The following is a 57,041-nucleotide window of genomic DNA, read 5'->3' as shown; positions in this document are numbered from 1 at the left end:
AGGACACGAGAAAGTACCTCGTCAAGCTGTGACAAATTGAACTGGAAACGGATGGCGTCAATGGTGCCACCAATATTCTTCTCTAGCTGCTCAACGGTGGGTAGATCTGTTACGGGGATAGAGCACTTGCCCTCGTTGAAGTGTAGGTCGATAGCAGCCAAGATCTGACTATACGTACCGCCAAATTGTAGAATACGACGGTACTCTTTGATGTTCGGGTCGTGCGGCGTTGTCGTTGCCCCTACCTCAAAACCATTCAGCACACGGAACGCACGGGCAACAGAGACAATGCCACTAGGGGCATCCTCGCCCAAGTCTTCAGTGTGGATCTTGGTACGACGTAGTTCTTTCTTGTCATCCTCAACCGTCACACTAACAATCGTACCACCAGCACTTGTGGTGTAGTCGGCGTGTGTGATGTTACCACGGAAGAAGAAGTCGCCCACAAAAAGCTCAAGACTATGGCCAATGTCGGGCAGTTGTCCGGATGCACCGTGAAATGCACACGGGTCACCACACGGCACCCATTCAGTCTGGAACGAGTGCGGCGTTAGATTGAAGCCAAAGGTTGCATTGACAGACGAAAGGAAAGCACAAAGCTGTGATCCGGGTTCGTTATCATTGAACTGACCTGACGGCCACGGAATGCCATTGAGGGGTACACCTACCCCACTAACGACAATGCCATCTGATACAATGATGTTCATACCTTATGCTCCTCCGCTTTCGAGGAAGTCATTACCTGCCTCCAAGCTATCGCACCAAATGATTCCTCGTGAATCTCTCACACACCAGATCGGCTTGTATGTACCCGGCTGAGTATAGTTGTGGGTTGGGTTGAACGAAATGGTTGTCTGACCATCGTCGTAGTTGAGTAGTTGAGTCACAACACTCACTCCAGGCGGCAGGATGTCTACCGTCGTAGTGAAGTCAACAATCAATTCGGCATCACCAGAACGCGGCACGCCAGACAGGCTAACGAGCACGGGGTCAATACCAGAGGCGGCATTGATGATACGTGTGGCAGAAGCGTGTAGGCCATCAGAGTCCACAGCCTCAAACTTAGCGATGAAGAATCCACTCGACGCATACATGTGTTGAACGGGATAGCAGCCAGCACCACTCTCGGCCACCGTCTCGCTGGGTGTAAGATCTCCGAATGTCCACTTGGTAGAATCGATGGTCTTGCCCTGCTGCCCCGAAGCTTTGGCTACGAAGTATTGGTTGAACGGCGGCATAAGACCACTGACCGAAGCATCTGGCACGATGATGTCTACAATGGGCGGTAGCTCATCCTGGAAAATGATGACCTTGGCATCAAAGTCAGACGAGACCGTCTTAGCAATCTCAAGTTGAGCGTCGAAGTCTTCAGCAGCCAACACATCTAGTGTGAAACCAGCATCAAACTCGAAGTTGCCTTGCAGTCCACCAAGCATGAAGCCACCCAGGACTCCGCTGGCAATATCGGCGGCACGCATGTAGCCACCAAAGACACCACTCGGAACTTCAGCAGCGAAGATCAAGCCACCGAAATGGCCAGAGCCCACGTCTTGACCAGCAATGTAACCAGCAACGGAGCCAGAACCAACGTCTACGCCTCGCATATAGCCACCGAGGATGCCAGACATGTCATCCTGACCACGGATCCAACCACCAATCGTGCCGTCACCAAAGACAACACCGGAAACGTAGCCGCCAAATACACCACTACCCTCTAGACCGCCGGGCATGAAACCGCCGACGACGCCAGATGCAGTATCTTGACCGAATGAGAATCCACCAATGATACCAGAACCAGTGTCCTGACCATGAATGAAGCCACCAACGATACCACTGGTAGGCGTCCCCACAGCATCATCAATACCATTCTCAGCGATGTAACGTACTTCTGATTCTGTCAATACTCTCGTGAAGTAGAAGACATCTGTGACCATCGAGAACGGATCAACAAAGCTGTTCTGACGGAAATCCCAAGCACCACCCGGAGTAGATGCACCAGCAGCCATGTGCGTCTTGAAGGTGATCATACGACACTCTGGAGTCACCGGCACCTGTGGTGCAACCTGCAAACCATTCCAGGGGTTCAGCCACGGGCCAGTACCGTCCGGACGATCTCCTTGGATGAATCTCCTGTCTACAAGATTGCCATTGAGATAACAAGTGACACCACTAATGCTCGGATCATAGGTCCAACACCAGTGAGACCAGTAATCAAGAGCGGGAATACGATAGTCACCTTCTCGCCAGTTTTCCCAACCACGAAGGTCACTCAGAGGATTGGTAAGAGCAGCAGACGTGCCGCAAACTACTTGACCAGAGTTAGCACCATTGGCGGACGAATCCATGAACATGTTGCCACCCGTCGAGATGATCATCTTGACGAACTCTGAGTCATCCATGCAGATAGCCCATCCACGGTTGGGATCAAGGGTCGTGTCAGAGATGTTGCCGTTCGGCTGCGAGAATGTCAAAGTTCCATAGGACATAATCGTCTGAGCGAAAGCGGAGTTAGTGGAATCTTCACGCTTCGACATGAGGAAACCAACAGAGAATCCCGCAGCCGGATCATCAAACGCCACACCAGATACGGCAAACGGAGGAGCCATATCTCTGTCTTGGTTACCAGGACGAACACCCATCGTGTGAAAGCCACTACATTGCACGCCAAGATCAGAGTTTCTTAGCGGTCCAGGTGTCGCACGTTGACGCCCCTGCATGTCATAGGTACCAACCGTATGACCGTCCTGCTCGTAACCTCGCTGGCCAATCGCATCGAGGTGATTATTCTTGAGACTCAGATCTGTAGTACCAGAGCCACCAGGACTATTGGAAACTTCTCCTACGTTGCCGTCGAAACCATTGAATCTCCAATAGCCTTCTAGAGCACTATCGGCAATAGTAACCTGTGTTGTGGGAGGTTGGCCAGCTCGACCAGCAATGATCGGATTCTGGATACCACTGACAGCGAGAGCTTCTACTTCATCCTTTTCGAAGACACCACGCATGATGAAAATCTCACGCATGTAGATGTCGCCAAGACCACCATCAGTTAGAACGCCACCAGTAGTATTGTCAATAGCGGCATAACCACCAAACTGAAGAAGCCAGTCGGAGGTTGTGCCATCGGGGAACTGATCAGACCACATACGCCATCTGGTAGCCGTATCTGTTCTCTGATTGACCATCTGACCATCAATCCATAGAGAAACGGTCATCGGTGTATTGCCAGTAGTGAAACCAACAACCGTGTAGGGCTCATCAAACTTCGCGTGCAACAATACTTTGCTTGGTACACCAAACGGCACAATACCAGACATGACTGGCGTGATGTTTGTGGTGCTAGAACCATCGCGACCCACGAAACAAATAGTCACGCCCGATGCACCAGTACCAGCATCAAATCCAAGGGGGTCGGGATTGTCGGCGTTTTGTGTCGTTAGGAATGAGGCGAATTCACCATCTGATGTCGAGACGCCAAGATTTCCAAACGTGTGCAGTCTAGAATTGAACCAACGTTGCTGGGTACTCAATCCCTGCGACGTAGCATCCAACGCAGGAATATTACCACTGGCTGTTACTTCAAAAGAGACGATGTATTCGTTGAGATTCTGCGGAGCCAAATCTCTTTCTTCACCGGCTGGCTGATAGCGTGCGTTGTGGTTGGTGGCCGAGGTACGAGAATCTGAGTTGGCTGCATTACCACCGGCCATCGGAGAGGCACCCTGGGGCGAGAAGCAACCCGAACTGATGCCAAGATTTCCAAAACCGTCCAATTCGGGTACAACAGTTCTGGTTTCGCCAGTGAATAGGTCAATGACAGAGGTGCCATCATCACGGTAAAGATCCACGTCTGGCGTAGAATCGCCAATAACGCCATATGAACGTTGCCACTTAGTTAGTGTATCGCCACGCACCAACGTACCCAAGACGGGCTGCATAGCACGGGCCATATCCTGACTGCCCACCACATCACCCAAGTCAGCCGTATCACATGGCCAATACCCCATGAGTCGTGGGTCGTGTCGCGTTCTCCAAAGCGGACTAGTGTCAATGCCGCTTTGTGCCATCGCACGCATTTCGTCCGCACGGAGAGGGCGAGAGAACATGGCGTAGGGGCCAGAGGATCCCGCGTCACCACCATTACTGTGGACACCCTTAGAGGTAGAGTTATCAACCAGTTGGTTCTGATTGCCGTTCATGAAAATGACTGGGAAACCACTACCAGCCAGTCGCGTCATCTGATCTTGAAGATCGTGTGTCAGTGTACCACTGGCTGCTTCGTAACCATCAAGATACAAAGCAACACCACGACTGCCCGCATCATATACAATGCCATAGTGGACATTCGTGCTGCGGAAAACCTCTTCGCCTTCGGCACGAAGGGTCATCTGACCATCAGTACCATCTCCAACAGGGAATACTTCTAAACCCCATCTATCGCCAAAACCAGTAACCAAGAAGTACGACAGCATAAAGCCCATCGTATTCGTAGACACGGTGGCGGGAGTAGCTGCTCCCGCCGTGGCAGTAGAGACAGAACCCATACTGAATACTAGGCTGCCGTCTTTATCATTACTGAAGGCGAGCGGTTGGAAATGTCCACATACCGTGAATCCGCCAGGGCCAGCGGCCAGATCATACGTCGCACCACTGGACGAAACGATGTAATCGAATGTGCTCGAACCATCTTGGTACGGTCGCTGTGCATTGAAGGGACCAGAAGCCCACGTAAAGTGTGTGCCTCTGTCGCCGGGGTCCTTCTCTGAACGGAAACTGTAGCCGTTCTTGCTGGCATCCATCCAACCAGGACCCTTGTTTTCGACATACGACAAGAGGTGAGGGTCGTTGACAGACACGGCTGTCACATTGTCACGCAAGCTGAAGTCTGGCTGAAGACCGCCGCGTTCATGCATTTCTAGAATCTCGCCCTCGTGTAGAACACGACGGAAGTTGTATACTCCAGAAATGAGGTGACCCCAACCACTAGTGAATTCGAAAGCACTTGTACCATAGCTACCATCGTTACTGGCACCGATGTTCAGTACGGATTCATTGGGTCCAGAGGCGGCAGAAGTGATGTAAATGTTGCGGTTAGTTGTACCACTACCTGCTACGCGACCATCTTTGTATAGGACGATTTCATCGTTACTATCGTCCACAAAACGATACGTCATCGTAAGGTGCGTGAATCGTCCCGATTCAATTGGCGTATCAATCTCGGGCGGCACGCCCGCAGCTACGTCCGCCAATAGGAAGGCACGCAACTGGTGTGGTCCACCAAACTTGCTTGCACTTACAGGAGTTGCAGCACTAAGAAGACCCGAAACACCCATGTACCAGCCAACATCATCTCGCCATTGGCCCATGATATTGTGAGTGCGTGCATAACCCGTGAACCAACTATCATTGACAGGACTAAACCCACCATCGGCATGAGCGGTCGGCCATCCATCACTATTGGGATACACCCAGAAGCCAGCAGTAAAACCGCTGTTGGCTACAGGAATACTTAGGCTCGCATTTCTTTGGTGACGAGTGCCGTTGCCCATGATGAGCATGTAGCTCCACGGTGACGACTGGCTCGTCCCAGCAAATACGTGCTGACCCGGCACACGATATCCCTGAATCTGCACACCAGAGAACGGCTGCTGGATTACTTCGAGTCCAGGCCATACACTCGCTGCCGAATCATCGTCCGAAGTAGAACTAACGTCCGCCAAGTGAACGTGGAAATCAAACGTCAAACCAGACGGGTGACCCGCATATGCTGGCGAGTAGTTCTTCCAAGTGGGTGTTCCACTCGGTTCATGCATCGGCCAAAGGCCGACCAAGCTGCCGTCATTGATCAAGTTAGGCATGGAGTCCCTCCATTACTTTGTGCTCACCTGTAAAGGGAGAAACTCGATATCTCTTGACGACATTGCCACCACCATCTACTACGTCCATGTTCACGAACAGGTAGTGGGCATCACGGATAGGTGCCTTGCTGATGAACCAGCCAGGGGCGTTGCCTTCCATGTCTAGACTGTAATACTCAGTCACCCAACAGTGGAGGTCGGCCTTGTCCCACTCCTCGTGAGACATAACTCCCGTGCCTTCGAAGTAATCCGATTCTGAACGAAAGGCTCTAAAACGGGAAGAGGGTAGATCTAGTACAAGCCCTTCGAACACAATGACTTCGTTGACCGCTGTGCCGCCCAAACGGAACTGTTCGTCGTCCCGCTTGTCACACGCAATCTCAACGGTGTCACCGAAATGTGTCGTGAGCGACAGAAGGCCAGAATTGCCTTCGTGCTCGAAGCTAACTTTTACCATCTTGTCCTTACTCCAGAAGCTAAGCCGAGACTATGCCTCACTGTCAGAATACACTAACGGCCCGCCGTCCAAAGGACAGCAGGCCGCTAGATCAGTCAGTTTGTGACCTTGGTTTAGGTCAACAGGGTGAACGGGTCACCCGTAGCGACACCAACACCCAGGTTCTCTACAGCCTGGACTTCCGCACCGCGAGCAGCACCAGTCACCTTACGGTCGGTGTGCCATACGAGCTTCGTGCTCCAGCCCCAGAGGACTTGGTTTGCGTTGTTAGTGCTGCTAGTAGCGTTAAAAGTAGCCATAGCTTACCTCCTACAGTTTATCGAACGTCCGAAAGGCCGGGATGGCCTCATACAATAATACACTAACCAATGTCCCCGAACTCCAGAATGAAGTCGTTACACCAGTAAGTAAACACTAAGCCGAGTCTGAGCAGGCCAGAACCGCATACGCCATAGGTCCCCAGGGGGGATCCTAGGGGTACTACCAGATTCAAGTACACAAATTCAGATGAATTTCCATCGCCCTGCCCCACGAGGGCATTGCCACCATCCTGACGGAAGACGTTTGGATCTGCCGGAACAGTCAATGGAAGTCTCTCTACGGCCCCCGAGGGCATTTCGCCCAGGTATGCCCAGAAGTTGCCGCTGGCTGCAAATTGGACAAAGGCTCTATCTAGCCCTTCGTCGGCACTTCCTTGAAACGCACTGTCGTCCGCCACGAACAGACGCATGTCCGAAACGGCTGTCCCGCTGTTGGCCACATTGATAGTGATGGCGGCCACCTTAGACTCTAGGTGAGACGGCAGGGGCGGATCAGTAAGGTCAAACTGAGTCTGCTCGAACATCAGTACGCCAGATGTGGTGGACGGATTGTTCGGATCAAAAGTCGAGCAACCAGATGACACGATGTTCTTGAAGGCAAACGATCCCCCGGGCGTCGTCCGTGTTCCCACAGGACTCGCAATTTCAGCCGTGTCCCAGGAGAACACGCGGATTACAGGGAAACCACCACTCATGTCACATGCTTCTTTCTAAGTCTTACTTGCTCCTCTTCGGGAAGAGGCACGAAATGTCCGCCCATCCTACGTACAAAGTACACCTGATCGCCCATGATCAACGCCTTCACTCCACGCGGAAGTTCATTGCGTTCGGGCTCAGGGTCGCCTACCTTGCGTAGTCGGATGTCAGAATTCATAACCAAATCTCTCGATGATGCAAGCGTATCGTTTGCGGACAATGTTCTCTGTTTCGTCAGTGTAGAACTCACGGTAATGCTTGTGATCACACTTGTTGAGATGTGGAATCGTAATCCCATCTCTCCCAAGTACGCCACTAATGTAAGCTAGGTCATCCTCCAGATTCTCATAAGCACCAATGAAGTCTACAATGTCTTTGCCTGCCAGATCTTGAAAATACAGTAGTTGATTGAGCGGGTCGTTGGCAACCTCTTCGCCACACCAGTCCTTTTTCCAATGAGTCTTCAGTCCGTCCTTAACCCACGCCTCGAATGTGCAGTTATACATAGACGCACGGTGTCGATTGAAGTGGTAGTTGTACCATGATACCACATGGTCCCACGGATTACGCACAAAGCAAAACTTGAATGCCGCCTCCCACGCCTCTGGTTGTGATTGAGCACGAAGCAGTCTTGCGACCGTATGAGACCTCACTGGCTTATGAAGAGATACGCCAATCGTGTGTCCAGCCACTTTAGGGATATGCACGAACACAAAGTCTTTGGGAACTTCTACTCCGGTAATCATAGGTCCGTGATGTGGGCTGTCTTGTTCACTTTGGCAAAAAACGTATTGCCAATGTTTCTGTGATATCTACTGTACGGTTTGTCAGCGAAGAATGCGTGTAACTCCTGTGGATAAGTGTGTTCAACACATACTAGCTCGGGCTCCCATCGTAACCAATCGAAGGACTGTAAGACATCGATGTCTTTGCATTCGGCATCTACCGTCAGGAAATCAAATTGCCGTGGAACATCGAACTGTTCACAGAGATGAGCGAGAGTGAAACACTCAACGTCGGCATGACCACTGTGATCAAAGCCCACTGGACTCTCTAGGAATCTAGAGATCTGTCTGTTGAGATAGAGTCGATGAGTGCCGGGGGTCGTCAATACTCCAGCATGTACTGTAATGACGTTTGGATTATCGGCGTACCTGTCACTCAGTTTCTCAAAAAAGCGTGGGTGAGGCTCAATTAGGATTGCACTCCAGCCCCGCTCCCGAATGAGAAACTCGGTATGCGAATTTTCAAGACCATCAGATGCCCCCACCTCAACGAGAATACCATCACGCTTCTCTCCAAAGAAACGCAACAAGACTGATCGTTCGTCGTATTGGGCACCGCTGCTCATGATCGCATTCCTTATGAGAAGTCATAGAGTAGTCTGTAACGGAACGTGCCCGCACCAGCACCGCCGTATGTGCCGACTGGTACATCGACACCTACTTCAATTGCAAGATGCACATATTGACTAACGTCATTGTCTAGAGTGCCACTCATCCAGGGCTTGCCAAGAGGAAACTCTGGTTCTGTGATGGTGCCTGAAAGATTGGCTTGTGATGGCACCACTGTCGGAGTATTGTCGGCAGACGAGTCGAGTGTCAGATTAGGAACGAAGTGTTGCTGCTTCTGCTCTAAGAAACGATACGTACCAATATTCCATGACGTAATGTTGTTCAAGAACATACGCATGTTGAAGACACCACTAGCATCGCCAAAATCATCAACTCTGGCGTAGGCTACATGGGTATCGGTGATCGCACCAGAGCCAGTCGTATTCAACTGTCCGTAATTCAGCTCACCACCAGCGGCGGTATCTAGAACTCGCAAGAAACCCGCTCCACCGGATTTCTGGTCACGCAGACCAGACGGGTCTGTCCCAGGATCTTGCTCGATCCATTCTACATTGGGAAAGTCAACCATTATAGAGTCCTCAGCGAGATGTCGGAGTTGATATCCGGAACGTTAGCGAGATCAACAACAAACGCCATGTCTAGTGTAACGTTGCTAGTGAGGTCAGTATCACTAAGTTGTTGGTTGAGATTGCTGATGCGAATATCTACAAAGTTGGCAGGATTAGCATGTACTCCCTTGAGCCTATTGATTTCGTCCTGCACGTACTCAATCGCACGGTTCGTATCTGACGTTGCATCCCCCGTGTTCTTTGCTTGTGCCTGACAACTGATTGAAACACTACCCTCGGTAGTAGTCTTCATGTCCTGAACAATGTTACCTAGGCGTCTGAATGGAATCGTATGACTCACCTTCAATCTTGTGCCTTCAACAATAGACACGCTACAGGTCGCACTTGTAATGCCACTCGGTAGGTTAGCACTAGGATCGTCTGTAAACGTAATAGAGAAGTCAACCGTGCCACGGCACTTGTTTTGAGATACACTGAGGGCTGTTGGGTTGAATAGTGCTAGACCGCTGCCCGCACTCCCCTCTTTGTACTTCTCGTAGACGCCAGAAGCGTCCCACTTGAGTTGTGGACGAACGGAGTTGATATAGCCAGAGCACGCACGGGCAAATCCCGGCCCGCCATCCGGCTCACCCGCCGACAGCGTTCTACCTAGACCCTGAACCGTGCCTCCAATAGTAACCGTAGCTACACCAGCAGCATCCTCCTCGAAAGACTCCGTGCGTTGGTTGAAGAAGAATGGTACACCACTAACAATAGTGAAGACCTCGGTCGCTGAGTACGTGCCATTCGCCGTGTCAGCAACTTCTTCTCTCTGGACAGAGACTTCAAAGATTGGTCCGCCGCCAGCTACAGATGGGTGTGTAAATCCAAACGCACCGGAAGCATTGGGCTCTACAAAGCATGGTAGGGTCAGCGGCAGTTTATCAATACCGAGACGAGCCTTGACGGCACGGAAAGCCTGTTCGAACTTATCGGACTCACCATCAATACCCTCGGCATTGACTTGGTGGGTCACGTTGACCGTGCAGCTATCCGGGTCCTCAGCAAACGTCCATTGATCACTTAGGCTCGACGTGACGCCACTAACGCCCGAGACCGTTACCTGATCCTCTAGGTCAACCGTGTAATCGATACGCTGGAACTGTGTATCAGCGGGGATCGTGAGGCTCGTCACCTTAGGCTTCAAGCCCGAGCAGATGATCGTGCCCTCAGCGAGAGTCTTGTTGGCAGGACCAGCCAAGATCACGAAGTCTGCCTCGTCTACCGAGAATGCTGTACGAAGCTCCTCCTGCTTGACATACATTTGCTCGTAACTACCAGACGGTAGAATGAGCACTGTGCCAGTCAGTGTGATTCGGTTGAGATCAGACGTACGTACACCAGCGTCATCAAACTGAGGCTCGACCGTCCAATCAATGAGCGGTGCGGGCGTCAGCTTGCAGCCGTTGTAAAAGACCTCTACTGCTGCCGAAGATAGAGGATTGACTTCAGATAATACGTTCATCTGTTACCTCGTCTGTCCGAAGGAACTCAGGATACCACGCTCTTGGAGGGCCGTGATGACTTCATCAAGCTGCTCGAATAGTGCAGACACCTGTTCGTCCACCTGATCGGCGGTCGTTGTCATGACAGCACTCTCTAGTTCGTCGCGGAGACTTTCAAGTCCCGTGACGCTGACGCTGTTATTCTGGTTGGTCTGAAGCGTAATCTCAACACGTTGCGTGGGGCTCGTCTGCGTAGCTCCACCAGTACCCGTCCCCGTGTCTGCTGTATTCGCAGCAACAGTGGTGTTGCTTGCAACGATGTCGTCGTTACTGTCGTTGAGTGAGCCAAGCTGACTAATAACCTCTTGTAGTAGTTCCTCTGTAGAACCGCCTCCGGTCTGTAGATCTGTAAGAGCAGCAGTCACCGAACGTGCGATGGCCGCAACAACAGTCTCATTGATACTCTTGATGGCAGAGATGCCAGCAGAGATGTCGCTGTTGCCTTCTTGGAAGTTGGGGATGAAACCACCATTCCGCATCGGGATAATGGCCTCACTTGTGTTGGCAACCGCTAGACCAGCCCCACCCGGCATTGCACGCTTTTCACGAGCACCGGCACGGAGTAGTCCAGCAGCCTCTCCAGGAGTTAGGTTACCACCAGCGAAGTTCGGCAAGAAGCCCTTAGCGGCACCACCGACGTTAGCGGCAGCCTCTAGTACGGCCAACTTACCACCGATGGCAGAGCTAATACCCTGTACGATGATGTCGCCAACCTCACGGAAGGTGGCGTTTTGTTCTGAGAATAGCTGAGCTTCCTTCTCGATTTGCATCAAGGTATTCTTGTCGTCAGCAGCGACAACGGCTGCCAGTAGTTCACGACGTTCCTCGTTGGCAAGATCAAGTACGGCCTTCTCTTCAAGGACGGCATCACGCACCTCTGCGAGATTTTCAGATGCACGCTCCTCTAGTAGCTTAGCGGCTTCCGCAGCTTCTTCGGCAGCGGCCAGTTGTTCCTGGGCAGCAATCACTTGGGCGAACTGCAACTGAGCATCTTGAAGTGCAAGCTCCTGTAGCTTGGTCAACTGCTCAACCTGCTGGTTGTTCAGTTCTTCAATAGAAGGTAGTCCAGCTTCCGGATCAACACCAGCACCAACCTGACCAATGGCCTGTTGAAGCTGATCAACAGAGAAGCCGCCGATGTTCATGGTGCTCGGCAAGAACGATAGGGCATCTAGGATCTGCTGACGGAACTCACTCGGTAGACCAAGTAGGGTCTCTGTCACAGATGATAGCTCGCCCTGAGTCAAGCTTAGGAAGCTCTCGAAAGATCCACCAAGCTGATCAGCGACAAACTGAAGACCAGCAATACCCTGACCAAGTGCTTGATTTTCAGCACCAGTCTGTCCAAAGATTCCTAGGCCAGCGTTGACGATCTCGTCGCGAGCCTGCTGCAAGAACGATAGCGTTTCTTCTGCAAGCTGACGCTCAAGATCGATTCTCTTTTGTAGTGTGATGTTCGCGTCATCGAGCACGCCACGGAAGGCGTTACCGATAGAAGCAAGACCCTGATCAAATGTAACGATCTCTCCAGTGAGCATACCGATGTCACGAGCCAACATAGCACTCTTAATGCGTGCCTCAGCAATCGCACCATTGAACTCTAGTTGAGCTTTGATCAGACTATCATACGCCTCAGCAAGCTCCTGTGTGGTTGACAGAACCTCCTGCTGGGCCTCTTTCAGTTCACTACGAGCATCGGCCTCCTGGCCCAGCAAGTCAGCGATCTTGTCTTTCTGGAAATCCTCGAACGCTCTCTCGACATTCTTGAGTTCGTTCTCAAAGTCACGCGAGGCATCGGCCAGCTTCTCCAAAAGCTCAGCACGCTTCTTGGCGGCTTCGGCAGCATCCTTCTCTGCTTCCTGCTCTGCCTCAAGCACTTTGATCTTCAGCTTGGTTTCCTCGATAGCAGAGGTCTGTGCTTGCTTCTCCATCTCAAGCTCAAGCCCCAGCTTCTCTGTCGTCAATGCAGCAAACTGAGCAGCATTAGCTTCGTCTGCCAACTTCTCGTTCACGAGATCAAGACGACTGGCTAGGATATCCATTTCGGCAGTAGTAGACTCTGTGGCCGCCTTGAGAGCAAGCTCAGCTTTGGCTACAGGGTCGGCAAACGAACCAAGGATCAATTGTTGTAGTCCATCACTCAGTTCAGATGTACCACCTAGTACGTCCTCGACATCTCCAAGACTGACACCCTGGAATGCCGCTAGAACATCAGTTGTTACCATGTCACCGAACTGCTGTAGTTCGGCTGTAAACCTGCGAGTGGATTCGAAGGCATTTTGAGCGGCAGCAGCCTCGGCGTTCAGAAGATCTTTCTGACGACGGTTGGTTTCGGCCTGTAGTTCATTACGCTGATTCTGAATCTTGATCTCTTCTCCTAGTTGCTTCTCTAGGATACTCATGATCTCATTGGCGGCCTTACGTTGAGCCTTAGGAAGTTGCTCGATGAAATCCTCGAACTCGGCAATCTTCTCGGGATCAAGCGTCTTGACGCCATTGTTCACTTTGTTGAAGAACTCGGCAGCAGAAAGACCGGCGGGGTTGAGACCTACCGTGAATTCGTCTAGACGAGTGAATAGTCCAGCCAACTCCTCTTCCATACGAGAGACGGTATTGCCAGATTCACGCTCTGCAACAAGCAGTTCGTTCTGCATACGCACAACCGAATCAGCCAGTGCTTCGGGGCCAAGTTGTGCAAGCTCTAGCTCCAGACCAAGAGTTCTGATGCTATCTGCAAATGCCTGAACCTTCAAGACCTTCTGGAATGTCGCGAAATCCTTGCGTGCTTCTTCAAGAGCACCAGTAAACTCATTGATCTCCGGAACAGTAGCACCAAGAGTCACCAACAGCCTATTGAACGCGGGACCCAAGTCAGCATTTGTACCATTGGCTAGCATCTGCTGTAGTTCTTCAAAGGCAGCAGTTTGCTCGGCACTATCCGTCATCGACTTGATGAGGTCTTCGTTGTTGCCAATGAAGGTTTTGAATGTATCGATGTTCTTGAGTAGTCCCTCACGGACACGCTCGTTAGTGGTCAACATCGCCTCTTGAGCTTCGGTTGTTCTACCGAAAGACGTAAAGCCCTCTTCGATGCCCGCCGCAAGCTCTTTACCAATACGCTTACCAGCAACACCACTCTGTAGAGAACGCAACAGGGCTTCCTGTAGATCGAGCGACTGTTCGGTGCGGCCAGTTAGACGACCACCACCCTTGATACGAGCAGCCTCTTCTTTCTGTGCAGCGGCAATTTCCTTACGGGCATCGATTTCCTCATTGACAGCATCGATGATCGTCAGGATTGACGACTGTACGATACCAAAGGCACCGGCCACGGCAGCCGCCTGAGGACCAAGAACAGCGAACTGTGCAGCAAGACCAAGGCCGCCCTTACTGACATCCAGAATGTCGGCACCTGTTTGAGCAACACCATTATCAAATGTGCGTAGTCCTTTGGCAGCACTCGTGAGAGCGGCTGGCAATGCAGTACCAATCAAGGTCAGTAGCAACGTACCGGCACCACCCTGTAGAGGAGCCAATCCTTTTTGGGTAGCAGCACCAGCAGAAGCACGGGCGGCGTTCGTGGCAGCCTTGAGGGCAGCCGTATGCTGCTTGACGTTGTTGATGTTGACGCCTAGTACGACACCCTGTTGCTTGATAGCACCAGTGGTCGGCACAAGAGAACCAGCTAGGCCAACAGAACTACGGAAGACCTGTCCAAAAGAAGTCTTGAGCTTCGCAGTATTCTCCTTGAAGGATTTGGTCATCGCGTCCTGTGCCTGAGTCAGCGGACCAATAAAACCCGCCTGTCCAGCGGTAGGACCACCAGCACCAGGACCACCGCCTCCGGGGGCACCCTGTCTACTAAGACCAAACACACTTCGTCCAAGAGTAACACCACCAAGAGCCAAGAGAGGCGTGATGTTACCACCGATACTATCGATGATCTCTCCGAGAGAAGTGAATGCCTTGAGGATAGATGTGGCTACCTTCAAAACGCCTGCCAAGCTATCTTCAAGGCCAGCATCACCAAGAGCCTCAGCCAAAAGTTGACCTTGGGCAATTAGCTTACCAAGCTGACGCTCAAGCTTTGCGTCCGTAATCAAACGCTTCTCTTCGGCAGTACCAGCAGCATTGGCCGACTCTTCGGCAAACTCGTTCGCCTTCTCAAGCGAATTCAAAGTACCGATCAAGGATTCGAACTGACGAATACCAGCAATCGACTTCGCGGCGTTCGTCTGTTGGGCTTGCGTTAGACCGTCGAAACGCATTTTCAGATCGTTGAGAACTGCAAGCGTCGGACGCAGACTGCCATCGAGGTTTTCAACCTCAACACCAAGAGCTTCAACAGCATCACGAGCTTCACCAGCAGCGAACAGTCTCGTCTGCAAGGTCTTGAAGAACGTACCAACTTCACGACCAGACTTACGAGTCTGTTCACGAAGGGCGGCGATCAAGCCGATAGAATCATCGATACTCTGCGAGAACTCGGCAAGGGCGTTACCACCAGTACGGAAGGCGTCGGCAACATCGGCGGCGTTGACGGCAGCGATATCCTCAACCTTAGCCAGCTTATCAAGCACGGCAGCAGAGTCCTGACCAACTTCACCAAACTGACGGGCAGCGGCAATGAAGACCTCAGTCGCCTGAGCAGCATTCAACGTCGAGATTTGGGTCGCAAGAATAGCCACGCGAGCACGCTCTTGGGATTCCTCAATGGTATCACCGGCCTGCTTGAAAACACGAATGGTATTGAGAACTTCTGTCGCCGTGACCCCGAAGTCGGCGGCAGTCTTGAGGGCCGCGTCCCCGATCTCTTCCATACGGTTAGACAAACCGCCCACGTCAACTCGAACAATGTCTCTTAGGGCACTGTCGAATTCGAACAGGAAGCTGACGCTACCTTGGATGGCACGGTTGAGTGTGGCGAACGTCGGGAGCAAGATGGCGAACTGAGCCATACGCTGCAAGAACAAGCGGGCTGCACGCTCGTTAGTGTTAAGCTGTTGACCAGTTTTCTGGAGACGCTTGTTTACACCTTGGGCCGTACCACCAATCTTCTTGAGATTGGTGTTAGTCTGAGCCAAAGCAGGAGGTAGGCCCGCAACAGCTTGGCTGATCTTGCGGAACACCTGTGGGTTGATCTGAACGTCAACCAGCTTTAGGACAGCATCTAGTTGGACCTTAGCCATTAACTAAGCCTCTTACTCAAAAACGTGATGGCCTGCTGCTGAAGGAGCTTCTCGATCTTGGCTACGTTTGCTCGAAGCCATTTCTTCTCGAAGTCAGCAAGCTGCGGCGGGAAACGCCATAGACCCTTACTACCAAATCGCCCCTTGGGCAGCATTAGACCGCCGGGAGCACTCTGAACTCGAATGTTCTTCTGGAGCGGCTTCGGTACTCTTGACCTCGGCACATACCCACTCTTTACTTTTTCCTTATCTACTACCCACTCTAACCACGACTCAATCTGGAGATGCCCCGTGCCCGAGGCCGGGTGGGGCGTGGCCAGCTTCAAGAGGGCCAAGTCTCCAAAGCGGATCTTGACTAACCTGTTGCTGCGGCTTACCTTAATAGTACGCTCATATGCCTGCAAAAGTTTCGGAGGTTCTGTCTTTTCGATACCTAATTGACTCAAGCCCTCTGGACTGATTACGAACTTGTAAAAAGCTGTGTCTGCAATTCCCTGGAGACCAAGACCGCCATAGGTCATAGCACGGGCCAGATCGGTCTCGATCCACCGTGCTAAATCCTTCAGAGCCTCGGTCCAAGCCTTATTGACCGCGAGCGTTACCGCCTCACGAGGTCTGATCAGTCTTAGATTCCAGTTTCTTGCCACGGGTCGCCTTCTTACGTGTTACCTTTTTCTTTGTAGCCTTCTTGCGGGCGGGGGTTTTCTTTTTGTCTGCCTCGATGGCCTTGTCGGCACGGTCATGGAGGGTCTTCAAGACCTCTTCCTCGATCTCGCGATCCAACATTGCCTCTTCCGGCGTCTTGAGATACGTTGCCTCTGGGTAATCTGACAGCAGGCCCCGACGAGCTTCATCCAAGAGTTCAGCTTGAAGGGTCACGACAGTAGCGTACACAGTAGATTTAGTGTTTAGATCACGCTCTCTGACGTACGATGTGTAGTCTTCCCAATAGCGTTTATTGGTAGACTTCAAAACGGTACAGGCAGCCATCACGGCTTCCGTTTTGACCATCTCGGCTACGCCCTCCGCAGAGTTCATATAGACCGTCTGCTGGATGAGGAATAGCTCCCACATACGGCGACGTTGTTCACCGATTAGTGTGGCACATTCGACGCAGCGATCAGTGTTGCCCTCGGCCTCCGCATTCTTCAGATCGATCTGAAGAAGTGCGATTTTGCCAACACATTTCTTGAGTTCGCCCTCGTCGTCCTCTGTCCACATACCATGCTCACGCATGACCTCGCGTAGCTTCTCTCGGGGGAATACACCCTCAACCAAGGACTTGCTGTACGCGATCCGATACTGGCGTTCGCCTTCGTTTTCGATACCCACAGTAGGGGAAATCAGCTCGAATTCGCAAGCATTCCCGTTGCGATCCGTTGCTCTAAAAATACGTTCTGCCATAACCTAGCTCCTGTAAACTCTAACAACCTTGTCCCGCCATTTGCCATACTCGGGAGCCACGCTCCCATGCAGGCGGTATCGGTCCATAATAGGTAATACACTATTTACGACGGCACCAGTGCCAGCAATCAAGAGTGAGCAGCCATCCTGGCCACGCAGCAAAATGCCAGCATCCATCTCAGCCCTCAGGGCATTGAGAACGGCCATGCTTTCACTGTCGCCATAGAACTCCACGTACGGAGCCTGCTCCTCTGTAAAGCCAAAGTCAACCTTCTGGACGGTCTTCATGAACGTCTGCGTAATGGCCAACGTATTGTCGTCGGTGAGTTGGAGGGGACGATACTCCACGTCATAGTCTCGGATCTCGTCTCGCTGTGCTCGCATGACATCATTGAAGGCATTACGAATGTCGGTCTTGAAGATCCTGCCTTCTCTGGTATCCTCCAGATCTGGAAAGGTGTCTTCGAACTTCTCTAGCGTTCGAATCATCAAGTGCTTGACCCTGCGGTCAAGACTCTTGCTTAGTTGTTCTCGTGAGGGGTTTGTTTTCATCTTCTAATAGGAATGACCTTGGTTGGCATACTGAGCATACTACGGGTTCTCTTGCCACGAAGATCTTGTTCTTCAACAACACCTCGCTTCAAAACCTGCTCTTGCTCACTGTCCAACAACTTGCGTACGTTCGCCGTGTTGCGTCCATACACCTGACGTGCCCGAGCTTCCTTTTCTTCTTGTGTAAACTCGTGCCACGTACCATAGAGACAATGCTGTTGATGGGGGAGACGTTCCCCCAGGCCCTTGCCTGCGTTCTTAGCTTTCATGCCACATAGGCATTGTTCCACATACTCGCCATCGAGCATATGTCCTCGCTCTTGGTGATGATCAGCAGCCGTGCTGCGACCCACCTTGTCCTTGCGTTCTAAGTCACGAGTCGCCAACCAATCATCGAAACGATCATCGTCATCGACAATATCGGCTTCCGGCGGTTCCGTGCTTTCAAACGCGGAATCGTACACACGACTCCAGTAAATGAGCATCTTGTGATTGATGCTAAAGTCACCAACAGCACAACCAAAGATACTCGGCAGATTCTCTCGTGCCAATCCCCAAGTCAATCGCCACTCTGTCGAACGAGCAATCTCTCTAATCTCTGCCGTCTCGAATGCCCCCTCGCTCATCATTTCATAGATGAGGTAGAAGATAAACATGAGGTAGTTCTCTTTGAGAGAGAGGTGAACTGCATCATTCGGGATAAGAGGAGTGCCATCTGGCCTAAGGGCTACTCGACGCAGCAACATGAAGGATGCAACTTCGTGTGCTAGATATTCGGCAGTCTGCTGTTTCAATCCGTTACGCTTGGCCTGCGTATGCTCCAGCTTTGCCTGTGCGTCATCAATCTGTAGCCTAATGATGTTCTGTCGCGACTTGAACTTCGCTCTGGCTTTGAATTCGCCCTCTAGGTAGGCGATATGATCGACGGCACGTTCCTCAACGTCATCATCATCCTCTGTCCAATAGCCCGACTCGCGGGCTCGCTCCATAATCTCACCCTCGGTAGGTACACCTTCGGCACGGGCCTTGTGTTCTTCGAGATCACGAATGAACAAGTATTGGTTACGATCCTCTAGGGTCAAATTCCTAAGGACAACGTAATCTAGACCCTCAGGGACTTCCATGTCTTGAGGAAGTGTGATGAGTCTCCTATCCCACAGTAATCTGTTGATACGTTCTTGTACTGACATAACGAGCAGAGGGCACCTATACGGGTGCCCTCTTTGTACGATTACCTAATTGTACCTTGCACCCAGGGGGAGAGAAAGATGGGACGGGCCGACCCCCCGGCGACCCGTCCCCGAAGACCGGGGTTAGATACCCAGGTCAGAACGCAGGAAGCTCGGAGCACCCACGTTGAAGCGGCTTAGACCAGTTTCGAACACCAGGATACGGTGGTTCGGCTGGAAGAAGTCGTGCGACACGTTGAAGACGTTGAACGAACTGTAGTTGTAGGTCACGGTCATGTTATCACCACCGGCCTCACCACCACCAAGCTCAACACTCGTCAGACGGTTTGAGTCACCCAGGTCAACCTGGAGACCATCACAAGTACGCAGGATGATCGTGTTGGATTCGGACGTGTTATCCGGACCACAATCGATCTCCGAGGTAGCGTCAACCAAGTCGCCCTGAGCCGTGATAACCTCAATAGAAGCCGTAGCCTCTAGCGGGAAGTCAGGCACCTTGACGAACGGACGCTTCGAGCCAAGTTCGAAGATGTCTTCACGGGCAATCGAGAACGACACGGTGATCGTCTGGATGTGCTCGGCAACGAAGTCGGTGTTGGCGTCAGCAACAAGCTGGTCAGTTCCAAGGGCCGTTCCCGGACCTTGAGCACCAAAACCACCGTTGACGAACGCACCATCAATACCAGACGAAACTGGCGTGATGATACCCGGGACATCGTTGGGAAGAACAGAACGACGAATGTCAACCTCTTCACGACGCTGGATACCAGAACCGACGATCAGAACGCCGAAGCGATCCGTACCGGCTGCAAGTTCCTGAGCACCGCCCTCTTCAAGAGCGGACGTGTTACCGTCGTGACCGAAGACACCAGAGGGCGTACCCTCAGGAGCGGCGGGGTTGCCACCATCAGCTTCGGTAGGCCAATCAACAATCGGCTCAGCACCAAGACCACCGTTGTTACCAGCCGTCTGGCCAGAAACAGCAACCATCGCACCCCACACCTTATCGTTACCGACAAGCGTGACATCCTCACTAACGAAACCATCAATCGGGAAGGTGTACGACATGTTGGAGACGTACATACCCGATGCGGTCACGATAGACTGCGGACGACCCGTTGCCCGGAACTGCGAGTCCGGGTAGATCTGAAGGGCAATGTCAACACGGTATTGGTTGGTACGAGCAACGATATCATTCGCCTGACTCGGGTCCGTCACCATAAAGAAGAGAGGCTTCGTACCATCGATAGCTTTCGATAGCGTAACCTCAATATCCGGCTGACGTTCCGAGTATTCGTAAAGCTCGACCTGACCAAGCTGGAAGACTTGTTCTAGGTTGAAGGTTGTACTGATCCCGATACTCTGGAGACCACGGGGAACTTCCCAGAGACCTCCAACTTCATCGGTACCAGATGCTAGAGGCCCCGTGATATACTCTCTTGAGTTACGCGGAGCTACGGCCCCAGTCGGGGGAGCAGCGTTATCCTTGATGGCGACCTGCTCAATCGCCCAGAATACACGATTGTTATTGACCATGTGACTTTTCCTCCCTACGGATTAGGGCACCAGTTCTTTGCAAAGTTAGGTTATACAGCACGTCGCGACAATGTGCTGCCAATGAGATAATACACTAAGATCATAGGCCCGGATCTTGGATAGTAGGTAGCGTTGAGATCGGCCCGAAAATGTGACCGAGGGGTGTCACTGGGGCATTGAGGTAAACCCGTACTTTATAGGTTACCAATGCTCTCTCATACTCTTCCACGCTAGGCAAGTTCGTAGCGTCCACTTCTTCAATGTAAGACATAAATTGAATCGGAGTGCCCGATCCAACTGTAGTGATCAACTCCCTATTTCGCAGCATGTCTTGGTAGGCAACATACTCAGGTGATAGGGTGTTGTAAATGCCCGAGAGCGGCAAGGGCACTCGGTTGAAATCGACCATCGGCACTGACTTACGCCACTGGCCCGTCAGAATGTCCACGATGTTGTCCCTAGTCATGTCATCTAGGGTCCAGATGTGGAACTTGACTTCATCTTCGATAATGGCACTACGGTTGCCAAGCTCGAAACCACCAACGAAATCACGAGTATCGACCTCGATGAAAACAGCCGGGAATGGCTGGAGCTTACCTGATGGGTAAACCAACTGCATGGATGTCAGCGGATTCGTCAGGTATTGCATCTCAATGACGCTGCCGTTGAACTGCTGGTTGAAGTCGTGTTCAAAGCCTACACGCACATCACGAGCAGAGAACTCTCCGTGTACTTCCAGGTCTAGCGATTGCGGTGTATTGAAAACAACTCGGCCATTGAGGTAGTCAATGGTATGACCGAAAGTAGGATCATCAGTGGCACGAAAAGCACCTTCGATGTAAAGACCAGAAGCAACAATGGGAGCAGTTTGAACGTTCGTGCCGTCCAGCGGCACGCCCGACTCATACACCCACTGGCGGTAGGGAGACTGCCATACTTGACCGTCGCTCACGCCAAAGAGAGTGTCGTCTGCCGATGTATCAGGTAGCATCAGACTGAGGGAACTGCCATCGTAGAACTGAGCACCAGAAGGAATGGTTACGAAAGCACTCTCGCGGAGCATGTGCATGTCCACGAACAGCTTGTAATTCAGCTTGAGTTGTGATCGTAGTTTGTATTCTAGTCCCATGATTAGCCTACCGTGATGTCAGGTGTGGGCGGTTCCGTCTCCTGAATTTCCTTCAGGAAGCAGATCACGTAGCGGCGTGTCGTAAAACCAATGGGTCTGGTTTCTTCAAGAGAGTAGCGACGACCCTCAATACTGACGCTCAAGGTTTGCTGCAAGTGCGGCAGAGCCTCAATCACAAGGGTCGCTCTAGCTTCATTGTCCAAGAGATCACCAATACCCTGCGTATCCTCTTCAGCCTTCAGCGGACCAACAACGATATGTGCGTCGTACTGCACGTCCCGATGGGTGATCTTCACGCCGGGGTTACGTGTATTGGTATTAGGAACTGGAGTACGCCCAAAAAAGGGATTGTACTGTTGAGGAGCGGGCTGGCTCTGGGTGACGGTATCCTGCTCGATCTCAGGATTGAGATGGAGGATGACCGAACGCCCCATGTCCAAGAATGTCTCATCAATGACCGAGTGGTAGACAGACTCTAGGAACGGCATGTTGATGATACCGCTCGATGCAGTTAGGTCTTGGTTGTTAGGTAGTAGTACCATTATCTAGTCTGCTGGCCGATGTCCACCCGAATCTTGATGTAGCCCGGCGTCACTACTTCAATGCGGTCTGCGGGATTGTTCTCCCACTTAGTCTGTTTGTCGCATGGATCCACAAACTGTCGGCTAAACCCCAGTCCACGCCATGTTACTGTGTGAGGGTCGGGCTTCAAAACACCAATGAACTTACCAATCTTCGGTCCACCCTGGGCGGCAGAGTTCGTGAACGTACCGCTGGGGCCAGCGTAGGCGGCATCGCCCGGCGTCACTGTACCAACAAGGTGAAGCCAGTCTGTGATGAAATCTCCCTGCGTTGCAATACCAACGACACCACACGGAACGTCCGTGGTGGCGGCGGGGTGTGCGTATGTACGATGATACTGGCGAGCAAGATTCATCCACTCGATGTCATTGAGTTGAATGCCCATTGGGAAGAGGCCACTAGGATTGGCTGCATACTCCGCAACGTACATGCCCGAAGACAGCACGATACTTAGACACCCACCACGCTCCTGAGTCCAGGGCGTGATGAAATCGATGTTGACCTGTTCGGTCTGTCTAAGCGGCTGGAGAGACATTCCTGAGTGCTCCTTTGATTGCGTCGATTAGTCCTTTGCGAGTCCACTCGTCATCGATGCTGATGCCAGTGACCTGTGCCAATGTCTTGAGAGTCTTTTCTGGCAAGAAACGAATCTCGTTATATGTAAACGCTACCTCTGGGCAATGACGACCGAATTTGGAACGCAGATAGCCTTCCCGATAGGTAGCGTTTTGCAGTCCGTCTTTACAGGTCTTGTAAAGCTCGAATGGAATGTCAACGGGGTTGCGGCCCGTTTCTTTTCCGTGGATTCTGAATCTGTCTAGATGCAATACGCCACGGGGGTTTTTGGCATACACTAACATCAGTAGATCATCTTCCCGTAGTTGCCAGTCTGACGGTTCAAGAAAGCACGAATCATTCTTTCGAGTTCTTCGCGGCGGTTCTTGATGTCGAACTTGTGGAGATCGGCTCTCACATTCAGACGACTAGGAGAAATAGACACCATGACTCCATCGGCATTCTTGACGGAGAGACCGTCTTGTGTGGCACCCGCAACAAGCGATGCATACGGACCAGAAGCCGAGGTGGCCGCAAGTCTCTTGAGGGCACTCACTTCACTCTCTAGAATGATGAGTTCAATCTGCATGACAACAAGATCACAGATCTCGTCGTTGTTCGGTGAAATTGTACCGTCTGTAAGGTCAAACGTAATAGGCGAAACCTTGATACGAGGCCCACCAAAGTTCCCAGGAATGCCCTTAGGTCTATTGGTGGGTGACAACCCTAGACGGTGGTTTAGTCGGCGGACGGCTTTCTTTAGGTTTCGTCCCATAAAGTCGTCATCAAATACCTGTCCCTCAGGATCGCCAATGTCTAGACGTACCGCCTCATAGATGTCGCTGGTCTTGTCAGAAGGATCTACAAAACCAATGGCGATATTCACGTCTTGCACACAGAAGGGTTCCGTCGCCGTGGCGAGGCTATTCCCTACCGTAATGATCGTCCAATCAACCCGCCATGTCCCAAGTTGGAATCCTGCGGGGATCGTGCCGGAACCTACGTATCGTCCCAGCGAGGGGTTAAGGGCTACTCCACTGACAGCAGACACATTGGCCGCGTCAAATAGCTCGAAACCTACGTATTGTCCACTGACAGCAGCACCGTTGGCTGACAAGAAAATGTCAAGAGCCGAGGCTGCCTGCCCGATGGTTAGAACTTTTGTTTCTCCAGCCATGATGCCCCCATCTGCGTTATTGGTCCATTAGAGAATACACTAAGCAAAGAGGGCGGTAGGTCTGCACCTACCGCCCCCTTAGTTTCTAGCTCCCAGCTAGACCGGCTTAGAATTCACCAAGCAGGACACGACGAGGATCAAGAACGGCGAAGCCGTGCTCCATCCAACCGAAGATACCGGCACGCTGCTCACGGTAGAGAGCGGGGTCTTCGTAGGTCTGGAGTTCTTCACGGATCGGCTGCACGAAACTGTCCATAGTGGACAGGTCGAGACCGACGCAGAACTCACGTAGAGTCACCGAGTTGACGACTTGGTGAGCACGGGCAAGAGTAGTTTCGAGGAATTCCTCGTACTCCTGACCTTCACCCATCTCAGTCATCTCGTGCAGGACAACACCGTAAATCTGGGCAAGCCCGTATTCACGGCTGACGAAGATCTCACGACGAGTGAACTCGTCAATCTCGTCAACATCCCAAGCACGGATGTCTTCCATCGCCTCAAGACTCAGGTAAACATCGGTCAAACGACCGGAGTTACCGTTGCCACCAGCACCACGAGTCATCGCAGTCTTCATACGGCTAATCAGTTCTTTGGTGAACTGACCGGCAGCCGCAGTCGGAGCAAGCGTAGAGCCGGTGAACGGAGCAGCACCGTTCGCAGTCACGACCAGACCACGACCATCAGCGGCACCAAGGATGGTACGCCAACCGTCAGAGTTGATCTTGCGAACAAAGCCAGCTTCGTAAACACGGATCGCACGCATGATCACGTCGAAACGTGCTTCCTTGGCGTACTTCAGCGACCAGTCGATTGCGTTGCCGATCTGGAAGGTCGGGACCCACAGCTCGTCGCCTTCGACGTGACGCTCAGGAACTCGGCCTTGCTTCGGCAGAGTGAAGGCGATGAATTCATCTTCTTCACCCGGCTTCACGAAGTCGAGCGGGTAGTTGGCCTGGGCACCAGGAGCAAGCACTTGCTTCTCATAGATGCCACCCAGGTTATCACGATCAAACACGCCTTGACGCAGCGGCATGTTCAGTTCAGCAGCAAAAGCCTTCTGAGCACGGGCACGAACGTCGCCGTCCGGGTTGGCCGTTGCTCTCAGGGCGTCAATTGCTTCTTGCGGGTAACGTTGGTAATTCATGTCAATGTCTCCTTACAGTTCCAGACGGATCTTGAGGAAGCCATCAGCAGTAATAGCCGCAAGGCACTTACCAACTTCCGGACGTAGGGCAGCGATTTGCTGACGTGACACTTCGCCATTGTCAGCAAGGAACAGAGTATCGCCGGGTGCGTAAGTACCCACAGACGCTCCATCAGCCGTCGCCGTCTCAACGAAGTCCGTTAGGAATTCGCCTTCGGTAGCAATACCAACCACGCTGCCTTGCGGCACGACGTTACGCTGGCGGTACTCAGGATGGTTGTAGTAGTTCAAGTCTTCTACATCATCCAGGAGCAAACCAGCAGGGTTGGAAAGCTGACCCGAAACTGCGGTAGCATCAGCATACTCGCAGAGACCAGCAACACCGGGAACGTAAGATAGGATACCGCCACGCTCGGAGACACCACTCACGGTGCAGTCAATGTTCGTGTGGAACGTTTGACGAGATTCTCTTAGACTCATGTCTAGACTCCTTTAGTTAACGGGATCGAAACCCGGCTTTTCAGCCGAAGCTTCATCATCTTCACTTTCATCAGCGTCAGTAACCACGTTCGCTAGAACACGGAAAGGACTAACGCTGACACCATCATCACCCGCTTGAGATCCGGCAAGTGAAACGCCGCTTACTTCTTGAGCATCCTCAAGAATTTGAGCAGGGTCGTCCCCGGCAGAGCCAGCAATCTTGTGACGCGGTGTACGTAGACCCTCAGGACCGACACCACTCTTGACGCCTTCGCCGCCAGGGTGGTTGATCAGGTGAGGTTCAATCGGCGGGGTGTCAGGCGATGCCATGCCACTGTCCGCACGCTTCTGAGCTAGAAGGGCTGCAAACGGATTACCCGCCTTAGCGTCCTTCTTCTCTTCTTTGCCTTCCTTGCCCTTCTTCATGAACGGCGGAAGCTTTTTCTCTTTCTTGTCGTCGGCAGCCTGAGTCATTTCGATGACCATAAGCTCCTTCTCGTCACGCCATGCTTGATAAGCATCCTCATCAAGAGCAGACGCAGAGGCGACCATCACTTCGACAGTCTCTTCCGAGAAGCTCTCGCCCAAGAGCGAGCGGACTTCTTGTTCACGAACGACTGCTTCGGCTTCGGCAAGCTGGGTTTCCAGTTCGTCAGCACGAGCGGCACGCTCCTGAAGGCCAGCCATCGACTTCTGAAGCCAAGCGAGCTTGGCCGTAAAAGCTGCGGCACCATCACTGGCACTATCGATAGCTGCGATTTCAGCGGGAGTGTCGTCGGTCGCACCAGCGGCAGTCTGCTCCTGAACCAGTTGGTTGACGGCTTCGCCGTATTCGTCCATCTGAGTCTGGAGAGCTTGAACTTCGGCGTCCTTCGCTTCCTTCGCTTCGGTCAATTCGGCAACCTTCGCCTCAAGCTCATCGCTCTTGGCTTCGGCTGCTGTAGCACGGGCTTCCATAGTGGCCTTGGCCTGTGCTTCGGCAGCAGCTTTTTCCCTCTTATCGAGAGCGGAATCGACTGCCGCAGTTACTTCCTCGGGGCCTACGCCCTGAGAACTTGCTTGAGTGTTCATAAGAGTTACCTCCTCAGTAACGATTTCCCCTTGGGAATCCAACACCATTTTTAGTAGTTTTTCAACTTGCAATTCGGTATCTTGTTCCGCAAACGAGTTCATGGGCTCTGCGGCCTCAATCACGGAACGCTTGTTTGCGGGACGATCTACAAAACCACACCCACCGAAGGTGATGGATCTAAGAACGCGACCGATCCGCACATCCTGATTTGACTCAGGATCACGATATACGCCAGTTCCCCCACTAGCACGCAGATGCTTATCTAGGAAACTGGTGTCCTGGGTTCTACTGACCGTCTTTTGAAGGCCAGTATCTTTGTCGAAGAAGCCGTAGCTGTAGTCATCAAACCATGCTTCCATCGAAACGTAAAGCGAGCCGCCGTTAGCTCGTGCTTCAATTTCGGCGGCTCTGTCTTCATGAATCAGACGGAAGATAGCAGCTTCTACGTAAAGATCAAAGTCGCAGTCCGGGGCAGTCTCATCCGTAATGTCTAGGATGTCCCCATCAACGCTGCGAGCTTGTACGGTATACATGACGCCGACGATATCCGTGTCCTTGTGCTGCCAATTGAATGGCTTGAGGACAGGAGTTTGGCGAGCGGCCCAAGCCTCTTCTCGCGTAAAAACGTCGTCGTTATCATTTACGCCAACACCATCGCCAGCGGACACTAGGCACGAACGAACGTACAATAGGTCCATCTGCGGCTGGAGTTCAAAACCATAGCTGTCCTGTAGAGACGACGCTACGGCACGGAACTCTTCCGTGTTAGGCTTTAGCAGTTCGGCTTTCGCCGTTAGTGTGGTACGATATTTCATGCCCATCCGAGGAATAAACTAAACGGCCAAACCCTTAGCCGAAATTCTCAGGACAATGGGTGTGATCACCATTAGGGTGATTTTCGCCATCATGGACGTGAGAGCCATCTAGGCTAATGCCATAGAGCGGTTTCTCCGTCTTGTGATGGTGTGAGCCGAAGCGGTTTTGCGGGCCATGACTGTGGCCTCCACCTACGGTACCCCCAGTCACATGCGAGTGAAGTCCTAGGGGATTGGACTCACTGTGGATGTGCTTACCGTAATAAACCGCCTCTTCCTCCGGGGTCAGCGGAGGATGATCCCACACGGGCACGCCCTTGGGCTTTACCTGCGAGCCATAGGGATCAGCAATGTCGGTGCCAGGAGTGGAGCGAACCCCACCTTCTCCGAGGTCGTCGGGCATTTCCCCGTAATCGGCACCGGCTTTCTGGAGAGCTTCACAAAAACCGCCAGCTTGCAGTCCTTTGTTTCGATCCATGTTTCTCTTGCGAGGATCAAGACAAGACTCAATGTAGTCTTCACGGCTATTCATTAGCTAACTCCCTCAGTGTATTCGTTGACATCGGTGTTCTTGTGAACGCCGCCGTCAGTCTCAGTAGTTTCTGCTACGACGGTACGTGCAGCAGCCACCGGACTCGTTAGGGCACGGTCAGTCAGGCGTTGCGAATGAGCACCATTCACACGCACCTGTAGTACGTTGATGTTGTTGCTGTAACCAGCATTTAGTCCTGAAGCCATGTTGTCCCCCTAGTAAGGCTTTGCCTTCTTCTTTTTCTTCTTCTTGTCGCCATCAGTCGGCTTACGAGGACCCTTGAAAGGGTTTTGCTGGGCCAGCAGCAGGAATGCCTCGCGGCTGAATGTGCGATTCGAATTAGCCATTCTTCTTGTTCATGCGGGCAAGAAGTTCTTGGCGACGATCTTCGGCCTGAGTCGAGGCGGTTGCACCACGCGACAGTAGTTCGCGGAGGATGTCCTCTTGGACGTAGGTGCTAAGCGAATCGAATTCCTCAGACTTGAGGCCACTCTTCAAAAGACGAGAAGCAATCTTCTTGGCAGACTGGAGATGTTCGATCTGCTTGTCTACCATTTCCATCAGACGACCAGCAACGGCTTTGCGGTTGTCTTCGTCTTCTAGTGCTTCTTCCACCTGGGCACTCGTCAGTGTCGGGCGAGCAACCTGAGGGACCTCATCCTTCTTGCGATCAGCGTCGGGATCCTTGACGGCGGTCTTGGAAGTCGCCGCAGGAGTTTCGCCGTCCGAAAGAGCTACCGCCATTTCCGCAGACACCCGCACATTGAGTTGAATGTCCGGGTGCAGAGTCATGATGCCAGCGTATACTTCCTGACGAAGCTCATTCAGGTCGCCACTATACCAAGCCGGTACTTCCGTTAGCTGCATAACGCGGGCCATACTCGATTGAGCCTGGGTATGCGTAATGACAGGGAAGTGTTCCTTCTTGTCTAGTAGACGGTCAGACGGATAACCAGCAATGCTGCCGGTCTTCAAACTGTCCGCTACGCTCAGCGTCTCGGACGGTACTTCAACCTTGCGGGGCTGGCCATCAGGGGCACCACCGACTTGATCGGGGGTAAAGCCTGTGTCCAAAGCCTTCGCCATGTTGCTGAATGCCTTTTCGTAATTCATGTCTGCTGGCCTTTAAGCTTAAAGTGCTCCGGTCGTATCCGACCTTATGCATAACGAGAGATCCCTCAGTACCATAATACTCTAAAACTCTGAGTTTAGTACGTCTGGTTTTTCAGCAACGTGTTTTAGGATGGCCTGTTGTGTCCAAGCCGAGACCATGAACTGACGCCGCATCTCGCGTGTGGGGGCCTTACCATATGTCTTACTGTAGTCAGCCACCTTGTCTGTGTAAAGTGTAAAGACTTCAGCCTTTGTTGTCTCCGCAGCATCCGAACGCAGCATGTTGACAATGAAGTCATCATTCATCTTGGCCTCTTCGGGCTCTGGCGTCGGCATGTGGCTGAAGACGTTGTAGATCAACCACTCCAGGCGTTCACGCTCTTGAGCACGCAAGTTCTTGACGTGCTTCAAATTCGGATTCTCCCGAGCCTTGGCTGTCATGATCTTGTCGCTGATGAACTCTTCTAGTTGATCAAGCATGGCACGTCCACGACGCTGCAACGACTCTTGCATTTCGAGAAGCTCAGCAACGTTCTGCCCCTTCGGACCACGCGGGTTAGACTGCTTGCCGGTCGGACCAGTGCCAGTGTTGGTAGGTCTACCACCGGGGCCACCAGCGGGCTTCTTGCCAGCGGGCTTATTCGCTGCGGGACCACCCGGCGGCTTTGCCCCCGGAGGGCCAGCGGCACCCGGGGCGGGCTTGGGATCTTTGACGAACGGCCCCTTCGGCTCGAAGATGTCCTTCTCCTTGTACTTCTTCTTCTCCTCCTTCATCTTGGAGGCTTCGATTTCGGCGGTAGTACCGCCTTCTTCTAGAAGTGTATCCGCCGACAGAATGCCACGATCATAGAGCCCCGTCAGGAAGGCTTGGTGTGCTTTCTCATCTTTCAGGCTCGTGCGACCGAAACGAACAGTAGGTAGCTTCTTGAACCCCATCGCGTCACCGACGATCTTGAGTTCATTCATCAGCCACGCATGTACTTTGTTACGGTACGATTCCAACCGCTCAAGCACGGTAGCAACCGCGATGAATGAGTTGGAGAAATTGCCGCCCTTACCTCCGATAAGAACTTCGGGGATACCCAGGGCAGTCAAGATATCTTTGTCAGCAGAGTCGTGCTTACCAGTATCGAAGATACCTTTGACATCAGCTTGGATAGCCTCAGCCGTGATGGCTTCGTTCCAGAGGATGTTGAGTGCCTGACCCGGCATTTGCAGCATGTCCGCGAGACGTTCGAAGTGTTCGTCCTCGGCAGGCATACCCTTTTCAATGTCACCTAGCTTGAAAAGGAAGATAGAGTTGATTACGGACTGGCACGCCTTCATTTCCATGTTGCGTAGGCAGTCCTTGAAGTTGAGGGCACGGAGAGCAGGGTAGCAGAAGGGGACGGCCCAGTCAAACCAGTCCCACTTACCCGGTGCTTGGAGTACGGTCAGCTCCTCGCGGCTGAGCTTGACCTCGGCGGCATATCCAGACCCCGGCCCTTGATAGCGTTGGATTCGACTGAGGAACTCCTTGGGGAGATTCATCTCTGTCGTACCAAGCTCTTGATTGTACGTGCTGTGCAGACCCATACCCTTAGCAACATCGAGCGTGTCACGCTTGTCGATGGCCATGATCCAGTAGTGGTCGCCCCGCAGCTTACGGCCACGCAGTTCCATCTGGAGCGGGTTCAGGAATGTGTAACCCCACGGAATCTGCTTCTTGGGGTTCTTCGGCATCTGCTCGTCTTGGGGAGACTCAGGTGCAGCTTTGGCCTTGCCGTTCTTGGAGTCGTCCGCAAGATGGATTTCCTTCTGCTCCAAAAACCAGTCGATGAATCCTTCTTCACGACCAGCAATAGTGGTGTCCGTAGACTTACCACGAATCAACAGCATGTCGTTGATGTTCTCAGATGCCTGTGCCGACTTCATGGCACGCTTTTCTTTGTCAGACAGGGTGGCCCAACGACGATGCACAAAGACGTTGCCAGACACAAACAGGTTGAGGAACATGCTGTGAATGCGATCACGCAGATCAACCTTGGTGGCCCATGTCTTGTAGAAGTTGCGGACGCTCTCGTCCGGGTGATCGATCTCGATGCCTTCGGTAGCGAAGTCAGAGTACAGATCAATGATGTTACGCACAACGCCATACCCAAGGTACGACATCATGCAGGACGCAATCAGTTGATGGTTGAAGACGGAGTTAGACGAAAAACGGCGAAGGTAGGTGAAGCCACCTTGACCACCGCCGCCATGAGCACCCGAGAACATACGGCCATAGCCGTTAATCAATCCTGTGCCGAAGTAGTTTCCGCCGCCCTGCCCCTGCCAAGTCTGACCAGTGCCAAAACTTCCCGAGAAGGCGTCATTGCCTTCGCCTAGAAAGTTTCCACCATCGCCAACACGACGCTCAATGCTGTCGCCCATGTTGCCGTAGAAATAGCCTTTACTACGATCCGGGCCGTTGGCACGCGAGGTAGCGGCCAACATGGCGTCACCGCCAGCCGTCATCGAAATAGCCTTCTCACGGACCTTGGAAGCGGCATTTGTTCGTGTTTTCGTCATCAGCGTTCCCTAATCAGATTGCAATCTAGTTGACCATCCAGAGAATACACTAATACTGCACAGAGCCTCTGCGACGTACTCCACGATTCGTGTAGCTGCCGCGAGGACGACTGCCGGTGGACATACCGACACCCGTCTTGGGCTGGTGCCCCGTACCCATATAGACTTTAGCTGCGTAGTTGACTAGCATGAGAGCAGACCACCTATCTCGGCGTCTCATATCCAAACCCTCAGGCTGTTCGGCCAACTTGGGTAGCTCGAAACTCTCGGTGCCCTTAGGGCTTACCATGCGGGTGATCGCACAGGTCTCATTGATGCACTCTTCGATGTTCTGAGTTACACCAAAAGAACGCTGTGTCTTCTCGCCAGTGATGGCGGCGATCTGATCGGCCTCCCAATCATCTACACCCCAGAGATCACGCTGGAGCATTTCCTTCTCTCCGTCGCGGATCTCGTTCCTGGCAAAGTGACGCATGTACTGGTCATAGATCCTTTGGTCGTCTCCACGATCAGGGAAGAGAATGTGACACTGTTGGATGTTGGATTCGACACCGTGAGCAGCCAAAGAAATCCAGGCATTCGTGAAGTCCACCATCTCTAGGATCTTCTTACCAGGAGCAGACATACCAGTCTTGTCTCCCGTGAATTTCTCCATCTGATCAGGGATGACCCAAATGAAGTCAGCGGGGTCTACACCATCAACCTTCTTGCAGAGCCATTCGCGGATCTCTTCACCACCACCGCCCTTATCCATAGCGATGTACTCAACGTTGAATCGTTTGACGATTTCACGAATCTTCTGAGCAGAAACACTGAACTGAGTACGGTCCCAAGCTTGACAGTAGACAAGCTCACGGCCACGTTCTGTGATCTTGAAAACTACGACACCCAAGTTGTCGTTGAAACGAGCGGGGTCAACACCCATAACATACGTCGCCCGTGGGTCGCCGTATAGCTCAACATAAACGGGAATGTCCTCGGGGGGCTTTGGTGTAGCCCTTTCGATCCACGAACGCTTAATGAACCCATCGGTGTCATCCGGGAACTGCGACAGATACTCCATCGCGAAACGGTGAGCGGGATAAGTCGCCTTCGCTTTTCGAATGATGTCCTCTTCCATGAAGCCCTCTGGGAGAGCCGTGTGTGGAAGCTGGAATACGGAGTAGTGGTGCCACGAGACCTCAGCGTGCGAAACATCGTCATCACTGATCTCAGTGAACTTACCAGTGGCAGCCAGTTGTCTTTCTTCTAGGGCGTGCTTGAGCTTCTTGGGATCACCTTTTGATTTCAAGAAAGCCATGTAGACAGCCCACCTCTTGTAGAAGTGGTTGTGCTTATAGCTGGGGGTACCCGAGATTACGACTTGGTTACCAAAGCCCTGTGTGTTTTGAATGGCGTCAATGATACCCGAGTCTGCACCAAGACCTTCTAGCCTAGCAACGAATCGCTGTTGAGCAGCACGCTCAGCCGGGTTCATGTGAACGGCGGTGAACGGCTCAATCACAATATCGAAGATGTCTTCCGGGATAGACGCGAACTCATCAGCGATAAGAACTGTCGCACGGAGACCACGAATCTTCTCGCCATCGCCAATAGGAATGGCCTGAATAGATGACAGGCCAACACGTAGGGTAGCAGCATCAGAGCCGTACTTTGGGCCACCCCAATGAGAGACAGCCTCTTTGACCAACGGGCTCGCTTCATAGAGTTGCTCAATGTACTTGAAGACCAGCTTCGCCTGACGGAAACCAGCACCAACGATAACGATCTTTGAGCCCGGAACAAGCAGGGCTCTCAGCAACGCATACAGGGCCAACATGAAGGTCTTACCAGCACCACGAGTAGCCAGAATCATGGGGAACTTCTTGTTCCACAGCATGTCCAACATGACTTGCTGGAATGCTTCAAGCTTGAGGGGTTTACCCTGCTGGTTGTTGAAGCACTTTTCTACGAACCACGACAGATTGAATGAGGCAAAATGATAGATGCTCTCGAAGGGTCCCGTTTCATCCAGGATCCCCACAAGATCTTCTTTGGTCCAATTAGTCTTCCAGGGGGTACCCCGGAGCTTTTTGATATCACTCGCTCTCAAACAACTGCCCCTTGCGATGTAGCTCGTATGCATGAAGTAGAATGCCACGAGCCATAGCTTGTGCCCTCATGCCGCCGTATATGATATGCACGCCCTGTTCCAACATAAGCTTCGTCAAATTGGAAGTCACGACAGCCACCGGCATTTTCGGGCTCTGTCGATTGATCTTCTTCTTGTTGACGTAATACTTATGAGGGTTCATGATGTCGTCACAGGTTTCCTCTACGACAACGATCTTGAACTTGTGATCTTTGAGTCTCTCAAACTCAGCAGCGATCCGCTTCTTATCCTTAGTGAAGTTGGTGAACAATTCATCCACGGTCGCCTTACGCTCGATGGTGATGATATGCTCCATCCCACGGATAGAGTAATCCCCACCGTCTAGCTTTTCGTAGACGACTTCTTCAAATGCCTCGTCACCATCAAAGTCCCAGGGTTGTTTCTCCCGGGTGTCAATGATCAGAACAGGCTTCTCTTTTGGAGCACGCGGCACTACTAGTCCTCAACGTCCTCGTCATCCCGGGGTAGACGCTCGATCTCGCGTTCGCGTTCACGACGCTCACGGCGAGTCAATCGCGGTTCCTCCACGGGCTCAGGACGTGCTGCAAGCACTTCCGCAGTACCATTCTGCACGAGCACATGGAGATCCAATACCTCACGACCATCGCTCAAACGCGATGTCGTATGCTTGCCAGAACCCCACTGGGTTTCTACAGTTGCATCGCGACCTTCAAGTCGCACTCTATCACCTTGCTTAACCATTATAGCTCCTTATCTTTCCTGGCGTTCTTCGCCTTCTTCGTCTTGACCATCCGGCGGGAAGATTGCTTCCATAGCCTCGACGGCTTTACCGACTTTCGTGGCACAATGCTCTTCCCAACCGATGACGCCATCACGACATTCAACTGCGACCTTTACGTCTTTGCCACCACTTGTCCAAGATACTGTAATAGTAGTCATTTCACTACTCCTCTAAAGTGCGTGTGTTTGCACGCGACCCATATGCCAGTACACCGGGATACCAATGTATGCCGTTGCACAGCCAAGCTCAGCCACTCTGGCTTGGTATTCTGTTTCACCATGTCGCGGATCACTTCCTATCTCTGCTTCGGGATAGGGGCCACAGGCACGGTATAGTTCTTTACGGATGATGACTGGGTTGTTGTTGAATCCATTAGGAAAGAATGACATCAAGAACGAGTGACCGCTCTTGGTCTTTTCCTTAGTCACCTTGACGCCAGCACGATCCAAAATTGGCTCGTGACATGACCAGGGGTTGTAGAGCGGCTTACCGCTACCATGATTCTCATGAGGGTCTAGGGGATCTCTCAGTTGGATGACACCTACCTCGGGGAACTCTTCAAAGATCTCCTTTGCTGACTGGAAGAAGTTGGCTGCACGAACAGCCTCCCAGTCATTTTCATGAATCATGACATACTCACCACGAGACAATGCCCAACCCTGATTCAGTCCTTCGTTGATGCCATAGTTCCGTTGACTGATCACAACTTTGCGTACCTCAGGAAAGTCCATGAAGAACTTGTAGTTGGCATCGCAGCCAGCGTTCTCCACAAAGATCCATTCGATTTCACCATCGTAGTGATTGGCACAATCCAGGGTGGACTGCACAGACTGACGAGTGACCGCCTCGCGGCCATGAGCTAACACAACCACAGAGAAGAGACCGGGCTCCATAAAGACATCCCGGTTTTCTTTGTAGCGAGGCTGGTTGAAATCCCAACGCCGCCCTGTGAAACGTTCAGTGCTAGTCATTTACTTTACAGGTAATCTCGTTGCCACGAAGTAGGTATAGTCGTTCTTTCTCATCAAGCTCGTAAGCCGTGAACTTATTGAAGATCACGCGATCACCCACTTCGAGATCGTCCACCAAGATCATGGTGCCTTGTTCGGACAAACGACCAGGACCAATCTCTAAGACGGTGCCGGGCACTCGCTCATCTTTGGCTGAGTCGGGCAGCAAAATGCCGCCTTGGGATTGCTCCTTCGGTTCGTCCTTTCGGACGACCACAAAATCTAGTCGGGGGGTATACTTCATACTGTCATAGTCTCCTTGGCGGCTTCGATGCACGCCTCAATCACATCACAACGCTGAACCTGAGTATGCTCAGCCATTACCTTGTCATAGCCGTTTTTCGCAATCCGCTGCATCTCCTCTGGGTTTGCAGCATAGTACCTGATCTTAGCGGCAGCATCGACGGCATTGTCGTAATACACGATGTCTTCGCCGTCCACGAACATCTCGGAGAGTCCAGTCTCCTCTGGTAGTCTGTCCGTCAGGACTAGTTTGCCACAAGCCATGCCTTCGAAAATACGACGAGTGACTTCTTTGTGCTGAGAGCATTGGAATACCATGTTGCCCATGTTCAGGCGTACACCATGATCATCACCATAGAAGTACCGGTCGTTGTTGAATGAATCCCCAAGGGTCTTTTGGATCTCCTCCGTCAAACCGCCGCCACGCGGACCACAGGTGGTCACGCAATCAAATTCGACCTTAACGTCGGGACGAGGATAGAAAATGCGGGAATCCGCGTGATGAGTCCAATAGACTGCATTGAAGCCAAGCGAGTTGTATCGCTCAACGCATTGACGGTCTGGAGACAACACAACATGGACCCTCGGGGCTTTCGCAAAATGCTGACGATGAGATTGGGGTTCGTCCCCCGCCTCCGTCAACAGTACAACACCAGGGAAAAACTGCTTGTCAAACTGGAGTGCGTCCCACGGACCATAATCCATACAGAGGATGGCATCAGGGACAAAGATGTGTCGCCTCATGTCATCAAGCAGCATGTTGATTCCTTGGTTTGAATAGTGGTGTGCGTTATGCACAGGATGACGTTGGCCGTCATCGTGATAGAGGTTGTAGTGGCGTACCTCGTGTCCGCGAGACTCAAGTTCGTTCTTGATACCCTGGGGCGTAGACCAGGGTTCACCGAACTTTTCCCAGCTCGCATATAGCATTGCAATCTTCATTAGAAATCCTCAAAAACTCCGTGAACGTGCCCTTCCTCCAGCAGCTTCTTGAGTTCGCTGTCTTTCAGCTTCGAAAGACGTTCGATCTCATCTGCAACCTCGGCCTGAGCATTCTTCTGCGAAAGCTCCTCGGCCAAGTCAACGAGCGTCTGCTTTTGCGACCGGACTTCCTTGAGTCGTTGAGCACGCGACATCTTCAGTTCGCTGATGCCCTTTTGATAGAGCTTCATGTGCTGGTCGTATTCTCGTTGGTACTTGTCATCTACATGACGACGAAACTGCGGATCGCTCTCTTCGAATTCACCAGCCATCGTGCGGTCACGCAGCTTTTCCTCACTCTCCTTGCGGTTGAGAGCTTGAAATGCAAGAATGAACTCAAGAATGGCGGCGAAGACAGCCTGCTCCTCAATCTCGGTGAGCGTGTCCGTCGATTTGATAACGTCTAGATACTCTTGGATGAAGAGTTCTCGCTCCTCAGTCTCGAAGTTCCGGAATGTCATCTTGAATCGCGGACTGGTCTGGAGTCTGCCCTCGATGAACTTGAACCTCTCCTCCCGGCTCATCTCATCGAGGGTCTTACTTGCGATACGCTCCTTCTCATCCTCTTCTTCTTTGAGGATACGGCTTACAGTTCGATGGGCGTACTTAGAACTCCAGTTGTCGGGGAACTCTTCCTTCATCTTACGAGCTACCTCAACGTGAGTCTCGCCTGCTGCTGCAAGCTCACGTAGACGCTGCTTCTCGACTTCGGGAAATACCTTAGGCATCGTTGATTACCCCCGTTGCAATCTCACGGATTTGTTTCTTGGCTCTGGCGGGAATCTTCTCGCCAAGCAGCAGCCTGTCGTAATACTGCATCAAGTTCTCGGGCAAGGCGTTACGAATACTCTGATCGAGCACCATAGCGTCTAGCTCTTGTTCGTGATGGTTGTCTGTGACATCGAACTCAAGCGAATTGGGTTGCCTGAGTGCTGCTTTGGTAGCCATGTTTTGCCTGTACTGAACGATCTTGTCGCAATCGACTTCATTGATCGTGCAGGTTTTTCTCATCTTGTCCCATAGGGGGCACCGAACACATGGAGGGTTGTTCGGGACCCAGATACCTCTACGCTGGTTATACAGGAAGTTCCGTACACACGTTTGGAGATACTTGTAAGGTGAGGGGCCAATGCGACTCGCGTCATAGAATTGCAAGACACGAATACACTCCAGCCTAATCTCTTGGGCGATGTCCTCAAAGTCCATCCCAGGGATAGGGCGTGCTCGCCCCTCTTTATGAGCCAATGCCTCAATGACATCAGCAACGTCGGCATACGAGGGGGTGCCGCTGGCCGTTACACCGCTCACTGTCATACTACTCGGTAGTTTCTTCTTGGGATTCTTCCTGAGTCTCTTCTTCTTGAGATTCCTGCTCGGCCTCGCCAACGGGATCTTCCGTCGCACTAGCGATAACCTGTTTCTCTTCTTCCTTCGACTTGGGCTTCACGATCTCCCCCAGCTTCTTGAAAAAGGGAGAAGCCTTAGCGAGTCCTTGGGCTTTGTCGCCCTGGATGTCACCAGTCGCTTTCAGCGGTGTACGTACTACCGGATCGGCACCACGACGATGAGCGGCAACATGGCCGCCAGTATGCATCGTAGACGCACCAATATCCTGGCCGCGTTTACGATCTCTTGCTCGTTTCGATCTCTGATTCATTAGTCTTTACCCTCCTGGGCATCACAAAAACGATCTACAAGGTCATGCATGGCCTCTCGTAGATCTGAGCCGCCTGTGCGGCTGACAAGGAAAAACCCGGGCTGTTCGCGAACAATTTGGCAAATCCTCGGCCCGAGGTGTTCTGCTTTCGCCATTGTGTTAGGGCCTACCCCGACCATCTTGAAATGAATCATCATGAGGTCTTCCGGGAGCTTGTCCTCGAAGTTCTCAAAATCCTGCTCTGAGCTGATTGATGTTTCCATGTGAATCCGGGTAACAGAAGGCCCTTCTGGTGATACCATAGCCCCGTAAAGGCTGTGGCAGGCAAGGACGAAGCGTTCCAGGGTCCGAAGACCCCTAGACCGCAACAAAGCGGCCAGTAAGTAGATAGTACACAAAAACCTCTCTTTTCGTTTTTTCAAGCTTTTTTGGTATCCCCAGTTAGGGTATTTTCTAAAGGTAATACCCACCCGCACTCGCTCCCGAGAGTGAGTGCCTCGTTAGACCTAAAAGGGGATTTACATGAGACTTAGAACCGCCGCTCTGCTGGCTGGACTTGGCCTCGGGTTGTGCTTCGGCACACTCTCGGAGCCAGAGCCGACCCCGGCCAGCATGAAATTCGGGCAAGAAGAACAGGTCCAGGAGGCTACCAACGTGGCCCCCGCTGCCCCCGAACTGGCGGATAGTTTTTATGTGAACTTTGAGATCATCGTATTTCAGCATGAGATCGACCAGTATCCCGTGGTCTGGGAGAACCTCCAAAAAGCCATCGATGAGTGGTCTAGTCATCTGCCGATTCGCTGGATCATCTTCTTTGAGGATAGCTCCAACGACTTCTCGATTCTCGGCCGCATCGGTGCCATCGAGATCCGTATGGCGGACATGCAGGCGGCCCCGTATCATCTAAGTGATAACCTGCTGGGGATGTGGCAACCACACAGGGGTCGCATTCTGCTAGATGCCGACTACCTTGAGCAGAATCCTGAGAAAGCGTATTCTGTTAGTCTACACGAGATGGGGCATATGTTCGGTCTGCCGCACATCATCGGCTTCTCAGAAATGGGACACACTGGCTTCATTGTGCTGCCAGAGGGGCACGACGCCACAAACTACGTCATGTACCCACGTTCCATCGTTGACAAGCCACAGAAGTCACTCTCTCCAATTGAGATCAAGCTCGCACGTCAGAATTTGGTGTATCACTGGACTCGTCCAGATGTTACGTACAAAGAATGCGACTGCGAGCTTTACATCGAGGACTGATCTGCGTATAATGCTCTCATGACGAAAGCCAGATACACCAGTGAAGTTCTCATCCAGAACGGCAGAATTCGCCGTTCGACCCCTGTTGGTCTTGAGAACGCTACCGACGAGCAGCGTTCTGCAATCGACTCCATCAAACCCTTGATGAATGCGTGGCTTAGATCTAAGTTATCTGAACATGAGAATGCTCAGGTCTTAGTAAAGGCCAAATACGTAGAAACTTCAAACGGGTTGACGGTCGAGTTCAAGATCCAGCAGGTTGTACCTAATGGATGAAGAAGCTCTAGTTCGCTGGCTCCAGCTACGCCTTGACGACTACCGCAAGCGGCGTCATGAAGGCGAACACCTGCACCTAGATACCCGGGCTGCCGAAGTTGCTGCGATTCTCGCCGCAATAGAAAAGGAGTCGTATCTAGATGAGAAAAGACATGAAAGATGTCCTGGTTACACCTGGACGGAACGGGAAGTGGGACGGGGCTCGCAAGACGCAGCCGACTGACGACGTAGACAGGCTCGACAATCTCCCCCAGCATGAGGGGATGAAGAGACGTTGGGCCGAAGGCGGCTGGGGCTGGTCGTTTGGCGACCACATCAACCCGCTTCGCAAGTGGCTCAAGAAGCACGTTGGCCGTCCCTTCGATAAAGTCTACAGTGAATTCTGCGAGCACGCCGATGCTCGCAACCTCCGTGGCTGGCACGCCCGCGAACACTTCTGGATGGAAGTGGACACCCACGCCGAGCGGCTTGCCGCCCTTGAGCACCGCTGGAAGTGGCCCAGCCAGTTCTACGTCGATGAACACGGCATCCTCCGTGAAGACGAGCGTGGACGCCGCTGGAGGCGTCGTGATCAGGAGAAGGATCCTGATAAGTGCAAAGTCGGAGACCGCCTCTTCGAGCGTATCAACGGTTGCTGGTTCGAAGTGTGGTATGAGGACGAAGAACTGTCCCGTAAAGTTTGGTCTTGGGCACTCCAGCGGAAGGTTGTAGAGTATTATTCTAAGGAGGTCAAGGTATGTCAGCGTCAGCTTTCCAAGAAAGCATTGCGTGACCTTGGCTTGAGTAATAGTCCACACTTCAAATGGTGGGAGGCATAATGTGGGAAGACTAGTCCCGAGGCGTGAGACGAATGCCCAGCCGGATATTATCGTAACTGGAAACAGCTATACGATTGTCTCGACTGGCCAGACGATCACAAAGAACCAGTACAATCAACCGCTCAATGGTGATGCACTGGCCCAAGCAATTCGATTCCACGGTTTTCCTGGCGTCGTTTTGCATGTGTCTGGTAACCAACACAAGGGTATGTTGCTGAATGGCACCAACCCGAACCAGACTCACACCGTCACATGGCAAGGGCAAGATGTCGATGATGTTACTATCATCGGTATCGAGCCGAACCGTGCCATGAAGATCGGCGGTGTTACCGTCTTCAACAAGATGGGTGACTTCAAGATTCAGAACGCCACTCTGATGAATTCAGGTGGTGCGTTCGCTCCATTGCTTGTCAACATGAACGGCATCGCCGGTTTCATTAGGTTGTACGATATCAACTTCTTGCCGAAAGATCCTACCGCATGGCAGGGCAAGGGCATGAAGTGGAACATCCGTGGTCACGGTGTTGCCCGTTGGGATTGCCGTAACCTCAACTTCCACGAAGCCGTGGAGCACGGTGCTTACATCGACAACCACCAGGGCAAGAGTTGGTTCATCAACTGTCGTGGCTCTGGCATGGGACGTACGATGTTGCAGCTTACGAACCGTAAGCAGTCTGGCCCCTCGGCCTTCGGTGACTTGATCATCAAGAACTGTGTTGCGATGAACAACTACGGCCAAGGCGGCAGCGATTACACAATCGTTGGTAACGGCCCTGGAACCGTGTGGTTCATCAACAACAAGTCTTTCGGTGCGGCGTCTGGCTCTCATGGAGCCTTCGTACACTGGACTGACTTCGGCCACGGTGCTTACCTTACCGAAGGTGGACACTCGACGGGCCGCCTGATCATTCTCAATTTCGAGGTTGATCATCCTAACGCTGATCGCGACCATGTGGCTATCACTGGTTGCGATGAGGCTATCATGGCGAATTGGGATATCTCAGGCAACAAGACCGCCCTGAGGTTGCAAGGCCAGTTCGGTGGTGGCAACAACATGGACCTAGATAAGTTTGGCCTGTACTCGTGGAATCAGTATACTCCTTCACAGAACCCAGGATGGAAGTCTTGGAAGAAGGTGAAAGATGATTCTACCGGCCAGTGGCTCAGCGATCCCGAGATCGATGACCTAGAGTACATTCGTGGCGGCGGTCGCCGTAGATAACTAACAAGAGGCTATCAATCATGGACGAAGTACAAAAGGTTCTTCAGAATCCACTGGTCCGTACTGGACTAAAAACAGTCGCACCCCAGGTTGCCTTGGGTGTAGACCTTGCTGTTACTGTGGTTGGTGGCCTCTTTGGATCACGCAAGCGTAAGCCTTCCGCAGCCAAGCTGATGGCTGTCATCGACAAGCAGCTTGCCAAGGTACTCGAAGACTTAGCAACTACTGAATCGAAGCACTATCGTAACGAGTGCGAGATTCGAGCACACACACTACTGGGAGTATTGATGGAATGGGACCGGATCAAGTAAGTCGTGTGGAAAAAGATTCAACAGAGACGAAAGGGCCTTGCGGAGCTAAGACGATACAGGGATCTTAGCATCCTTCGTATGGCCGCATGTGACAGGGAGCTTGCCAAGTGTGGCGAGAAGATCACTCCCTCATATGTCATCATGTGGAAACAGAAGCTTGGCTACTACCAAGACCTTATGATTACATCCCGCGTTCTACAAGGACGCGACAACCTCTACTTCATTCTGACAGGCAGACGATGGCTATTACACTTACTAACAAAGCAATTCTGGAACTTGCTCGTATCATGTCCGAACAACATCTCGGAGAAGTTCGACTTCGGGTTGGCATCAAAGGTGGTGGGTGTAGTGGGTTTAGCTATACTCTTGGCTTCGATGACGTACCTCCTTCTGAGGTAGATCAAGTGTTTGACTACGATGGTATCATTGTAGTGTGTGACCCCAAGAGCTTCCTCTATCTCAATGGGGTAGAGATTGACTTTGAAGAAAGCCTCATGGGGCGTGGCTTCAAATTCTCGAATCCGAACGCCAGTAACTCGTGCGGCTGTGGAGAGAGCTTTTCTGTATGACGAGCGTATCGGTCTACTCAATGGCACGCTCTGGTCATCATGCTATCATGGATTGGATGCGTGCAAACGCACTCGAAGAAACCGTATTCCATGACTATGAGAATGCCCAGTTGTCTATCGGAGATTCAGATTACCATGTGATCATTTTGCGTGACCCGTATAACTGGGCAGCCTCTTGGTGGCATTCTACTCAGTGGCTAGGTGCCAAGATACGCGAGAGCCGTTTTGAGCAATGGGTTGCAATCTGGAAAGAACATGCAATCGAATGTCTTGCAGAAGAGAGTAAGTTCATTCCTGTATCGTACAATGCATGGTTTACTAGTAGTGAGTACCGAACAAGGGTGGCTGCAAAACTAAACCTAAGCACCGAAGACAAAAGGGTCAATACCGTAAGAAGTGGAAGCTCTTGGGACGGCAAGCAATTCGACGGTCGGGCACAAGACATGAGGGTTTTGTGTAGATGGGAGAATATGAGAGATGATCCCGCTTGGCAGAAAGTTGCTCTTGATCCCGAAATTCAGAGATTGGCCGAAAAGCTGTTTGATCTAACTGTCAGCAGTAACCCCTTGACAATTCACGCATTCTGCGTATAATGATCGTGACGATGAGATACATGACCGGAGACATCTGGAACCTAGCCACCGAACTCGATGCGTGGGTAGTGGTTCCGACCAACACTTGTGTCCGCCAGGACAACAAAGCTGTCATGGGGGCGGGAATGGCCAAAGATGCCGCAGACCGTTACCCAGGATTGGCAGAAAATCTTGGTGTTCACATCGGCAAGTTTGACAGTCGTCTCTACGTCTCTAACCCCGTCATCTGTCTGCCAACCAAACACAATTGGAGGAACCCCTCCAAGATTGAATTTGTGGAGCAGGGATGCTACGAACTATTGGACCTCGCTAGAATCCTATCTAGCGTGGGTGATGCACGCCCGATTCTGCTACCGCAGCTAGGGTGTGGCCTCGGAGGGCTGAATTGGGAACGCCAAGTTCGTCCTCTAGTTGACTCGATCCTAGAAGGGGATCGCTTTGTGCTGGTAACTCAATGAACAAGTTTTATGTGTATGCGGTCAAAACGGATGATCCAGAAAAACGCACTTGCGTCTATGTTGACGAACAGGTGATTGAGAAATTCGCTCTGCATCAGTTCGAGCCGCAACATATGGAATACAGTGGTGTCGTGGTGGAGGCAGACGACCCCTCTCATGCTCATCAGGTCTACAATACGTTTGGTGAAGACGGCGAAATCATGTGGGTGGATGAACCCACGTTTACCGCCAAGAAGCGACAGGCGTTTGACGCGAGAAGCAAGCTGGCGGGATCAAAGCTCAGTCAGTTGTCAGAAGTTTTGAGTCAGGCAGAACAGGCAGCGGCCAGACTGGCCATTCACGCATACGCCAAGGGGCTATCGATGGATACCCTCAACATGAATGAGCGTCTATCCCGCATGGCCGATGCCGTGCGACGAACCTCCAAAAATAGCCCCGAAGTGACCACACAAGATCTCTATGAACGACTCAAAAAGAACTACATCGAAAAGCTACAAGAGTACAAGTATGTCCCCAAAGATGGATCCGGCCCTGATAGCCAGATTACGGGGTAGACAAGTCATCCAACAAGAGTTGGGCGATTTCCGCACCTTCGCTTCGCAGGCGGCACACGCTTGTCCCGAGATTGATGAAGAAGAGTTCTTTGCTATGGTTGCAGAGAACTACGTCAGGGGTATTCGCTGCGAACTTAGTAGAATCTTTGGTGCTACCAAAGCGGCCCGTATGATGGATCCTTTCAATGGCTAAGCAAGACGCACTCGACAGAATGTATATGAAGATGGCGTACAACGCCTCCGAAATCTCACATGCCCGTAGACGACAGGTGGGGGCCATTCTTGTAATTCCAGAAGAGGGGCGATTCGAGGGGGTCAATGGTATGCCCTCTGGCTTCGACAACAACTGTGAGCACGAAGGTCCCGATGGCGGCCTCGTCACAAAACAGGCGTGTCTTCATGCTGAATCGAACGCCATCATGAAGGTAGCTCGTAGTCGTGCAAGCTCTATCGGCGGCACGATGTACTGCACGCTGGCTCCCTGTATCGAGTGTGCAAAACTGATCATCCAGGCGGGCATTGTCCGGGTGGTCTACAGTGAAGTCTACCCAATTGACACAAACAGTGCCTCTACTCCAGGAGTACAACTCCTGGAAGAAGCTGGGATTCAGGTTGACAACCTGCCCTCGTTACGTAATCATGTAGTAGACGAGGAACTGACTCTCCAAGATGAGGGTCGCTATCACGATGACGAAGAACCCTACAGAGGCTACAGTCACCCGTAGACGCTGGTTTGAAAGACTAGCGGGCTGGCTCGAAAGCCGTGGCCGCCGCCGCATGATCCGTCGAGAACGGGACGGGACCGAAGAGGATTACCTCGAAAGATTCTACGTTCTCTCGACCCCGTGGCTTGGTATCTACATTCACCGCTTCTGGGCGGACGATGATGATGGTCTACATGACCATCCCTGGAACAGCTTGAGTATCTTGCTCGCTGGAGCCTACAACGAAGAAATGCCGGAACGACAAGCCGTTCCCTATGGGCCGACCATTACGAAGCTCCGTCGTCCCTTCCACCCGCTCGTATACATGCGTAGCAAGTATGCGGGTCACAGAATCACCGTCCCCGAAGGTTACGAGGGTACCTGGAGTCTCTTCATTCGATTTGGTTTGAAAAGACGTACATGGGGTTTCTATCGCAGTCGCGGCTGGGAAGCGGCAGAAGTGCAATCTCGTAAAGATGAACGTTGACAATTGGTGGCTCTTGCCGCTAGGGTTTGCATTTGACTTCCTCTATATCGTTTGGTATTGGGCATGTCAAAAACACTACGCCATGATGGGCGGCATCGTCAGCGTGCTGCTTGTGGTCATCAGTCTTACTGGCATTTTTGAGGCAATTGACAATCGGTGGAACCTGATTCCCTACTTCATTGGCCTCTTCCTGGGATCCTACGCGGGGATCAAAATCAAAGCACATCAAGATGGTAAAGATAGCAGTAACGGGACACAGGCCGGATAAGCTCGGGGGCTACCAAGCCACCGAGAACTTCAAGGCAATCCGACGCCACATGCGGGACTTCCTGGAGGAAGCTCCGGATGGCGAATTGTTCCTGCTCTCTGGAGGAGCCCTCGGCATTGATCAGTTTTGGATGGAAGTGGGCCTTTACCTAGAATTGCCAGTAATCGCCTGTCTACCATTTGAGGGCTATGATGCCCGGTGGCCCACGGCCTCTCGAAGAAAATACGAGACACTACTTGACAAGTGCTACGAAGTGGTGTATGTTTGTGAACCTGGATATCACCCATCCAAGCTACAGACTAGAAATGAGTATCTCGTGAACAACTCCGACATCTTGACCGCCTACTGGAATGGCGAACACGTCGGGGGTACAGCAAACTGCGTTGACTATGCTATGAGTGTGGGCCGTCAGGTCAACGTGTTCAATCCGAATGAAATCATAAACCTTGCTCACGTAGAGAAATTCTCATGAAGAACGCCCTAATCACCCTTAGTCTACTCGCCGGTCTCGCGGCCTGCACTTCCGCCCCCGAGATTCCTCAGGAGGCTATCCCTGCTGTCGAATATGAAGAGGGCTTCACGTTCGATATTCCGTGCGACAACCCTGCACACCCCGTCCACACTCAGGTTGTTTCTGGCTCACGTCTAGTCCGTGTGTACGAAATCACCGTGGAGGGCGTAGTCCAGGGTGAAGTGACCGGCGAGCAAATTGCGAACGTGCTTGAAATGATCGAATTCATGGAGTCGATTCAGGTCGTTCCTGTCGATCCGTCTGCCGCTGAGCCGTCAGAATCTTTGGTGCTACCAACGCAGCCCGTCAAGTAATGACACGGAAGAATCCCGATAACAAACCCCTACGGATCGTAGGAGACGAAAGACCGGAGGGCGGCTCTAGAGAGAACCTGTCTTACCCGATGACTTTAGCCACGCTGGCTGTGGCACAATCCAATCTGGTCAAGGCGGGCAAAGACTCTGCGATGCCGCACTTTATCGCTCTCGTGAAAGAGATTGAGAGATACTACGGTATCCGATTCGAGATCATGTCCGATGGCTGAGGCCAAGTGTCCTAAGTGTGCTTGCAAACTGGAGCTTGGTAAAGCTCTGGTGGGCAAGAACCCCAGCAAGTGCTTTGGTACACCGGAGAAGACTGTGCTCGAAGTGGTATTGAAATGCCCCATCTGCGGGTATTCGACTACCAAAGATGACTGACGTGTACGAACGTGAAACAGCATGGTGGAAAGACTCGTGTAGAACTTCCGATAAGCAGACCCACCATTACCGTGGCAAAGAAGCTTGTTCGGCTGGCGGGACATCCGTTACAATCACTTTTCAAGAATATGGCAGCTTTACGAGCTACTCGGAAGAGGCCGCACTCAAAGTTTTCCAAGACTGGTACGATGAACACATCAAGACCGAAGAACCTGATCTGCGAGATCAAATTCGGAAGCCACCTGTACGGGACGGCGACCGAAGCGAGTGACGAGGACTACCTTGGGATCTTTCTCCCTACGCTCGAAGAGATCCTCTTGGGACGTATCCCCAAGACTGCCAATTCCTCGCCCAAAGACGACTCTCGCAAAAACGAAGCCGGTGAGCTAGATGCCACCTACTACAGCCTGCACCACTTCTTGCGTTTGGCAACGCAAGGACAGACTGGTGCTATCGATATGCTTTTCGCACCGGAGACGATGGTATACAAGTCTCCGGAATACGGCTGGGTGTGGGATCGCATCGTAGAGAATCGCTCGTCACTGGTAAGCAAGCAGATGAATGCCTTTGTTGGCTACGCTCGTGGACAGGCAGCGAAGTACAGTCTCAAGGGAGATCGTCTCAATGCTCTGCGTACCGCAATTAGATCTATGTCAGTCCATGAGGACGACGTGCCGTTCAAGATGACTGTTGATGCTGTGAAGTTCTCACAGGCTATTCAGGACGAACGCCGTAACCCACAAGGGATCATGGAGTATCAGATTGGTGGCAAGTGGTTCGGAGAGAGCACTAGCATCGGTAACGTGCGTGCTTCTATCCAGAACAGCATCAAGCGTTACGGCAATCGTGCCAACGCTGCCGCGTCGGCAGAGGGGCACGACTGGAAAGCTTTGAGCCACGCGGTACGTGTCTCAAAAGAACTGATCGAATTGCTGACCTATGGCCGGATCAACTTCCCGCTCGCGGACGCTCCGCTACTGCTTGACATCAAGCAGGGGCGTGTGCCGATGGAGCGAGTACAGGAGATCCTGGATTCGGACCTTGCCTTCGTTGAAGTGCAGGCGGCTCAATCGCACCTTCCCGAGAAGGTTGACAACAAATGGTGGGATGCCTTCCTTGTGGAAATTGTGTCAGAGCACCTGTCCAATGAAATCGTGAGGGTTATGAAATGAGTAAGAAGCACAAGATTCTACTTGTTACACTGGCCTTCATGATGTATACTGTGGCGTTATGGCTGAATCACTACTACTCCTCTGGGTCCTAGCGGTCCACTTCATAGCTGACTTCGCGTGTCAGCCCCGCTATCTAGGGATCAACAAAAGTAGCAAGCATTGGGCTCTCCTGGCCCATGTGGCTATCTACGGAGGCGTATTGTGGCTCGGCCTAATTCCCACAGGAATTGGCTTGACTTTCGTCATCCTGAACTGTATACTGCACTTGATTACCGACTTCGTGAGCAGTCGCCTTACAACCCGGTTCTACAAAGAGGGACGTATGTACGCCTTCTGGAACACCATCGCAGCCGACCAGTTTGCTCACATTGCTGGTCTGATTCTACTACTATCATGAACTCGAAACTAATCGCACTGATCTCCGTTGGCGTCCTTGGCCTTGGTGGCGTCTTTACCGTTGGCAGCATGTACTTTGGCTACAATCGTGCTGAGGTCCAAGCTCGTAACTCCTGTGAGGCCCAAATCGGCAACATCGAAAACGTCCTCGACAATATGTGGAAGTCGTTTCAAGAGATCGGCGGAATCGCTGATCGTGAGCGTGAGACCGCGATGGAACTCTTCGTGGAATACGCCGAGGCTCGTACCCCCGAAGGTGCTGGCAAGATGATGTCCTGGATTACGGAGCAGACTCCGACCATCGACGCTTCGATCTACAAGGACTTGCAAGCCCGCCTTGTCGCTGGCCGCCAGGAGTTCCGCAACAGTCAGACTCGTATGCTGGAACTGGTCCGTGTCCATGAGGACATCATCGAGGATCCGTTCAAGGGCTTCTTCATCAAGAACGATGCTCCGTTCGAGTTCAACGTCGTCTCGTCCGCTGAGACTGAGCAGGCCGTTCAGAGTGGCCGCGACGAGCGAGTCTTCGAGCTTCCGTCGAGGGACTAATCATGATCTTCTTCCTACTAGCACTACTCCCGATTGCGGTGTGGGGTATCCAGTGGTACTTCAATCGTGAGATCGTTTGGAAGGAAGCTGCCATCGGAACCGGGGCTGCCCTCCTTGTCGCCACTATCTTCACCGGCATTGAGGCAGCAGAGTTCCACGTACCGTCCGATATCGAGACCCGCTCTGGTCAGGTCCACTACGCTCAGTACCAGCCCGCATGGCGGGAGCAGTACGAGGAAGCGATCTACCGGACGGAGACGTACGACTGTGGCACGTCGAAGAATCCGCAGACCTGTACTCGCCAAGTTTTCTCGCACTACGAGACCCGCCGCCGTTGGCACAGCGAGTCCTGGTGGGTGGAGAGTGAGCTAGGCCGATTCAGCATCGATGTAACCAGATACGACGATGTATTGAGGAATCATGGCGATGCTATGGCTGTCGAAGGCCGCAGGCGGACGGGCGAGACCGACAGCCACATGATCGAGGGCGACCCTAACGACTATCGCACGGTCAATGCAACGGGATACGTTTACCCGATCACGAAGAATACGAAGTTCGAGAACCGACTCCTAAAGGCTAAGGGCTCGCTCTACAACTTTGAGCCGGTCCCGGAGGACCAACTCAAAGGTCTATTCCCGACGTGGCCTGAGAACGCGAGCAAGTTCGACACCGACCGTCTCCTCGGCACCGCTATGGGTCTATGGGATCAGCGGGAGTGGGACCAGATGAACGCGGTGCTTGGTCCGCTCAAGCGGGTCAACGTAATCGCTATCGGTTTTCCCGCAGGGACTACCCAAGAAACTGGAACGCTCCAGGAGCGTCTGTGGATGGGCGGCAAGAAGAACGACTTGGTGATCACCTACGGAGGCGATCCCCAAGAGCCGGATTGGGCATACGTGTTCGGATGGACTGACACCCAGGCCGTGAAGCGTCTCATCGAGAACCGAATTCTCGATGGAGTCGCCACGACAGAAGAAATTTCCAACCTCGTGATCGCAGAGTACCAACTCTGCGAGTTCGAGGAGAAGCTGGCCCACATCGAGATCCCGATGCCCTGGTGGTACTACCTAATCTTCGCGATTGTGGTAATCGGGTCGCAGGGAACTGCCCACTTCGTTTTTTCGAGCAATTACGAAACAAAAGACGCCGTACAGGAGCCGCGAGGCTACTATTCTCGCCGCAGGCGAAGAAACCTCTTGACAAGACGCTGATATGAAGGTATCATTCATCCTAGACCTGACCGAGAGCGAGCACGAGATCGTGTGCGGCCACATGACAAGGCTGTGCGAACGACTGGACGCGAAACTCACGTATCAGAAATTGGAGCCTCATGTCCCTTGTAAGAGACAAGTGACCATTGAGGGCGACGAAGACACCATTTTCACCTTAGACGCTATTGCCTACTCCGATGAGTCGCGTATTTGTTTCGAGTGACCTTCACTTTGGTCACCACAACATTATTCGGTACGCCGAACGTCCGTTCAAAAAGACGGTCGATATGGACACGTACCTCATAGACGAGTGGAACCGGCGTGTAGACAGCGACGACATCGTGTATTTCCTTGGTGATTTCGCTATGGGACCCAGGGTGGACGATGGGTTCGTGGTAGACAAGCTCCGGATGCTTCATGGGGAAATCCGCATTGTTTTGGGCAATCACGATCAGCCTGCGAAGAAGTGGGGTATGAGCGGCTTGAAACAACTAGTAGAGGACTTCCGTCTGGGAGATAGGGTCAAAGTCCTAGAAGATATCCATGAGTTCGCGGTTGGCGGGCAACGCTTCGTGGCCTGTCATTACCCGATGAGCGACTGGAACGGTAAATTCCACGGTGTCGCCCATCTGCATGGCCATTGCCATAGCGTGTTCGCGAAACAGAAGGCCCGCGACCTCGCCAAGATGCGTAAGCACAAACTATACGACGTAGGAGTAGATATGTACGGCGGCCCGGTAGAGCTTAGTGGTGATCGTCGTTTCCTTGATGATCCTCAGGGGTGGAGAGTATGACAATCCCTGTCGTGCGTGTAACCTTTGACGGCAAGAGCTACTCGGCGTACGCGGTGTGGCTGCCAGAGCCATGTCCAGCGGCTCGCAGTTGGCCTACGCAAGAACAGGCCATTTCTGTCTTGCGAGCCATGATCGAGAATGAGAACGAGACGCCGCGACCCTGGGGGCCGTGGCCCAATCATTACAACGTGGAGATTGAAGCATGAAATCTGTATTTGCTATTTGCCTGCTGCTAACAGTAGGATGTACTGCACCCCGCGAGGCGATTCGAGTGATCCCCGTGACAATCACTGATTCGATTCATACAACCGTGTGTCCCGGTCGTCAGGTCGCTCTGTTTGCGGTGGGTCACCCAGATGAACCGATTATGCATTGGGTGACGATCATCCATCCTGACGGAACGCAAGAAAACTTGCTTGAGGAGTGCGATCACTGATGGCTGATGATCTCGAAGTACCCGACGAGATTGTCATTGACGGCAATCCTATGTATCGCCAGCCCTCAGAGGGCTGGACGTACTTCTTGATGATCGCTCCGCAGTTTGCACCCATGAAATTGCTGGAGCAGCCCATCCCGAAGGACCAACTGATGATGCACCGGGCAGAGGCCCCAAATGACTCGGCCATTGTCTTTACCTGCATTTCGCGAGACGAAGACGAGCGGTGTGCATACTTCCTCAAGGGGTCGTTCGAGTTTCGTGAAGCACCAAAGGATATCTTCGATGCCGACGTATAGAGTAGAAGTTGAAACCAAGGTCCGCGAAAACTTCGTTGTCGAGGCCGACAGCGAAGAGGCCGCCGAGGCAATGGTCCTGAGTGGATCTGTGAGCCCTGTGATCTCTGAGCCGCTTCCCGGCGAGGAAGAGGTTGTGGATATTGAAGAGATCCCGTAATGGATGAAAACACCAATAACGACGCTTACTCGCAGGAGGAGCTTGAAAAGATGTTTGCTCCCGAGCTTCTTGGCAAATGGGTTGAGCCTGACGACATCACGCCGGAAGAAATGCGGCGTATGCAGGACGAGGCTACCCGCATCATGGAAAAGAGCATTCGCGACATGGAAGCTAAGCAATGGTCTCTTGGTCTGCCGGTCGAACCGGCGATTAGTGGATCATTCCCTCTCCCCGTGGACCCCGCTCCACAGGAGTTTGTTATGCCGATTGTGAAGGGTGGTTACCCGAAAGACGTTGTGGACGAGATCGTCAAAGTGCAGCCCCTTTCGCAATTGCCTCCTGGTACTTGCGAAACGTGCCTTGGAAATTGCGTACGTCCTGGATCTGGCGATACATGCGGAGCATGTAACGGCACAGGCATGACCGACGAAGCCTATCAGGACTTCCTCAAGAGATTCCCCGCACAGGTTGATGCCGTAGCCGAATCAATGGAGCAGTTGTCAGGTGCCGTCGAACAGACTACGGCTGCCGCCGAAGGGTTGGCTGATGCTCTAACTCTTACGCCCGAAGAACAGCGTGTTGCAGACGAGCTTGAAATCAAGATTGAAGATAAGCTTGATGAGTGGTACGCCTGCCGCAACGAGGGGTTCGAGGGCACGGAATACGAAGAGAGGACTGGTGTTGCTATCGGCATGGAAGAAGCTGGTGGTAATGAACGAATCGAAGAGTACATCATTGGTAGATTCACTGGTTGGCGTGTGGACCGCAATCCCGCTGGCGGTGCGTTTGTCTTCTGGCCTAAGTAATGCTCATCCTCAAACCTAGTACCAACGCTGGTGGCGTTGGGATCTTCACCACCAGAGCTATTCGCTCTGGGGAGCCTCTTCATCTGTTTGCCGATGAGGATTGGAGGTTCGTCACCGAGGAAGACTTGAAAGACGGTGAGCGGTTCCTGGTTCGCCGCTTTGGCATCCCGGAAAAGAACGGTTGGCATATCCCTGCCGATTGGAACCACATGTCGATTGGCTGGTATCTGAATCACGCGGATTTGCCGAACGTCCACCACAAGGATTACGTCTACTATGCCAGTAGGCACATCCGTCGTGGAGAAGAGTTATACCTAGATTATGAATCGCTCGTTTGATGAAATTCTAGACAGGCACATGGTTCATGTGGAGCAGACGGAGCCTATTCGCCACTTTCGGTGTGAGCAGGAAGAATACCGGATCGAGTACGATCCGAATAGTGGACATGCCACCTACGTCTTCGACGGAGGCGGCGAGTTGAATGTGAGACACCTGACTACGGGCCATGTCGAATACTACTTGTCCAGTGGCTACTGGACGGAGGCTTGAAATGAAAAATCTAATCTCTGCGGCCTTGGTCGCTGCGTCACTTCTGATCCTTTGTGATCGATCCGCCGCTCAAAGTACCAGAATTCAATCACCAACGATCAACTACGAGCAGTACGGCTCTTTGAGCCGTCAGATGACGGTGTACGAGAACGTCTCGCGGAGACAGGCTGCCCTAGAGCGTGAACGCTATCGGAAGTTCCGCGAGGAGGTCAGGCGGCAGGTTGCCAGGGACAGGGCTGTGCGTCCCACTACCACCGTCGTCGTACGACGCCGGGGTGACTGCAACTACCAACACGGCGATGCACTGAGGTCGTGGCGTGAGCGTAGAAACCGCCGATAGCTTCATCCATGCCGTACGTCGTCTGAACCGTGCGTGCTATGCACTCTGGCTGACGAGCTTGAAAGAAGGGTTGCCTTGCTTCGTGCTCAAGGTGTGGCTCGTGTGCGTGTGCCTAGCGGTTGGACAGCTATTCATCTGAGTAGCCTCTATTGGGATTTTCATGTTGCCCTGTGTGTAAGGTACCCGACGCCCCCTGGAAAAACTTTCCATGCCGGAAAGTGAAAAAACCCCACCCCCCTGGAACAATGTTCCAGGAGGGCAGGGTCGGAAACGTAACGGAAACGTGTTCTAGATTGGGTTGCCTTCGTCGTCGTACTTGGAAAGAATTTCCCTTGATGTTCTATCGGCCCAAGGGTACAGGGGTCGGATGCGTAGCAGTACGATCAAGGCCCCTAGCGTGGCTATGATGTTGTCTCGCATGGCCTACAGGCCCAGGCTAGTGGAGAGGTACCACAGGGGGCCGACGAAGAGGGCGACCAGGGAGGCGAGGGCGAGCGTGTTCTTGATGAGCGATTTCATGTCGTTTCCTTTGTTTCCGTTTCCTCAGTACGCTACACTATACCACACTCGGGGGGAATGTCAAGGGGGAATTTCGATTTCCCCCCTTGAAATGTTTTCCTAGTCGTCGTATCGGTCTTCGTCGTAGTCCGGTTCCCAGGTAGACTCGGCTTCCATGAGTTCGGAAAGAATTTCCTCCTCCCATGCGTCCCACACTAGGGCCTCCACCCTAGGAAGAAGTTTCCCGGTCAGCCGATGGTAGGCGTCCACCATATTGGACACTCCCTCGGAAAAATCTTCCAGCAGGCACCAGGAGGAAAACTCTTCCGGGTCGTCCAGGGTGATGGAAGAAACTTCCGCATCCCAGCTAGGGGGCGTTCCCCCACAGGAGTAGGTCGGCCCCGTGGCCGGTTCGTAGTCCGCCGAGCCCTCGATCCACAGGCCCCTGAAAGAAATTCCGTGTTGCATGTTCGTTTCCTTGTTTCCGTTTCTCGAATCCACTAGCAGTATACCACAGGATAGAGATAATGCAAGCTAGAAATTCGATTTCTTTTTCTCCCCCTCACAGGCCACAGGATACGCTCTAACGCACGTAGGCCCATCATGCGTAGCTTAGCTACGCACGTTTCAGCAGCCCCCCACATAGGGCCTCCCACATAGGGCAGGGGGCCTGCTAGGCCCCTTTTCTGCTAGGCCCCCCCTACAGGGTGGGCAGCATGGCGGCCAGCTTGATAAGGCCCCATCCGACCACGGAGAAGAAACCCAGGAGGAAGAGTGCGTAGGGGTGATTCTTGATTGCTTGCTTCATACCATACATATCGGCATTCCCCCCGCTAGACTATAGGGGGAAAGGGATTTCGGCACGAAAAAGGGGGGCGAGCCTAAGCCCGCCCCCCGCATAGGCTTAGGGCCTATTCCCCCTCCATAGCCTCCCGGATTAGGGCTTGCGTAGCCTCTTCGTGCCGGGCTTCGATCCTAGCGGCCATTTCCGCATAGACCGGCTCCCCCTCTTCGTGCCTCTTCTCGATCTCCCGGAGCTTCTTGAGAACGGCCAGAATGCTGGCCTTCTTGGCCTTCTTGGCCTCCGGGGTTTCCTCTTCTTCTTGGGCGTAGGCGATGGCCTCTTCGTGGTCGATAGCGTCTTGCGGGTCTTGAGCTTCCATTGCGTTTCCGTTCTTGCTAGGGGTTGTGGGCGGGTTTCCGTTCCGCCCTTGTACCTAGCTTATCGGCAATCCCAGGGTGAGGCTATAGCCCTTTCCCGGAGATTCGCTCGAAACGCTCTAAACCCTTGCGGGAGCCTACTTTAGATCATCCCGGATTTCTCGGCGGGGAATTCCGTCCCATTCCTCTAAAGAAATGCCACAATCCTCGCAAGCTTGGCGGGTCTCATCGATGAGGGCTTGCATAGCATCCCGCGATTCTTGAGCGTTTCTCTCGATTTCCAACTTGAGGGAATCCAGGAAATTCGGGTAGCGTTTCTGTCCGTCGTTCGTTTCCATACCCCAGGAAGCCGGGAGGAACGGAATTCCGAACGAAGAAATAGTAGGAAAGAATTTCCACTTGACAATCGGGAAATCGGTGCTATGCTATAGGTGCATACCCGGACTGCCATTGTGGCAGGGTGGGCGTGGTCCGTGTTACGCGGGCGTAACTACGCACTAGGGCGTATGCCAAGATGACAGGGGCGGTCTGCCAGGATGGCAGGGGCGGCCCTGTATAGGGCGTTAAAGGGGATATTGACGCTCAAACGATTTTCTGGGAATCGCTCAAGTACAAATAGAAGCGGAGCCGATAGGTTACCCCATCGGCCCCACTAGGAAAGGAAGCAACAACGCAAGTTGTACGGTATGGCACCCCCGGTCTTCTAGGTGGCTGCGAACCAGACTAGCACCCACAGGAGGGCAGAGAGCGGGAGAGCCCAGACTAGGGCTTCGATGACGTTGCCCTCGTGTTCTTCTTCTTGATCGCTCATGCGGTAGTATACCACCACGAGCACGAAAGTCAAGCGGTTTCGCTGGGATTCATCCAGACGCCCATGATGTACTCGGCTTCCGGGTCCATGACTTCGGCTTCGGGATCGATCCCACAGGCCAGCATGAAGCGGCGGAAGTCGAAAGCGGGATTCGTGGTCTTGAGCATATCCGCGAATTCTCGGGCGACTTGCTCCCGGTAGCTCGTCAAGGACATACGGAAGATTTGGTCATCGAATCCCGAAGGGAGTTCTTCCCGGATGACTCGGGCGATGGCTTCGAATTGCTTGCGTTGCATGTTTCTACTATACCCTTTTTTGAGCGTTTGTCAAGTGATGATCTCGACAATTATCACGGCCAGCAGAATACCCATCGGTGCAAGAAATACGAACCATGCACCAGCAGAGCCGAACTTTAGCCCGATCTCGATAATCTCATCGGTCGGCTCGCCGCTCTCGTGTTTCATGGCGTGTCGCCGCGTCCTCTGTTGCTCTACCATGCTGACAGTATACCTCCCAAACGTGAGAA

The 57,041-nt window shown here is 52.6% G+C and carries 63 protein-coding genes (1 of these 63 running past the window's edge); 24 read left to right on the top strand and 39 right to left on the bottom strand.

Going from position 1 to position 57,041, the window contains the following annotated elements:
- From K5880_RS14105 to K5880_RS13935, 35 genes are all read right to left on the bottom strand, one after another.
- Positions 1-707 carry the 5' portion of a hypothetical protein gene (locus tag K5880_RS14105; protein ID WP_297653409.1) on the bottom strand. Its footprint begins 2,668 nt before the window's first position, so only the first 707 of its 3,375 coding nucleotides appear in the window; the start codon lies at positions 705-707; its stop codon lies off the left edge, out of view.
- 3 nt (positions 708-710) lie between these two features.
- A complete protein-coding gene (locus K5880_RS14100) occupies positions 711-5,858 on the bottom strand; it encodes a hypothetical protein (RefSeq protein ID WP_297653406.1) in 5,148 nt (1,715 codons plus the stop codon).
- Complete coding sequence (locus K5880_RS14095; RefSeq protein WP_297653403.1) at positions 5,851-6,315, bottom strand: hypothetical protein; 465 nt, start codon at positions 6,313-6,315, stop codon at positions 5,851-5,853. Before K5880_RS14095 ends, K5880_RS14100 begins: the two co-directional genes overlap by 8 nt.
- Positions 6,316-6,676: 361 nt before the next feature.
- Positions 6,677-7,330: a hypothetical protein gene (locus K5880_RS14090; protein ID WP_297653400.1), complete on the bottom strand. Its 654-nt coding sequence runs from the start codon at positions 7,328-7,330 to the stop codon at positions 6,677-6,679.
- 168 nt (positions 7,331-7,498) lie between these two features.
- Positions 7,499-8,077 (bottom strand): sulfotransferase family 2 domain-containing protein, encoded by a 579-nt coding sequence (locus K5880_RS14085; RefSeq protein WP_297653398.1) that lies wholly within the window; start codon positions 8,075-8,077, stop codon positions 7,499-7,501.
- The gene (locus K5880_RS14080) at positions 8,074-8,682 is read right to left on the bottom strand and encodes an FkbM family methyltransferase (protein ID WP_297653395.1); all 609 of its coding nucleotides are present in this window, start codon (positions 8,680-8,682) and stop codon (positions 8,074-8,076) included. The genes K5880_RS14085 and K5880_RS14080 overlap by 4 nt, the downstream gene beginning before the upstream one ends.
- An 11-nt stretch (positions 8,683-8,693) precedes the next feature.
- The gene (locus K5880_RS14075) at positions 8,694-9,254 is read right to left on the bottom strand and encodes a hypothetical protein (protein ID WP_297653392.1); all 561 of its coding nucleotides are present in this window, start codon (positions 9,252-9,254) and stop codon (positions 8,694-8,696) included.
- Positions 9,254-10,759, bottom strand: a complete 1,506-nt coding sequence (locus K5880_RS14070; RefSeq protein ID WP_297653389.1) for a hypothetical protein — start codon at positions 10,757-10,759, stop codon at positions 9,254-9,256. Before K5880_RS14070 ends, K5880_RS14075 begins: the two co-directional genes overlap by 1 nt.
- 3 nt (positions 10,760-10,762) lie before the next feature.
- A complete protein-coding gene (locus K5880_RS14065; RefSeq protein ID WP_297653387.1) occupies positions 10,763-15,988 on the bottom strand; it encodes a phage tail tape measure protein in 5,226 nt (1,741 codons plus the stop codon).
- On the bottom strand, positions 15,988-16,635 hold the full coding sequence (locus K5880_RS14060) for a hypothetical protein (protein WP_297653384.1): 648 nt from the start codon (positions 16,633-16,635) through the stop codon (positions 15,988-15,990). Before K5880_RS14060 ends, K5880_RS14065 begins: the two co-directional genes overlap by 1 nt.
- Positions 16,595-17,392 carry a hypothetical protein gene (locus tag K5880_RS14055; RefSeq protein WP_297653381.1) on the bottom strand — a complete coding sequence of 266 codons (798 nt, stop codon included), beginning with the start codon at positions 17,390-17,392 and terminating at the stop codon, positions 16,595-16,597. The genes K5880_RS14060 and K5880_RS14055 overlap by 41 nt, the downstream gene beginning before the upstream one ends.
- 3 nt (positions 17,393-17,395) lie before the next feature.
- Complete coding sequence (locus K5880_RS14050) at positions 17,396-17,944, bottom strand: hypothetical protein (RefSeq protein ID WP_297653376.1); 549 nt, start codon at positions 17,942-17,944, stop codon at positions 17,396-17,398.
- On the bottom strand, positions 17,941-19,068 hold the full coding sequence (locus K5880_RS14045; RefSeq protein WP_297653373.1) for a hypothetical protein: 1,128 nt from the start codon (positions 19,066-19,068) through the stop codon (positions 17,941-17,943). Before K5880_RS14045 ends, K5880_RS14050 begins: the two co-directional genes overlap by 4 nt.
- A 189-nt stretch (positions 19,069-19,257) precedes the next feature.
- Positions 19,258-20,670, bottom strand: coding sequence for a hypothetical protein (locus K5880_RS14040; RefSeq protein ID WP_297653371.1), 1,413 nt, complete (start codon positions 20,668-20,670; stop codon positions 19,258-19,260).
- Positions 20,671-20,770: 100 nt separating this feature from the next.
- Positions 20,771-21,799: a hypothetical protein gene (locus tag K5880_RS14035; protein ID WP_297653367.1), complete on the bottom strand. Its 1,029-nt coding sequence runs from the start codon at positions 21,797-21,799 to the stop codon at positions 20,771-20,773.
- Positions 21,800-21,801: 2 nt separating this feature from the next.
- A complete protein-coding gene (locus K5880_RS14030) occupies positions 21,802-22,287 on the bottom strand; it encodes a hypothetical protein (protein WP_297653364.1) in 486 nt (161 codons plus the stop codon).
- Positions 22,288-22,340: 53 nt separating this feature from the next.
- The gene (locus K5880_RS14025; protein WP_297653362.1) at positions 22,341-22,916 is read right to left on the bottom strand and encodes a hypothetical protein; all 576 of its coding nucleotides are present in this window, start codon (positions 22,914-22,916) and stop codon (positions 22,341-22,343) included.
- On the bottom strand, positions 22,897-23,241 hold the full coding sequence (locus K5880_RS14020) for a hypothetical protein (protein WP_297653360.1): 345 nt from the start codon (positions 23,239-23,241) through the stop codon (positions 22,897-22,899). The genes K5880_RS14025 and K5880_RS14020 overlap by 20 nt, the downstream gene beginning before the upstream one ends.
- Positions 23,241-24,113 carry a hypothetical protein gene (locus K5880_RS14015; RefSeq protein WP_297653357.1) on the bottom strand — a complete coding sequence of 291 codons (873 nt, stop codon included), beginning with the start codon at positions 24,111-24,113 and terminating at the stop codon, positions 23,241-23,243. Before K5880_RS14015 ends, K5880_RS14020 begins: the two co-directional genes overlap by 1 nt.
- 106 nt (positions 24,114-24,219) lie before the next feature.
- Complete coding sequence (locus K5880_RS14010; RefSeq protein ID WP_297653354.1) at positions 24,220-25,257, bottom strand: hypothetical protein; 1,038 nt, start codon at positions 25,255-25,257, stop codon at positions 24,220-24,222.
- A gap of 12 nt (positions 25,258-25,269) precedes the next feature.
- Positions 25,270-25,737, bottom strand: coding sequence for a hypothetical protein (locus tag K5880_RS14005; protein WP_297653351.1), 468 nt, complete (start codon positions 25,735-25,737; stop codon positions 25,270-25,272).
- A gap of 12 nt (positions 25,738-25,749) precedes the next feature.
- Positions 25,750-27,624: a hypothetical protein gene (locus tag K5880_RS14000; protein WP_297653348.1), complete on the bottom strand. Its 1,875-nt coding sequence runs from the start codon at positions 27,622-27,624 to the stop codon at positions 25,750-25,752.
- A 34-nt stretch (positions 27,625-27,658) separates the two neighbouring features.
- Complete coding sequence (locus K5880_RS13995; protein WP_297653345.1) at positions 27,659-28,156, bottom strand: hypothetical protein; 498 nt, start codon at positions 28,154-28,156, stop codon at positions 27,659-27,661.
- Positions 28,157-28,495: 339 nt separating this feature from the next.
- Positions 28,496-29,269, bottom strand: a complete 774-nt coding sequence (locus K5880_RS13990) for a hypothetical protein (protein WP_297653342.1) — start codon at positions 29,267-29,269, stop codon at positions 28,496-28,498.
- An 81-nt stretch (positions 29,270-29,350) separates the two neighbouring features.
- Positions 29,351-31,819: a hypothetical protein gene (locus K5880_RS13985; RefSeq protein WP_297653339.1), complete on the bottom strand. Its 2,469-nt coding sequence runs from the start codon at positions 31,817-31,819 to the stop codon at positions 29,351-29,353.
- 49 nt (positions 31,820-31,868) lie between these two features.
- Positions 31,869-33,959 (bottom strand): hypothetical protein, encoded by a 2,091-nt coding sequence (locus K5880_RS13980; RefSeq protein WP_297653336.1) that lies wholly within the window; start codon positions 33,957-33,959, stop codon positions 31,869-31,871.
- Positions 33,898-34,404: an ERCC4 domain-containing protein gene (locus tag K5880_RS13975; protein ID WP_297653333.1), complete on the bottom strand. Its 507-nt coding sequence runs from the start codon at positions 34,402-34,404 to the stop codon at positions 33,898-33,900. The genes K5880_RS13980 and K5880_RS13975 overlap by 62 nt, the downstream gene beginning before the upstream one ends.
- Positions 34,405-34,682: 278 nt before the next feature.
- A complete protein-coding gene (locus K5880_RS13970) occupies positions 34,683-34,871 on the bottom strand; it encodes a hypothetical protein (protein ID WP_297653330.1) in 189 nt (62 codons plus the stop codon).
- 12 nt (positions 34,872-34,883) lie between these two features.
- Positions 34,884-35,684 carry a glycosyltransferase gene (locus K5880_RS13965; protein WP_297653325.1) on the bottom strand — a complete coding sequence of 267 codons (801 nt, stop codon included), beginning with the start codon at positions 35,682-35,684 and terminating at the stop codon, positions 34,884-34,886.
- Positions 35,677-35,967, bottom strand: coding sequence for a co-chaperone GroES family protein (locus K5880_RS13960; RefSeq protein ID WP_297653322.1), 291 nt, complete (start codon positions 35,965-35,967; stop codon positions 35,677-35,679). Before K5880_RS13960 ends, K5880_RS13965 begins: the two co-directional genes overlap by 8 nt.
- Positions 35,964-36,908 carry a glycosyltransferase gene (locus tag K5880_RS13955; RefSeq protein WP_297653319.1) on the bottom strand — a complete coding sequence of 315 codons (945 nt, stop codon included), beginning with the start codon at positions 36,906-36,908 and terminating at the stop codon, positions 35,964-35,966. Before K5880_RS13955 ends, K5880_RS13960 begins: the two co-directional genes overlap by 4 nt.
- Positions 36,908-37,675, bottom strand: a complete 768-nt coding sequence (locus K5880_RS13950; protein ID WP_297653316.1) for a hypothetical protein — start codon at positions 37,673-37,675, stop codon at positions 36,908-36,910. The genes K5880_RS13955 and K5880_RS13950 overlap by 1 nt, the downstream gene beginning before the upstream one ends.
- Complete coding sequence (locus K5880_RS13945; RefSeq protein WP_297653314.1) at positions 37,668-37,958, bottom strand: hypothetical protein; 291 nt, start codon at positions 37,956-37,958, stop codon at positions 37,668-37,670. The genes K5880_RS13950 and K5880_RS13945 overlap by 8 nt, the downstream gene beginning before the upstream one ends.
- A 304-nt stretch (positions 37,959-38,262) precedes the next feature.
- Positions 38,263-38,604, bottom strand: a complete 342-nt coding sequence (locus K5880_RS13940; RefSeq protein WP_297653311.1) for a hypothetical protein — start codon at positions 38,602-38,604, stop codon at positions 38,263-38,265.
- Positions 38,604-38,867 carry a hypothetical protein gene (locus K5880_RS13935; protein WP_297653308.1) on the bottom strand — a complete coding sequence of 88 codons (264 nt, stop codon included), beginning with the start codon at positions 38,865-38,867 and terminating at the stop codon, positions 38,604-38,606. The genes K5880_RS13940 and K5880_RS13935 overlap by 1 nt, the downstream gene beginning before the upstream one ends.
- A 259-nt stretch (positions 38,868-39,126) precedes the next feature.
- On the opposite strand from K5880_RS13935, the gene K5880_RS13930 reads away from it, so the two are divergent.
- From K5880_RS13930 to K5880_RS13820, 24 genes are all read left to right on the top strand, one after another.
- Positions 39,127-39,867, top strand: coding sequence for a hypothetical protein (locus K5880_RS13930; RefSeq protein WP_297653305.1), 741 nt, complete (start codon positions 39,127-39,129; stop codon positions 39,865-39,867).
- A gap of 18 nt (positions 39,868-39,885) precedes the next feature.
- Complete coding sequence (locus tag K5880_RS13925) at positions 39,886-40,143, top strand: hypothetical protein (RefSeq protein ID WP_297653302.1); 258 nt, start codon at positions 39,886-39,888, stop codon at positions 40,141-40,143.
- A 140-nt stretch (positions 40,144-40,283) separates the two neighbouring features.
- Positions 40,284-40,961: a hypothetical protein gene (locus tag K5880_RS13920; RefSeq protein WP_297653299.1), complete on the top strand. Its 678-nt coding sequence runs from the start codon at positions 40,284-40,286 to the stop codon at positions 40,959-40,961.
- Between the two features lies 1 nt (position 40,962).
- Positions 40,963-42,183 carry a hypothetical protein gene (locus K5880_RS13915; protein WP_297653296.1) on the top strand — a complete coding sequence of 407 codons (1,221 nt, stop codon included), beginning with the start codon at positions 40,963-40,965 and terminating at the stop codon, positions 42,181-42,183.
- A 20-nt stretch (positions 42,184-42,203) separates the two neighbouring features.
- Complete coding sequence (locus K5880_RS13910) at positions 42,204-42,494, top strand: hypothetical protein (RefSeq protein ID WP_297653293.1); 291 nt, start codon at positions 42,204-42,206, stop codon at positions 42,492-42,494.
- Positions 42,495-42,733: 239 nt separating this feature from the next.
- The gene (locus tag K5880_RS13905) at positions 42,734-43,063 is read left to right on the top strand and encodes an iron-sulfur cluster assembly accessory protein (RefSeq protein WP_297653290.1); all 330 of its coding nucleotides are present in this window, start codon (positions 42,734-42,736) and stop codon (positions 43,061-43,063) included.
- A gap of 47 nt (positions 43,064-43,110) precedes the next feature.
- A complete protein-coding gene (locus K5880_RS13900) occupies positions 43,111-43,656 on the top strand; it encodes a hypothetical protein (RefSeq protein ID WP_297653287.1) in 546 nt (181 codons plus the stop codon).
- A gap of 20 nt (positions 43,657-43,676) precedes the next feature.
- A complete protein-coding gene (locus tag K5880_RS13895) occupies positions 43,677-44,114 on the top strand; it encodes a hypothetical protein (RefSeq protein WP_297653284.1) in 438 nt (145 codons plus the stop codon).
- Positions 44,111-44,668, top strand: coding sequence for a hypothetical protein (locus tag K5880_RS13890; RefSeq protein ID WP_297653281.1), 558 nt, complete (start codon positions 44,111-44,113; stop codon positions 44,666-44,668). Before K5880_RS13895 ends, K5880_RS13890 begins: the two co-directional genes overlap by 4 nt.
- A gap of 185 nt (positions 44,669-44,853) precedes the next feature.
- Positions 44,854-45,393, top strand: a complete 540-nt coding sequence (locus K5880_RS13885) for a deaminase (RefSeq protein WP_297653278.1) — start codon at positions 44,854-44,856, stop codon at positions 45,391-45,393.
- On the top strand, positions 45,356-45,859 hold the full coding sequence (locus tag K5880_RS13880) for a hypothetical protein (protein WP_297653773.1): 504 nt from the start codon (positions 45,356-45,358) through the stop codon (positions 45,857-45,859). Before K5880_RS13885 ends, K5880_RS13880 begins: the two co-directional genes overlap by 38 nt.
- Positions 45,849-46,127: a hypothetical protein gene (locus K5880_RS13875; protein WP_297653275.1), complete on the top strand. Its 279-nt coding sequence runs from the start codon at positions 45,849-45,851 to the stop codon at positions 46,125-46,127. Before K5880_RS13880 ends, K5880_RS13875 begins: the two co-directional genes overlap by 11 nt.
- Positions 46,090-46,599 (top strand): SLOG family protein, encoded by a 510-nt coding sequence (locus tag K5880_RS13870; protein ID WP_297653273.1) that lies wholly within the window; start codon positions 46,090-46,092, stop codon positions 46,597-46,599. Before K5880_RS13875 ends, K5880_RS13870 begins: the two co-directional genes overlap by 38 nt.
- Positions 46,596-46,952, top strand: a complete 357-nt coding sequence (locus tag K5880_RS13865) for a hypothetical protein (protein ID WP_297653270.1) — start codon at positions 46,596-46,598, stop codon at positions 46,950-46,952. Before K5880_RS13870 ends, K5880_RS13865 begins: the two co-directional genes overlap by 4 nt.
- A gap of 572 nt (positions 46,953-47,524) precedes the next feature.
- Positions 47,525-48,508 carry a nucleotidyltransferase domain-containing protein gene (locus K5880_RS13860; RefSeq protein WP_297653267.1) on the top strand — a complete coding sequence of 328 codons (984 nt, stop codon included), beginning with the start codon at positions 47,525-47,527 and terminating at the stop codon, positions 48,506-48,508.
- A 58-nt stretch (positions 48,509-48,566) separates the two neighbouring features.
- The gene (locus tag K5880_RS23155) at positions 48,567-48,905 is read left to right on the top strand and encodes a DUF3307 domain-containing protein (protein WP_366882989.1); all 339 of its coding nucleotides are present in this window, start codon (positions 48,567-48,569) and stop codon (positions 48,903-48,905) included.
- Positions 48,902-49,453: a hypothetical protein gene (locus K5880_RS13855; protein ID WP_297653264.1), complete on the top strand. Its 552-nt coding sequence runs from the start codon at positions 48,902-48,904 to the stop codon at positions 49,451-49,453. Before K5880_RS23155 ends, K5880_RS13855 begins: the two co-directional genes overlap by 4 nt.
- A 2-nt stretch (positions 49,454-49,455) precedes the next feature.
- Positions 49,456-50,664 carry a hypothetical protein gene (locus tag K5880_RS13850; protein WP_297653261.1) on the top strand — a complete coding sequence of 403 codons (1,209 nt, stop codon included), beginning with the start codon at positions 49,456-49,458 and terminating at the stop codon, positions 50,662-50,664.
- Positions 50,665-50,951: 287 nt separating this feature from the next.
- On the top strand, positions 50,952-51,458 hold the full coding sequence (locus tag K5880_RS13845) for a hypothetical protein (protein WP_366882987.1): 507 nt from the start codon (positions 50,952-50,954) through the stop codon (positions 51,456-51,458).
- 202 nt (positions 51,459-51,660) lie between these two features.
- Positions 51,661-51,894 (top strand): hypothetical protein, encoded by a 234-nt coding sequence (locus K5880_RS13840; protein ID WP_297653253.1) that lies wholly within the window; start codon positions 51,661-51,663, stop codon positions 51,892-51,894.
- Positions 51,894-52,193, top strand: coding sequence for a hypothetical protein (locus K5880_RS13835; protein ID WP_297653251.1), 300 nt, complete (start codon positions 51,894-51,896; stop codon positions 52,191-52,193). Before K5880_RS13840 ends, K5880_RS13835 begins: the two co-directional genes overlap by 1 nt.
- A complete protein-coding gene (locus K5880_RS13830) occupies positions 52,180-52,350 on the top strand; it encodes a hypothetical protein (protein ID WP_297653248.1) in 171 nt (56 codons plus the stop codon). Before K5880_RS13835 ends, K5880_RS13830 begins: the two co-directional genes overlap by 14 nt.
- A complete protein-coding gene (locus K5880_RS13825) occupies positions 52,350-53,156 on the top strand; it encodes a hypothetical protein (protein WP_297653245.1) in 807 nt (268 codons plus the stop codon). Before K5880_RS13830 ends, K5880_RS13825 begins: the two co-directional genes overlap by 1 nt.
- Complete coding sequence (locus tag K5880_RS13820; RefSeq protein ID WP_297653242.1) at positions 53,156-53,494, top strand: SET domain-containing protein; 339 nt, start codon at positions 53,156-53,158, stop codon at positions 53,492-53,494. Before K5880_RS13825 ends, K5880_RS13820 begins: the two co-directional genes overlap by 1 nt.
- Before the next feature lie 1,169 nt (positions 53,495-54,663).
- On the opposite strand, the gene K5880_RS13815 is transcribed toward K5880_RS13820, so the two are convergent.
- From K5880_RS13815 to K5880_RS13800, 4 genes are all read right to left on the bottom strand, one after another.
- Positions 54,664-55,011, bottom strand: a complete 348-nt coding sequence (locus tag K5880_RS13815) for a hypothetical protein (protein WP_297653239.1) — start codon at positions 55,009-55,011, stop codon at positions 54,664-54,666.
- Positions 55,012-55,454: 443 nt separating this feature from the next.
- Positions 55,455-55,706 (bottom strand): hypothetical protein, encoded by a 252-nt coding sequence (locus K5880_RS13810; RefSeq protein WP_297653237.1) that lies wholly within the window; start codon positions 55,704-55,706, stop codon positions 55,455-55,457.
- 838 nt (positions 55,707-56,544) lie between these two features.
- Complete coding sequence (locus K5880_RS13805; RefSeq protein ID WP_297653234.1) at positions 56,545-56,811, bottom strand: hypothetical protein; 267 nt, start codon at positions 56,809-56,811, stop codon at positions 56,545-56,547.
- A 30-nt stretch (positions 56,812-56,841) separates the two neighbouring features.
- A partial coding sequence (locus K5880_RS13800; protein WP_297653231.1) for a hypothetical protein occupies positions 56,842-57,041 on the bottom strand: 200 nt, incomplete at its 5' end.

Origin of the sequence: Hydrogenophaga sp., assembly GCF_025699295.1 — a bacterium.
Lineage (GTDB): Bacteria > Pseudomonadota > Gammaproteobacteria > Burkholderiales > Burkholderiaceae_C > Hydrogenophaga.
Note: the sequence above shows the minus strand (reverse complement) of the source record. Positions and strands in the feature narration are given on the sequence as shown.

Excerpts from the sequence above, each read along its gene's own strand:
- K5880_RS14100 (WP_297653406.1), bottom strand. The coding sequence starts at position 5,858 with ATGCCTAACTTGATCAATGACGGCAGCTTGGTCGGCCTTTGGCCGATG.
- K5880_RS14095 (WP_297653403.1), bottom strand. The coding sequence starts at position 6,315 with ATGGTAAAAGTTAGCTTCGAGCACGAAGGCAATTCTGGCCTTCTGTCG.
- K5880_RS14090 (WP_297653400.1), bottom strand. The coding sequence starts at position 7,330 with ATGAGTGGTGGTTTCCCTGTAATCCGCGTGTTCTCCTGGGACACGGCT.
- K5880_RS14085 (WP_297653398.1), bottom strand. The coding sequence starts at position 8,077 with ATGATTACCGGAGTAGAAGTTCCCAAAGACTTTGTGTTCGTGCATATC.
- K5880_RS14080 (WP_297653395.1), bottom strand. The coding sequence starts at position 8,682 with ATGAGCAGCGGTGCCCAATACGACGAACGATCAGTCTTGTTGCGTTTC.
- K5880_RS14075 (WP_297653392.1), bottom strand. The coding sequence starts at position 9,254 with ATGGTTGACTTTCCCAATGTAGAATGGATCGAGCAAGATCCTGGGACA.
- K5880_RS14070 (WP_297653389.1), bottom strand. The coding sequence starts at position 10,759 with ATGAACGTATTATCTGAAGTCAATCCTCTATCTTCGGCAGCAGTAGAG.
- K5880_RS14065 (WP_297653387.1), bottom strand. The coding sequence starts at position 15,988 with ATGGCTAAGGTCCAACTAGATGCTGTCCTAAAGCTGGTTGACGTTCAG.
- K5880_RS14055 (WP_297653381.1), bottom strand. The coding sequence starts at position 17,392 with ATGGCAGAACGTATTTTTAGAGCAACGGATCGCAACGGGAATGCTTGC.
- K5880_RS14050 (WP_297653376.1), bottom strand. The coding sequence starts at position 17,944 with ATGAAAACAAACCCCTCACGAGAACAACTAAGCAAGAGTCTTGACCGC.
- K5880_RS14045 (WP_297653373.1), bottom strand. The coding sequence starts at position 19,068 with ATGGAAGTCCCTGAGGGTCTAGATTACGTTGTCCTTAGGAATTTGACC.
- K5880_RS14040 (WP_297653371.1), bottom strand. The coding sequence starts at position 20,670 with ATGGTCAATAACAATCGTGTATTCTGGGCGATTGAGCAGGTCGCCATC.
- K5880_RS14035 (WP_297653367.1), bottom strand. The coding sequence starts at position 21,799 with ATGGGACTAGAATACAAACTACGATCACAACTCAAGCTGAATTACAAG.
- K5880_RS14030 (WP_297653364.1), bottom strand. The coding sequence starts at position 22,287 with ATGCCGTTCCTAGAGTCTGTCTACCACTCGGTCATTGATGAGACATTC.
- K5880_RS14025 (WP_297653362.1), bottom strand. The coding sequence starts at position 22,916 with ATGTCTCTCCAGCCGCTTAGACAGACCGAACAGGTCAACATCGATTTC.
- K5880_RS14020 (WP_297653360.1), bottom strand. The coding sequence starts at position 23,241 with ATGTTAGTGTATGCCAAAAACCCCCGTGGCGTATTGCATCTAGACAGA.
- K5880_RS14015 (WP_297653357.1), bottom strand. The coding sequence starts at position 24,113 with ATGGCTGGAGAAACAAAAGTTCTAACCATCGGGCAGGCAGCCTCGGCT.
- K5880_RS14010 (WP_297653354.1), bottom strand. The coding sequence starts at position 25,257 with ATGAATTACCAACGTTACCCGCAAGAAGCAATTGACGCCCTGAGAGCA.
- K5880_RS14005 (WP_297653351.1), bottom strand. The coding sequence starts at position 25,737 with ATGAGTCTAAGAGAATCTCGTCAAACGTTCCACACGAACATTGACTGC.
- K5880_RS14000 (WP_297653348.1), bottom strand. The coding sequence starts at position 27,624 with ATGAAATATCGTACCACACTAACGGCGAAAGCCGAACTGCTAAAGCCT.
- K5880_RS13995 (WP_297653345.1), bottom strand. The coding sequence starts at position 28,156 with ATGAATAGCCGTGAAGACTACATTGAGTCTTGTCTTGATCCTCGCAAG.
- K5880_RS13990 (WP_297653342.1), bottom strand. The coding sequence starts at position 29,269 with ATGAATTACGAAAAGGCATTCAGCAACATGGCGAAGGCTTTGGACACA.
- K5880_RS13985 (WP_297653339.1), bottom strand. The coding sequence starts at position 31,819 with ATGACGAAAACACGAACAAATGCCGCTTCCAAGGTCCGTGAGAAGGCT.
- K5880_RS13970 (WP_297653330.1), bottom strand. The coding sequence starts at position 34,871 with ATGACTACTATTACAGTATCTTGGACAAGTGGTGGCAAAGACGTAAAG.
- K5880_RS13965 (WP_297653325.1), bottom strand. The coding sequence starts at position 35,684 with ATGACTAGCACTGAACGTTTCACAGGGCGGCGTTGGGATTTCAACCAG.
- K5880_RS13960 (WP_297653322.1), bottom strand. The coding sequence starts at position 35,967 with ATGAAGTATACCCCCCGACTAGATTTTGTGGTCGTCCGAAAGGACGAA.
- K5880_RS13955 (WP_297653319.1), bottom strand. The coding sequence starts at position 36,908 with ATGAAGATTGCAATGCTATATGCGAGCTGGGAAAAGTTCGGTGAACCC.
- K5880_RS13950 (WP_297653316.1), bottom strand. The coding sequence starts at position 37,675 with ATGCCTAAGGTATTTCCCGAAGTCGAGAAGCAGCGTCTACGTGAGCTT.
- K5880_RS13945 (WP_297653314.1), bottom strand. The coding sequence starts at position 37,958 with ATGAGAAAAACCTGCACGATCAATGAAGTCGATTGCGACAAGATCGTT.
- K5880_RS13940 (WP_297653311.1), bottom strand. The coding sequence starts at position 38,604 with ATGAATCAGAGATCGAAACGAGCAAGAGATCGTAAACGCGGCCAGGAT.
- K5880_RS13935 (WP_297653308.1), bottom strand. The coding sequence starts at position 38,867 with ATGGAAACATCAATCAGCTCAGAGCAGGATTTTGAGAACTTCGAGGAC.
- K5880_RS13930 (WP_297653305.1), top strand. The coding sequence starts at position 39,127 with ATGAGACTTAGAACCGCCGCTCTGCTGGCTGGACTTGGCCTCGGGTTG.
- K5880_RS13925 (WP_297653302.1), top strand. The coding sequence starts at position 39,886 with ATGACGAAAGCCAGATACACCAGTGAAGTTCTCATCCAGAACGGCAGA.
- K5880_RS13920 (WP_297653299.1), top strand. The coding sequence starts at position 40,284 with ATGAGAAAAGACATGAAAGATGTCCTGGTTACACCTGGACGGAACGGG.
- K5880_RS13910 (WP_297653293.1), top strand. The coding sequence starts at position 42,204 with ATGGACGAAGTACAAAAGGTTCTTCAGAATCCACTGGTCCGTACTGGA.
- K5880_RS13905 (WP_297653290.1), top strand. The coding sequence starts at position 42,734 with ATGGCTATTACACTTACTAACAAAGCAATTCTGGAACTTGCTCGTATC.
- K5880_RS13900 (WP_297653287.1), top strand. The coding sequence starts at position 43,111 with ATGGATTGGATGCGTGCAAACGCACTCGAAGAAACCGTATTCCATGAC.
- K5880_RS13895 (WP_297653284.1), top strand. The coding sequence starts at position 43,677 with ATGACCGGAGACATCTGGAACCTAGCCACCGAACTCGATGCGTGGGTA.
- K5880_RS13890 (WP_297653281.1), top strand. The coding sequence starts at position 44,111 with ATGAACAAGTTTTATGTGTATGCGGTCAAAACGGATGATCCAGAAAAA.
- K5880_RS13885 (WP_297653278.1), top strand. The coding sequence starts at position 44,854 with ATGGCTAAGCAAGACGCACTCGACAGAATGTATATGAAGATGGCGTAC.
- K5880_RS13880 (WP_297653773.1), top strand. The coding sequence starts at position 45,356 with ATGACGAAGAACCCTACAGAGGCTACAGTCACCCGTAGACGCTGGTTT.
- K5880_RS13875 (WP_297653275.1), top strand. The coding sequence starts at position 45,849 with ATGAACGTTGACAATTGGTGGCTCTTGCCGCTAGGGTTTGCATTTGAC.
- K5880_RS13870 (WP_297653273.1), top strand. The coding sequence starts at position 46,090 with ATGGTAAAGATAGCAGTAACGGGACACAGGCCGGATAAGCTCGGGGGC.
- K5880_RS13865 (WP_297653270.1), top strand. The coding sequence starts at position 46,596 with ATGAAGAACGCCCTAATCACCCTTAGTCTACTCGCCGGTCTCGCGGCC.
- K5880_RS13860 (WP_297653267.1), top strand. The coding sequence starts at position 47,525 with ATGAACACATCAAGACCGAAGAACCTGATCTGCGAGATCAAATTCGGA.
- K5880_RS23155 (WP_366882989.1), top strand. The coding sequence starts at position 48,567 with ATGGCTGAATCACTACTACTCCTCTGGGTCCTAGCGGTCCACTTCATA.
- K5880_RS13855 (WP_297653264.1), top strand. The coding sequence starts at position 48,902 with ATGAACTCGAAACTAATCGCACTGATCTCCGTTGGCGTCCTTGGCCTT.
- K5880_RS13850 (WP_297653261.1), top strand. The coding sequence starts at position 49,456 with ATGATCTTCTTCCTACTAGCACTACTCCCGATTGCGGTGTGGGGTATC.
- K5880_RS13845 (WP_366882987.1), top strand. The coding sequence starts at position 50,952 with ATGGACACGTACCTCATAGACGAGTGGAACCGGCGTGTAGACAGCGAC.
- K5880_RS13840 (WP_297653253.1), top strand. The coding sequence starts at position 51,661 with ATGAAATCTGTATTTGCTATTTGCCTGCTGCTAACAGTAGGATGTACT.
- K5880_RS13835 (WP_297653251.1), top strand. The coding sequence starts at position 51,894 with ATGGCTGATGATCTCGAAGTACCCGACGAGATTGTCATTGACGGCAAT.
- K5880_RS13830 (WP_297653248.1), top strand. The coding sequence starts at position 52,180 with ATGCCGACGTATAGAGTAGAAGTTGAAACCAAGGTCCGCGAAAACTTC.
- K5880_RS13825 (WP_297653245.1), top strand. The coding sequence starts at position 52,350 with ATGGATGAAAACACCAATAACGACGCTTACTCGCAGGAGGAGCTTGAA.
- K5880_RS13820 (WP_297653242.1), top strand. The coding sequence starts at position 53,156 with ATGCTCATCCTCAAACCTAGTACCAACGCTGGTGGCGTTGGGATCTTC.
- K5880_RS13815 (WP_297653239.1), bottom strand. The coding sequence starts at position 55,011 with ATGCAACACGGAATTTCTTTCAGGGGCCTGTGGATCGAGGGCTCGGCG.
- K5880_RS13810 (WP_297653237.1), bottom strand. The coding sequence starts at position 55,706 with ATGGAAGCTCAAGACCCGCAAGACGCTATCGACCACGAAGAGGCCATC.
- K5880_RS13805 (WP_297653234.1), bottom strand. The coding sequence starts at position 56,811 with ATGCAACGCAAGCAATTCGAAGCCATCGCCCGAGTCATCCGGGAAGAA.